This window comes from Thermoanaerobacter kivui, from assembly GCF_000763575.1.
GTDB classification, from domain to species: Bacteria; Bacillota; Thermoanaerobacteria; order Thermoanaerobacterales; family Thermoanaerobacteraceae; genus Thermoanaerobacter; species Thermoanaerobacter kivui.
On the sequence record NZ_CP009170.1, the window covers coordinates 663,996 to 721,666 of the forward strand.

The following is a 57,671-nucleotide window of genomic DNA, read 5'->3' on the forward strand; positions in this document are numbered from 1 at the left end:
AAATGAAGCAGAGGAGCAGTTAAAAGACCAAGGTGTTCCTGTAACGATTTTTGTCGAGCAGATAAATGCTAAAGCGGAGGAATATTTAGAAGATGTCTTTATTGAGCTCATAGGAGAAGAGTATGTGATAAACGAAGAGCTGATAACTGTATGGGAAGAAGTGGAGAGGAGGAATCGGCATGAAAATTAAAAGGAGAGATTCAGCAGATATTTTAAGTGCATTGGCAGGCGGGGTGGTTCCTAAAAGAGGTCTCCAGTATATAATGGTGGGCCGGCAAGCGGAAATGAAACAGATAAGAGAAGAGTTAAGAGAGATAAAAGAAAATGGAAACTCTATGATTAAGTTTTTTATCGGCGCCTATGGAACTGGGAAAAGTTTTATGCAAAATTTTGTTAGGCAAGTGGGTCTAGAAGAAGGATTTGTAGTTACCAATGCGGATTTTACTCCCCATAGAAGATTGTATGGAAGCGATAATCAAGCTCTGGCCTTGTACAATGAATTGATAAAAAATCTATCAACCAAGTCCGCACCCCAAGGGAACGCCCTGCCCATTATTTTAGATCAGTGGATAATGGGTTTGCAAAAGAAAGTAATGGAAGACCTAGATTATGAAGATAAAGCTGTTTTGGAGGACAGTGTATTTGTTCAAGCAGTAGAGAAAGAAATTATTAAAGCTGTTTCTCATTTAGATGAGTTAACGGGTGGTTACGATTTTGCAAAAGTTCTAAGTATTTACTATAAAAGTTTTGTAAAACAAGATAAAGAAAAACAGCGTCAAGCTTTGAGGTGGCTCAGAGGAGAATATTTGACCAAAACCGATGCAATGCGGGACTTAGGAATTAGAGAGATTATTGATGATAGCAATTATTATGCTTACTTAAACGTGCTGTGTAAATTTGTGAGGCAAGCAGGGTATTCAGGCTTGATTATCAATTTAGATGAAGCAGTCAATCTATATAAGATTACTCATAGAGAAGCCAGAGAAAAAAATTATGACTATATCCTAATGATCTACAATGACATTTTGCAAGGTTCAGTTGAGGGCTTGTATATAACGTTCAGCGGTACCCCTGAGTTTTTAGAGGATGAGCGCCGTGGGCTTTACAGCTACCAGGCATTGAAGCGACGTTTGAAGCCAGCGGTGGAAAAGGAAGAATATCAAGATTTAAGGCAGGCAGTAATGAAATTAACTCCCCTTACACCTGAAGAAACCTTGATCCTATTGATGAATATACGGGATATCCACGCAGCCCATTATGGTTATGAAATAAATGTGACGGACGAAGAAATTCGAAAGTATCTACTGTGGACATACAAACGACCGGGGGCTGAAAAGCACATTATTTTAGGAAATGTGGTCAGGCAGTTTATCAGCTTTTTGAATATTAAGATGGAACATCCTGCTCTGAATTTTGAAGAATTATATATAGGAGAAGAGACTAGAGAAAGCAACTCCTCGGAGAAAGTTATCGATATCCATGAACGTTTTAAAAGGGCTCGGATTTCATAACCTGGGGGTAAATAGATATGAGCCAAATATTTTATAAGCTATCAGATAAAGTGCAAAAGAAAATATGGGACATGGGATGGAAACATTTTACCCCTATCCAAGAAAAAGCAATCCCTGTGATTATCGATACAGAAAAAGATGTGGTTTTGTCGTCGGGTACAGCTTCTGGAAAAACTGAGGCTGCATTTTTGCCCATCATCAGCAAAATCGAGGAGACAGCTCCTAGCGTTTTGAAGGTTCTTTACGTTTCTCCTCTAAAGGCTTTGATTAATAATCAATTTGAGCGACTTCAAAAATTATGTGAAGAGATGAATATTCCTGTGCATAGGTGGCATGGAGATGTGAGCCAACACAGTAAGAAAAAATTAATTGATAATCCTGCTGGCATATTACAGATTACTCCTGAATCCATTGAAAGCTTGTTCATAAACAGAACACGCTCTTTGAAGCAATTATTTCAGGACCTCGAATTTATTGTAATTGACGAACTCCACGCTTTTATTGATACAGAAAGAGGAGTTCAGCTCCGATCCCTCTTATCTCGTATTGAGCGATACACCAAAAAGCCAGCCAGGATTATCGGGTTGTCAGCAACAATCGATAATTTTTCTCTGGTTAAAAAATGGGTTAATTGCAACAATCCAGATAATGTGGAAATCATTGAAGTAAAGGGATTTGAGAGGGACATCTATTACAGTTTAATGCATTTTGAAAAAACTAAAACAGGAAATTATCCTCTGGAATTATACGAAGATATTCTAGAACTGACCCGGAACTATACCTCTTTAATTTTTTTTAATAGTCGGGCGGCAGTAGAGGAGGCTACAGTAATTTTAAATCGATTAGCTCAAAGGGAGGGACTAGGAGAAAGGTATTATGCCCATCATTCTTCAATAGCTAAGGCAGAACGGGAATTTGTGGAGAAGCTAATGGCAGAGTCTACAGGGATTAAAAGCGTCATAGCTACAAGCTCCTTAGAACTAGGGATCGATATAGGGGAAATCGATCTGGTAATACAGGTGGATAGTACATTTACAGTTTCCTCTTTAAAGCAGAGATTGGGCAGATCAGGAAGAAAGCAAGGAGAAGGTCAATATTTACAGATGTATACCACAGACAAATATGGATTGCTACAATCTATTGCAGTGATGGATCTCTTGTTGCAAGGTTGGACTGAACCCAGCAAAGGCTATCCGTACCCATATGATATTTTATTTCATCAAATTATTTCTATATGTCACCAACTGAACGGTATCCCTCTTGAGGAACTTGTTTCATTAATAAGTGAAAACGCTGCATTTCATGAACTGCCGGAATCAGATATCCGTATGTTGATTGAGCACATGATTGACAGGGATTATTTAGAAATACTGACGGATACTCAGGAGTTAATTGTAGGTCTAGAGGGAGAACGACTGCTAAGGCAAAAAGATTTTTATTCGGTCTTCATGACCCCAGAGGTCTATGAAGTTTTTTACGGAACTAAAAATATAGGAGAAATCGAAAAAAATTTTCTTTTAAATGAAGGAGACAATATTATTCTTGCTGGGCAGCTGTGGAAAATAGAAGAGATAGATTTTCAGAAAAATAAAGTATATGTAAAAAAAGCGGTGGATGGAAAGCCTCCTCGATATTCAGGTGGACCAGGACCATTGCACCCCCGTATTCCTGAGCGCATGCACGAAATATTGTGTTCAGACTGTAAGTTTGATTTTATTGATGAGAGGGCCCAGACTGTTTTAGAAGAATTAAGGACACCTTATAGATATTTCAATGTTAAGCCAGACGAAAGGATTATCTGGAAAACGAAAGAGTGCTTACTATTTGAAACCTTTACTGGCACAAATATTTTTAGAACTTTGATATGGATGTTGCGCTATTATGGAGTTGACGTGGTGAAAACAGACGGAATCGGACGCATGGAGATTCCCGTTAATGACGAATTTATTGATATTTTACAGGATATTAAGAGAAGAAGATGGTCTTTAGAAAGTTTATTGCCCTATACTAGGGAACAGGAATTTTTTGTCTCCAAGTATAGCTATTTCCTCCCTCCCAAATTGCAAATAAAAATGCACGGAGCTCATAATGTGGATATCGAAGGGGTATTGAAATTTTTAGATAAATTCCGTATCAGGATAATAAGTTTAGAATAAATGACAGTTTGAAAAGAATTTCTTTGTTCTGTAAAACTTTTTTCTGTACAGAGAGCCCAGTAAGAGAAGTACTCCCTTGTCATTTCCAAGGATGGCCAGTTAGGAGATAAAGATTAGTTCAATTCCAAGCAACAAGAAGATACTTTTTCTTCTTCTCTTTTGGAGAAAGACATAATCCAGCAACTTGAGTTGGTGTCAAGCCATTAAGAGGAGAATTGGGGCCTTACAAAATTATAGAAGAACACAAAAAATCAAATTCCAGAAACAATTATTCAGTTATTGAAATAAGTGTAGTGAGATTTATTTTTTTGTAGATAAGATACTTAAAGATGAAATGTCTATTATTTTTGAAGAAGGGAAACAAACGTGAGATTTTGTTTATGTAAAAGATGTAGCTAAAGCGAATTTTCTGGCATTGGAGAGAGGAGATAATGAGATTGTAAATATAAGCACAGGAAAACCCACAAGTATAAATGCTCTTGTTGAGATGATGAATAAAATTATGAATACCTTTTTAGAGCCTATTTATACAGAGCCACGAAAAGGAGATATAATGCATAGTTATCTTGATAATAAAAAAGCATTGGATGTGCTTGGATGGAAGCCTGAGTATAGTTTGGGAGATGGATTGAGAGAGACAATTGAGTATTACAGAATAAAATGAGCTGAAAGTGAAGTTGCTGTCACGGAGGAAAAGTGGAGGGATGATGCATATTGTAATAATTGTAGATGCAGAGGATGCACTTTTAATTTGCTCAAAAGATAAGGCGCAGAATGTGAAAGAGATATTGAAGGAGTTGAAAGAGAAAGCAGAGTACTTATGAGGCTACTACTGTTTTAAATGTCACTAATGTGACACCGGCGACAGGGTTTTTAGGTTCCAATACTACTGGAATACTACCTGGCAAAGATTCAGCTGTACTATTCAAACACCCGTTTTTTATTTTTCTTGATATATGCCGAAATATTTTTAATATTTGAGTTGGTTTTTAGGAGACGAAATGGTAAAATGTTGTGATGTATCAAATATTTGCTTAATCGAGAAACCTAACTTAACTTTTTTTATAAAAGATGGTTGTTTTTATTACTTGTATAAGACTTAATGTAAGTTATATAATATAATCAAAGGAGACATGGAATTGAAATGTTGTGCAAAGTAATATACCCAAAGCAATTTTTTAGTGTTAAAATCTATATATATCTTTGTCTGTTTTAAATTTTTTCTCTGGAGGTATTAAAATTGCAAAAAACTTTTCTTGCTATTGCGATAATACTAGTTTTATCAGTAGTTTTTACGGGTTGCACCAGGGGAAATCAAAGCCCCGAAAGTAGTTTACCCAAGGAAGAAATAAAAGTAACCGATTACTTTCCGGTTTCGGAAAATCTTTATTGGGAATACGAAGGTATCGGCAATGAATTTGCAGGCGGAAGAGTAGATATAGAATTTATTGAAGGGAACAGAGTTCAGTTCTCTCATGACAATGGAGGTACTGTGACAGCAAAAGTTTTTGAAGTGAGTAATGAAGGCGTAAAGTTGATTAATTCTATCGAAGAAAGTTATTACAGGATAAACTATCTTGCAGAAGAACCTACCCGTGAGGAGTATTATCTAAAATCACCCATAGAAGAGGGAAACAGCTGGCAAGACGGCAGCATTGTCTGGACTATTGAAAGCTTAAATGAGAAGGTAAAAGTACCTGCAGGAGAATTTACATGTGTTAAAGTTGTAGGTAGGGCTGGAGAGTTTGTATTAGAAAGATATTTTGCAAAAGGCGTAGGGCTTGTCAAACAAAAATTTGTATCTGATAACATGACTGTAGAAGACAATCTTTCTAAATTTGGCAATGCAGAAGAAGACAACTGCCTGCCTGCAAAAGAGCTGGCAGTTTATTATCCTTCAAAAAACGTAGATAAACTGCTGGAAGATAGGGTAGTAGAGAAGTTTAAAACTGGCGAAACTCTTGTGGAGAAGATAACCGAACTTTTAAAGGACAAAAAATACAGAGTGCTGAGCAAAAACACCCGACTTTTAGAGATGAAAAAAGAAGAAGGTATTTTGAGGTTGAATTTTTCTAAAGAGCTTATCACCGAAATGAACGCGGGTTCGGGATATGAAGCACTGCTGATAGACAGCATAGTAAACACCTACGGCCATAACTTTGGAGCAGAAGGTGTCATCTTAAATGTGGAAGGTAAGGGATACGAGTCCGGGCATTTTCTCTTCGGCAAGGACGAAGTCTTGAAGGTAGGCAGGTAATTGTGCTGAGGATTTCAACATAGGGCGCAAAAAAATTTCTAAGGATAGTTGTATTTGTTCATTTCAATCTGAATCTGCCGTGGTTTTTGCTGCACTATTCATGATATGTCAATGTAGTAGGTTATTTCTTCAATTTTCCGTGTTGATACGCCGTTAACCATATAATACCTAACTAAAATGAATTGACAAAAATTAGATTAAATTAATTAATTGAATAGTTAATGAGGAAGAGAGGAAAGTCCTCTGTAGCAGAAAAGCTATTGAGAACTTTGCAATAGATTTATTTACAGAGGAATAGGGTTGTCATACAACATGAGGGGAGTGTTTAATGTAGTATGGATGAAAACTACAATGTCAAATACGAAATAAAAAAGGATTGGTGGTTAATTGGCATTATCATATTAATATGGATTTTTACATTTGCCATTTTTGGACGTTTACCGGCTAAAATTCCAATGCATTGGAATATTTATGGTCAAGTAGATAGGTTTGGTTCAAAAATTGAGATATTTATTTTGCCTGTCATTATTACAGTAATATACCTTATAATGCTGTTTATACCGCTTATTGACCCTAAAAGGGCTAATTACGGCAGATTTGCTGGAGCGTATAGGATAATAAGAGCGGTTGTGGTAATTATTTTCATGGCAGTATATTTTGCTTCTACGTATTCTGCATTAGGATATAAAATTGATATGAATATAGTAGGCAATCTTGTTATTCCTTTCATTTTGATTGGTTTTGGGAGTGTTATGGGTAAGCTTTATCATAATTATTTTGTAGGTATAAGGGTGCCTTGGACGCTGGCAGATGAGGAAGTATGGGATAAGACTCATAGGTTTAGTGGAAAAGTTTGGATTACTGCGGGTATCATTGGACTATTCGCTTCCTTTTTCAAAGGTACATGGGTGACTGTTTTTATGCTTGTGCTGCTAATTACTGCTGTTATAGTACCGATTGTATATTCTTATATAACTTTTAAAAACAAAGGAAAGTAAAGGATGGATGAGATTAACAGTAAAGTTTTTTGTGATATGATTTATAAGTGTGGTGGGACAGAGGGCTTTGTCTGAGAAAATTGAGTTGAATAGAATTTTTATGTAGATGGGTGCGATAGGCTATGTTAATACAATGTACAAAAAAGTTGTTGGATGTGATAGAGAGAAAACCCGTTACGTATGAAGAAGAAAATTTGTTATTTTCTTGGCATGCAAATTTGATCACCTTAAATCGAAGAAAGACTGTAGTCCTTGTAAATGATAAAAACAGGTATGTAGTTGTTTTATATGGACTTAAAGCAAGGGACTTTAAAAGGCTTGATGAAATTATTTTAAATGCTATTCGTCTGACGTTATTAGATGAATGTATTGATGAAGATATTGTAGATGAGTATTTAAGACAGTCTGGAGAAATTGTATATGGGAAAACGAAAAATAGTAGTTATGTAGGGAAATTAAATACAGCTTGTAATATAGTACCCTATTATGAAGAATTGCTTTTGGACAATACAATTTATCAAACCTTTGTGAGCAAAATAGCGAGTCGCTATTGGGTAGGTAAACAGGAGGGGGGACGTTATATATCTCCAGGCAAAGAAATGCTTAAAGATTTAGAAATTTTTGCAGGCAGACCCATTTTTAAATGCAAGGCAGTAGAACTAAAAGTGACACTTCAAATGGAGAATCATAATATTTGGCGCAGGCTTATCGTTCCTTTAAATACTACATTTACACAGTTTCACAAAGTACTTCAGGCTGCTTTTGGCTGGTTAGATTATCATCTTCACGAATTTTTCATTTACGGAGATGAGATGCAGGATATCTCATTTATTAATCATCCTGCTTATAATAAAGCGGGGTATAAACCAGTTGTAAATTTGGTCAGCTATGATGAAGACTTTGATTATCTAAGGGAAGATGGTATAGAGAGGAAATTAGAAAAAGGGATAAGATTATCGGAGTATATTCCAAAATACAAAAGGCTGCAATATGTTTATGATTTTGGAGACAATTGGCGGCATTATATCGAAGTAGAGAGAGTGATAGAGGATTATGATAAAAATTATGCTATTTGTGTTGATGGAGAAGGAAACGCCCCGCCTGAAGATGTAGGCGGTGAATATGGCTATGATAAATTTTTGGAAATAATTTCTGATAAAAATAATCCAGAGTATGAGAGTACACTGGTTTGGGGCGAGTATCAAGGATATAAGGATTTTAATATTGATGAAGTAAATAAAAATATTAAATTTGTGTATGATTCTTTTTTACTATGAAAGGTTTAATGTTATTACTAACTCTATGATAGTGATTAACTATCAAAGCTCTGTAGAAAAAGTGTGCCAGAAAAGAATTACTTTAATAGTTGAGCACATCTTTTAAGTCTATTACAAGGTCTTCAAAAATAGAGACTTTAATTTTATCTTCTTCCGTGTATATATTTGGCCTGCCGTATCTACCATTTTCCTGAAGCAGGAATACTGTTACCAATTTTATTTCTGGTTCTACTATCCAGTATTCTTTTACTCCATGTTTTTCATATAAGTTAAATTTTTCTACTTTATCTATCCTTGCAGTAGAAGGAGAAGTAATTTCAACAATGAGATCAGGAGTCCCTTTACATCCTTGATCATCTAATTTTGATTTATCGCAGACTACTATAATATCAGGTTCTACAACAGTCGTTATTTCTTTATCGCTTTTTTCATTACCTGATGGTAACCTTACTCCAAGACGTGCAAAATAAACCTCACATTTTTTATCTTTCAAGTAATTAGAAAATTGATAGGCTATTCTTCCGGAAATTTCTTGATGTATTCTTGGTGGAACAGTGTGCAAGTAAACCTGTCCGTCAATTATTTCTATTTTATGTTCATCTGGCCAGTTTAAATAATCCTCGTAAGTATAAACTTTTTTTCTTTCTGGCAAAGACATAATTGACACTCCTTGTAATTTTTATATTAAGCTTGGCATTTTAATAGCTTTTATACAGCTTTTATATTCTGTATTCTTAGGAATTCTTTCTTGATTTCATTATATTATACATGTTACTCTCCTTGCAACAGAATATTTTTACTCTTGTCAATGCAGTAGAAATTTTTGATGCTCATGCTAGTTTTTTGAGAAATAAAATGGTAAAATAAGGATAGAGTGAAAAATTATTATTCAAAACTTATCATTTATGAGATATAATGATACTAAGAAGGAGCAGAATGCCATGGATAATAAAAATGTAAAGGAAGCTATTCACAATCAGCATGACAAAGGGTATAAGTTTTTGTTATCCAGTAAGCGAGTATTTATAGAGTTATTACGAAGTTTTGTAAAGCAGGAATGGGTAAATGATGTAGACGAGGCAAATGTAGTTAAAGTAGATAAGTCATTTGTATTACAAGACTTTGCGGACAAAGAAGCAGACTTGGTTTACAGAGTAAAATTAAAAGATAAAGAAGTGATATTTTACATACTGATGGAATTACAATCAACAGTTGACTATCAAATGCCCTACAGGTTACTTTTATACATGGTAGAGATATGGAGAAGCATATTAAAAGACGTACCAAAAAAAGAATCAAGAAGGAAAGATTTTGAATTACCAGTTATAGTGCCGATAGTACTGTACAATGGGAGTCGTAAATGGACAGCAAAGACAAGCTATAAAGAAATCCTAAATTCTTATGAAACTTTTGGAGAATATGCAGTAGATTTTAAATATATACTGATAGATGTAAATAGGTATACGAAAGAGGAGTTATTGAGGCTGGAGAATTTAATAGCGTCTGTATTTTTATTAGAACAGAAGGTAGAATTCGAAGAAATGATGACAAGACTTAGAGAATTGTCAAACACGTTAAAGAAATTGGATGAAGATGAGATTTTGTTATTTAAAGCATGGTTTAAAAAGATATTAATGGCAAGGATGCCAGAAGAAGAGAGAAAAAATATAGAAAGAATAATAGATGAAAACAAGGAGGTGGAAGAGATGATATCAAATCTTGAAAAGACCATATTGCAAGAGATGAAAGAGCGTGAGAAAAGGGGTATTAAAAAAGGGATAAAAAAAGGGATAAAAAAAGGAATAGAAAAAGGAATAGAAAAAGGAATAGAAAAAGGAATAGAAAAAGGCATGGAGAAGGGAATAGGAGTAACTGTTATTAAGTTATTAGAGAAGAAATTTGGGAATGTTCCTGAAGAATATGTAAAGAAAATAGATGGTGCAAACAGGGAAACGTTGATGGATATTGTTGACAATATATTTGATATAGATAAGATAGAGGATTTAGATAAGTTTTTGAAATAAGGGCACTATGAAAGGTAGTGTCTTTATTTTTTATGGAAATATAAAGGATTTTCAATAAATTTATAGAATAGATAATATAACATACATTGATGTAGTTTTAGGGGGACTTAGGATGAAGATTGAGGATTTAAAAGGAAAATTGTTTGAGGACAATTATATTAACATTGCTATTGAGGAGTATTTAAAATTCAAGGAAACTAATGTTTATGATGAAGCATACAAAAGACAGATTTTAAGTGAACTGAATAATTATTTAAAAGATAAAAGGATTACTTCTGAAAATATTATTGAAATAGTCGAATATTTTCAGAAGAAAAATCCGCCAAGAGGTAGTTTTGTTCACTGGAGTAATTTGGATGACCTATATAAATATGCTAAAGAAAGACCTGTTGAAGTAGCTGAGTTGTTAAATTATTTATATGAGGAATCGGTAGAGGTCGGCGATAGAATAGAAAGATTTTTAAATACGGCTAAAAGTTATAATTTGTCAATTAAATTGGGTACTTCGCTTTTTGGATATTTGTTAGCAGGATTTAATATGAGAAAATATCCCCTATTTAAAGATAGCATATTTAAGGATTTTCTGGATTCTTTTGGTATTAAAGAAATTTTTGGTGATATACCTACTAAATATTCTGCCTACTACAATCTTTGCCTTATTTTACTTGATTATTTTAAAGAAAAGGACTACATAAAAAATCCTGATATGATGGATGTCCAAGATTTTATTTTTTGTATGTCTCCGAAAGACGGTTATAAAGATTTGTATGTTAAGGTTAGTGTAAGGTATCTTTATGAACATGCTAAAATACTTGATTCTTTTAACAGGGATGATAAAGTTTTTATAGATTATATAAATAAACTGGACAGAGATTATATAGGGGAAATGTATGATAGGTATAGAGATACAGAAAAAGTAAATGAGATAAGGTTTGAAGTTTGCAAAAAAGTAATAAACGATGGGAGTATAAGTATTGAAGATTTGGAAGAAATAAAGAGTAAAGTTTCAAGCAAACATAAAAAAGACATATTAAAGTCATGGAATAATTTTAAAATATTATTTCCATTTTATTATGAAAAATACAAAAAAAAGATAAATATAGAGCTTAGGAAAATCTATGATAGTGTTAAATCTATTGAAACTTTTAGAGGATATGACTTCAAAGAAAACGAATATATTTGTGACTTTTATGGTCCACAAAATTTTGGTGGTACAAGATCTTGGTTTGCCATATATTCCAAGGATAAAGATACTCACAAGGATTCGGCTCAATTGTTTTTTAGCCTTGAAAACAAAGAGATTTCATATGGTCTGTATATTGGTTCTAATCTTAGAAAGATTGATGAAGTGATAAAAGATGATATTGATAGTGTTAATGATGTAGAGGAGTTTACGTACAACAAAATGGAAAAGAAATTTGTTGAAGTTTTTGACAGGTTTAAGGAAATAAATGAATCTACTCAAGTAAAAGCGGATAATGGTGACAATGTTGCTAAAGACGATGGTGAAAATATCTCAGAAGATGTGATAAGCTTGGGGGTTGATTTTAATAAAGAAATCAAGATCAGAAAGTTATTTTTTGAGGATGCCGATATCTTGGCAAAGCGAATATCTACTGCCTTGAAATCAGGTAAACACATAATTCTTGTAGGACCTCCTGGCACAGGTAAGTCTAAGTTGGCTAAGGAAATATGTGAAAGCTATGAAGTAGATTATGAAATGGTGACAGCTATGTCTGATTGGTCTACCTATGACACTATTGGGGGTTATAGGCCTGAGGTAGATGGAACTTTGTATTTTGATGAAGGTATATTTTTGCGCCTTTTTAAGGATAAGAAAAATAATGCCCCTACAAATAAGTGGCTTATTATAGATGAAATCAATAGGGCTGATATTGATAAGGCTTTTGGTTCTCTTTTTTCTGCTCTGACAGGAGATAAAGTAACGTTAAGCTTTAAATCAAAATCAGGAAATAATATAGTTTTAAGGCCACAGCAAGATAACGAAAAAATAGAGCCAAATGATTATGAATATATAATCCCTAAGGATTTTCGAATTATTGGAACGATAAACACTTATGACAAAACTTCTTTATATGAAATGAGCTATGCGTTTATGAGGAGGTTTGCTTTTATTCCTGTAGGAGTGCCCCAAAATATTGATAAAGACCTTATAGAAAGATATTTGAATATATGGGGCATAGAGGATAGGGTTATTAACAACGTGGATTTAAAAGAAGGTTTGGCTGAAGTTTGGAGTATAATAAATAAATACCGAAAAATTGGTCCTGCTATTATTAAAGACATTGCCAAGTATGTGAGCGAAGAGGGGGATTACACTTCAGCTATAATACTTTACGTGTTGCCTCAATTTGAGGGGCTTATGGTCAATGAGATAAAAAAATTTGCCGAGGAACTGTATGGATGTAGTATTAAAGATTTTATAAATATAGAGCAAAGGAAAAGACTAGACAGTTTCATCGAGGACTTTTTCGGTGTATAAGGGGATGTTAGGGGTGAAAACCAGCAAGGAAGAATTACTGGATGCCATAAGTGCGGATTTGATTGCATATTTGAAATCCGGCGTATTTTCTCCTCGGCCTTTTCTCAATAAAATAAATTTAAACATAGACAGAATTGAAGATTTAATCAAGATACATTTTTTGCTGGATGAGAAAGTGAAGGATTATATTTTAAATCTACCTCAAATGATTAGAAGACTGACAGTTTCTACCGATTTATATCAAGAGACTGGCCGCGACCGGATTAAAGGTGCCATAGATTGGTCTAAAACTATGTTTCAAAGACTAAATACCTACTATAAGGATAAAACTCTTTTTAGCTACAGAGAAAGGGACAAGCTTTATAACACCAAAGAAAACATAGTTTTAAAAAAATTTATAGAAGTACTGTACAATATTATTTTTGTAGAAGTTAAAATGGAACGATTTGTAAACTATGAGTGGTATAGAGAAGGTTATGAAATAAATCGGATTATAAAGGAAATATACGAAAAGAATATTTATCTTAGCAGAATAAATATTGAAGGGATAAAAGTAAGCCATAGAATGATTGAAGATGTTGCTAAAAATAGAAATAAACTTTACAAAGAGGCAGCGGAATTGTTGAGGAAATACAAGAGGTTAGTAAATTTTGTAGACGAAGGAGAGGTCATAGACCTATTCCGAAATACTTTTGTAGAAATTGTAAATGAAAATGTGCTCTTTGAGCTTTATTGGGTCATTAGGCTTATAAAGGACAATACCTCCAATGCCAAAATGCATATTGTGGACGGTGGCAATAATAAAGTAGCTTCTTGGGAACAGGGTAATTTTTTATATAACGTTTACCACAATAGTACCGGCTCCGGAAGACTAATATTCCGAATAGACTTTGAAGAAGTAAAAAATATTGAAAATGAGTATTTTAGAAGAAGTATTGAGGTTGCCAAGAATACCTCTAGAATAGCAGCAAAACTTTTTGAGGACAACAGCGCTTTTTTATCTGACAGTTTATGGAGCGGTCGGCCTGATATTCTTGTGGAAGTTGTCGACAGAAATACTGGTAAGATAAAAAAGATTATCATTGGGGAAGTAAAATATACTACAGACAGGGATTACATGATACAGGGATTAAAAGAGCTTTTGGAGTATGTTTATTATATAAAGGAAAAGTCAATAAAAGGCATGTACGTTTTTGACAATCCACAAAGTGAAATAGAGGTAGGAGGTATTTTGTTTGTTGATGATATTAAGTTTTTATTCTTAGAAGGTGAAATTGTAAATGTTTATAAAACAAGTGATAAAAACATATTATTGCAGTCTATATGATGGATAAAAAAGGAGACAAATTTGACCCCTTTTTTTATTCTGCAGGTTGCATACTTTTTATCTGATTTATAATTTGACTTTCTATTTCGTTATTTTTGGTTCGAATCATACTGTTCATTAAGAATGCGTCTACTACCAACCAAATAAAAGTTGGTATTCCAAAAGTCCACCAAACAGTTAAAATAGTTACCAGTAATAAAATTACACCGGATGTTGTTTTACCAAGATAAAATCTATGTGCTCCTAATCCACCTAAAAAGAACCACAAAAGCCAAGCTACTACAGGATTTCTTTTTCTTTTTTTAAATTCCTGATTTAGAATTGATAGTTGTTTTTCTGTTAATTGATTTTTTATGTACATATTATTATCCATACAATTAGACCTCCCTTTAAATTAATTTTTAATAACTGTTGTTTTTGCAATAAGGTCATGTAAAGCCTGCTTGCGCTTTGTAAAGCCAGCCATAAAAAAACCTATGAAGAGAATTAATGCTGATAATAGCTTTGAAAAATATCTTATTGTTGCTAATTTAAAAGAGATTTTTTTACCTTCATAATCTACTACTTTAATATTTAGGGCTATTTTACCCACGGTAGCTTGAAATTTTGAGGATTCCATCAAAGAGAAATAAAGCCAATTCACTATTATTATTAATATTAATAAAAAGGTGCCAGCAATAATTTGTGAGGTCTCATCTTTGTTTATTGAATCAGTGATACCTGTTAGTTGTAAAACTAAACCTAAAACAAAAAGGAATACTAATTCTGCAAAGGCCAGAATAACATTGTCTAAAAAATAAGCTGTAAATCTTCTCCAAAAACCAGCATATTCCATTAAATATGCACCTCTTAAAGATAAAATAACATTAAATAATACTTAAATCCTCCTTTCTAAAAATTTTTGTATTTAAAAAAATAATATATTAACTATCTTTTCTTGTCAATAAAATTTAATTTTGATGAAGAAATCTTTTTGCTAAACTAAAGTTATTTTTTGTCGATAATATTTATGATAATTGCATACTTTGAATAATAAAATGGGGAGTGAGGAAATGAAGGGGACAGTTGTAGGAACGTGGATTAAAAGCTTAAAAAATTTATATGGTGAAGATTTAGTTGATAATGTACTAGAAAGTCTTGGTTGGGATATTAATCATGTTATTACCCCTTTAGAAGATAAAAATCAAAGATGTATTTGACGCTGTGAGTAAAAAGGTTGGTGTTCCTGTTAATGAGATTTGGAGAAAAGTGGGGAGGCAAAATATTAATAATTTTAGTGAATGGTTTCCTTCATATTTTACAGGGAGAAAACTTGTGAACTTTTTGTCAATGATGGATGAAGTGCATTTGCAACTTACAAAAATGACAAAAGGTGCTAATCCACCGAGGCTTTTAGTAAGACCTGTTTCTGTTGATACTATAGAGATGGAGTACATATCAAAAAGAAAACTTTATGATTATTTTTTAGGTCTTATTGAAGGCAGCTCTAAATTTTTTAAAGAAGATATAACTGTAAAAGAGATTTCGCGAGAAGAAAAAGACGGCAATGCACACTTAAAAGTACATATTAAGTTTAGTAAGCCTGTATTTGTTTATAAGAAAAATCTTTTAAGTAAGATTTTTGGTTTAGGGATTATGAAAAGTGTATCTTTAAAAACAAGCTTTGTAAGCTTTTTAGCAAGTTTTTTGGTTTTAGGGGTTGTATCTTCTTGGAATATAGTAGATGCAACAACTGGTGCAATAATAATTGGTTTTATAACGTATGCCACATCATATATTATTAATTCGCCAATAAAAAGCTTTCAGGACTTTATAAAAATATTAAAGAGTAGAAATTTTGAAGATGAGTTTAAAATAAAAAGTGGAGATATTTATGAGACAATATCTAAAGAGTTAAATGAGCTAAAGGACAATATAAAAAAGGATATGCTCTTCTTAAAAGGCGGAACTGACGATATGTATAATTTCACACAGAAGTTTAATCAGATTGCCAAAAACATGGAAAAAGTTTCAGATGATATATCGGGAGTTGTCCATGATGTTGCAACATCTACGGTAAGCCAGGCAGAAGAGATAGAAAAAGCTGTTGGTATATTAGATGAAAATATTAAGAAAATTAATGAAATAGCAGAGATAGAGAAAAAAGTAACGAAAAATTAGAGGATTCTATAGGTAATAGTAAAAAGACAAACAATGATATAACCTATGTATCTGAAGATTTGTCACAAGTTGAAAGTGATTTTTCAAGTATTTATGAAATGGGTAAAATCTTATCTGACAATGCTAAAGATATTATGAAGATAGTCACAACAGTTGAGCAGATTTCAGATCAGACAAATTTGCTTGCATTAAATGCAGCCATTGAAGCTGCAAGAGCTGGTGAGGCAGGCAGAGGCTTTGCAGTTGTTGCCGAAGAAGTCAGGAATTTAGCAGAAGATTCTAAAAATGCAGTAAAGACAATCACAGATAGTTTGTTAAGTTTTACTGGGCAAGTAGAGAATTTGGCTGAGAAAATTAGTGCTCAATTTGAAAAGCTAAAAAAGAGCATTGCAATATTAGAAGGTGTTGTAAATAACAATAAAGAAGCTACAGAGAAAGTAGCCAATATATCAAAAATAATTATGGATTCAGCCGATAAGCTTTATAAGGAGGCTGAGGAACTTTCAGAGGTATTTAGTCATCTTGAAAATTTGGCAGCTATATCAGAAGAAAATTCTGCTTCTTCATTGTTGATAATATATTTGAGATAGATAAAATAGAGGATTTAGATAAGTTCTTGAAATAAAGGTACTATGAAAAGGAGTGTCTTTATTTTTTTGGTAACAGAAGAGCAGATAAAATCCTGCTCCCTATCTAAAGTTTACAAATTCTTCTATGAAATAATCAATCGCATTTAATCGGCTCTTTATATACAAACCAATTTTAGTCCTTTCACACAAATCGACTAATAAATGAAATAAATATTCATCTCTTACAAATATTTTCTTTGGTTTACCCATATTTAAAATATATGGAATTACCATATCAAAAACATATTGTACTTCATTATCTTCTGGAGAAAGAATATGTTGATCTATTATCATCCCTGATTTAGAATCAGCAAGAATACAAATTCTCCCTGCAATTGGTCTATCATATTCTTTATCTCTAATTATGGTATTCAAGTACGCTATATCAACTTCTATTTCGGCAGAAGTAGTTGGTTGCTTTGCCATTCTTGATAAAAGAAGCTCATCTTTTAATATAGGGATTAAATATTTTCTTTGGGGTAACAAAAGGGGAGCTGCTAAAGTAACCCATTGATTTTTTTGCTCATCGTATTTATGAACTAGAGTTTCTCCCTCTTCGAAGTTAACTACAATATTTTCTTCAATGTAATTTTTTAGTGCTTGTAATAAATGTCTCATTATTGCTGTCTGTTTTAATACTTCTTCTTTATTCAAAATATAAGGAGCATATCCTTTCTTGAAAGATCTAAAATAGATCCAGTTATTCCTACCTCTAAACTTCAATCCCAGGTCTTTTACAATTTGCAATTCTTCTTTAAACAACTCTTCTCTATCCCCAAAATAGCATATAATTACATTATCTTCTTGAAATCGCTGAATTTGCTGTGGTGGCATATCAGTAGTCTCAATAATTTTGTAAAAATTATCCAAAGCATCAAACCCAAAATAAAAACCTATACCGTAAAATTCTCCTCCTCTTCCCATTACACTACAATATACTGGTTCTTCATTTTCTGGCAAAATTAATGTTATTATATCTACATCCCAAAAATATTTCCAAGGATTTAATTCCTTTATTTTAACAGCTACCTCATACAATTCTTTCCACTCTTCTAATGTCGCTTTTTCTTTCATTACTATTTACACCCTTCCTTATAAAATTTTCTTATGTCTTTTACATTGTAAGGCTCTTCAACCTCTTAATTCTCTCTTCAATTGGTGGATGAGTTGCAAATAACTTTTCCGCTCTTCCGAAAGGATTTGATATAAACAAATGAGCTGTTGCGTCAGAGGTAACTCTCATGGGTCTAGTATAACTACCTATTTTTTCAAGAGCTGATGCAAGACCATAGGGATCTCTTACAATATAGGCACCAGTTGCATCTGCCAAATATTCTCTTTGTCTTGAAATTGCAGACCTTATAATTAATACAATAAGAGGAGCAATAATAGAAAAAATAAGCCCAATAATGAGGAGAATTATAGCTCCATTGTCATTTTTATCTCTTCTTCTGCTTTCTCCCATTCCCCACCACATACTTCTTAGCATTACATCCCTGAGTAAAATTATAAGTCCTGCAACAACTGCAACAACCGTCATCAAAAGTATATCTCTATTTCTGATGTGAGATATTTCATGAGCTATTACTCCTTGGAGCTCTTCTCTATTCATCATTTGAAGTAGACCGGTTGTGACACAAACAGAAGCATGCTTTGGGTCTTTGCCCGTAGCAAAAGCATTAGGTTGGGATTCTTCCATTATATAAACATTGGGCTTTGGTATACCTGCTGCGAGAGCAACTTCTTCCACAATATTATGAAGAACATAATATTCTTCCGGATGTGCCGGGATGGCTCCCACCGACGCAAGAGCTATTTTATCCGACTGTTCATACGCTATCCAATTATACAGCACAATAAAAATTGCTAAAAGAACTATTCCTGTAAGTCCCCAGTTGAAATACCATACAAAAAAATAACCTATAGCAAAAAGTATAAGAGAAAATGTGACTATAAATAGATAAGTTTTCCTTACATTTTCTGCTTGAAGTTCATATAGAGTTTTTCTAGACATTACACTCACACCCTCGTTAATCAAAACTGAACATTAATAGGTCCTCTTTCACCTTCATCAACAGGATAATATTCCTTGGGTGTTAATCTCATCATATTTGCAACAATAGAAGCAGGGATTCTCTGTTGTGCTGCATTGTACTGCATGACTATATCATTATAAAACTGTCTTGCAAAAGCAATTTTATTTTCTGTATTAGTTAATTCTTCTTGGAGTTTTAAAAAATTCTCATTTGCCTTTAATTCTGGATAATTTTCTGCAACAGCAAAAATTGTCTTAAGAGCTTGTGTAATCTGATTATTAGTATCTCCTACTTCTTTTACTGATTGAGCTCCCATTGCCTTAGCCCTTAATTCTCCTAAATTTTCAAAAATCTCTTTTTCATGAGCAGCATATCCTTTTACTGTATTCACAAGGTTAGGTATAAGGTCATATCTTCTCTTTAACTGTACATCTATTTGCGCCCAAGCATTTTCTACTCTGTTTTTCAAATTAATAAAACTATTGTAAGTCATAATAAACCACAAAACTATAACTGCTACGATACCTAAAATTATCCATATCATTTGATTTCCTCCTTCATATTCATTATAAATTTCTGACCTACCATATTTGCTCCTTTAATTTCTTACACTAAGTTTGACATTTTAATAGCTTTTATATTCTGTGTTTTCTTAAATCTTTCTTAGTTTCATTATATTATATATCTATTATACATGCAACAGAATATAACTTTGGTATCCGGCGTTCCAAAATGGGGTTAGATTACTTTTGTCAGAGTATGTCTATTTGTATTGGAATTTGCTTTATAAAATGGTAAAATTAAAATTAAGATGTAGAAAGGTAGGGTGATATTATATGAAAATTGGTGTTATAAGTGACACTCATGGAGATTATAGGTCATGGGAAAAGGCGTGGGATTTTTTAAAGGATTCGGATATTATTTTACATGCAGGGGATGTATTGTATCATGGACCGCGTAATCCAATTCCCGAAGGATATGACCCGAAAAAACTTGCTGATGCTGTAAATGCCTCTCCCGTTCCAATTTTGATTGCAGAAGGGAATTGTGATGCTTATGTTGACCAAATGATGCTTGATGTACCTATACAAACACCGTATGTCTTTGCTTTCATTGAGGGGAAAAGATTTATGATTCAACATGGCCATAATATTTCTGATGAAGATATACATAAGTTGGTTAAGAAGTATAAATTAGATTATTTTATAATTGGGCACACGCATATTCCTTTAATAAAAAAGATTGAAAATTGTGTGGTGATTAATCCTGGTTCTACATCTCTCAGCAAACGGGAAGATAAGATTAATTCGGTAGGATTTATTGAAGTTGAAAGTGGAAGTGTTCATATAATTGATTTGGAAAGCGGAAAAGATATTTTGTTTTTGGAATGATATGTAAGTTTAGAACTGCTTAGTAAGTATTTAAACCAAAAGCTTATTATAAACCAATTGCAGTTTAGTATTATGCATAAAGGTATAATAGATTCTGGTTTTAATGTGAATATGAAAATAGATCAGTCTATAGATAGAGATGGCAATGTTTTGGAGTATTGCAGGTTAAAGAATATTACGATACAAGCATGGTCACCGTTCCAATATGGATTTTTTGAAGGCACTTTTTTAGATAACGAAAAATTTAAAGAACTTAATGACAAAATTGACGAAATTGCTGCTAAAAAGGGTGTGCCAAGTATTGCTATACCTATTGCATGGATTTTAAGACATCCAGCAAAGATACAACCTATTGTTGGTACGACAAATCCTGCTCGATTGAAAGATATATGCAAAGCATCAGAGATTGAACTTACAAGAGAGGAATGGTATGAGTTATATAGAGCTGCAGGAAATAAATTACCATAAAGGCGAGTATTATTTTTGTGATAAAGAAAATAAAGTTTACAAAAAGGTACTAAGCAATTAGTACCTTTTTTGTAATGAATCTGGTTAGAGTGCTTTAGAGAATTTTTTGCTTCTCCTCGGGTATCACAGAGTATTGTGAATACTTAAAAGTGAAGTAAAGTGTGATATAATGGAATTAAGAAGGAAATGGCAGGACAATTGAAAAGATTGTAATATAGATGATAATATGCTTCTATTTGTTAATTGTAGGGGAATAATGAGAAGAAGGGAGTGACTCCCTATGGGGTAGAAGTTATACAGGGGTATACAGTTCTAAAAGATGGGATTAATCGATGGCGAATTCCCAAGTTTGGAAAAATGAGAGTGGATGCTGTAATATATGTGAATGATACGTTAAAAGAGCTTTTATATGAAGACCAGTCTTTAAGGCAGCTTGTCAATGCTGCTAGTCTTCCCGGAGTTGTGGAACCTGTTATAGGTATGCCGGATATCCATGAGGGGTTTGGGCTTCCTATAGGAGGAGTTATGGCAATAGAGGAGAAAGGGGTCATTTCAACTGGAGCAGTAGGGTATGATATTAATTGTGGCGTAAGGCTTTTGAAAACTAATCTTGAAGCAGCGTATTTTAATAAAGAGCTTTTATATAAGCTTATAGAACGGATCGAGTATTATGTTCCTACAGGCATAGGGAAAAAGGGAAAACACAAGGGTATTACACGGGTAATTTTTGATGATGTAGTGCACAGAGGGGTAGAAGCGGTTATTAAAGCTGGTTTTGGAAAAAAATCAGATCTGGAGTATATTGAAGAGGGAGGAAAGCTTGAAGGAGCTGATCTTTCTGCGGTATCAAAGGAAGCACAGGAAAGAGGCGAAGAACAACTTGGCACTTTAGGAGGAGGCAATCACTTCATAGAGATTCAGCGAGTTGATTCTATTTTGGATGAAAAATTGGCAAGACAATTTGGGCTTTTTAAAGGGCAAATTGTCGTTATGATTCACACGGGAAGCCGCGGATTTGGGCATCAGATTGCTACAGATTACACCAAAATCCTTTGGGAAGCGGCGAAAAAATACGGAATTGAGGTTCCTGAAAAGGGACTTGCTGCGGCTCCTATTGATTCGAAAGAGGGCAAAGCGTATTATAAAGCGATGGCAGCTGCAGTGAACTTTGCTTTTTCAAACAGGCAGATAATCATGTTTGATGTGATAAGGGCTTTTGAGGATGTTTTGAAAAAGTCTGAGGAGTCTATGGGGTTCCAACTTGTATATGACGTTGCTCACAATATTGCTAAATGGGAAGTACATGGCGGTAAGAGGCTTCTTGTCCACAGAAAAGGAGCCACAAGGGCTTTACCAGCAGGACATTCTCAGAATCCTTCTTTTTACAAAGAATCAGGACATCCTGCTCTTATTCCCGGTAGTATGGGTACAGGTTCTTATGTGGTGGTTGGCACAGAAAAAGCGGCAGAGACCTTTTATTCTGTAAATCACGGAGCAGGACGAAAGCTTTCACGAAATAAGGCTAAAAAAATCAGTAAAGAGGAATTTGAAAAGGCTATGGGGGATGTAGTATACAATGTTCGGTCTTATAAAGATATCGCTGATGAGTCGCCACTTGCTTACAAAGACGTAGAAGAGGTTGTGTCTGTTCTTGAGAAAAGAGAAATTACTATACCTGTTGCTCGATTTGTGCCTCTTGCAGTTGTAAAAGGCGCAGATTAATGGGTAAGTTTGCAAATACATCGCTTTATAAGGTATTGTTGTGGACTATAGGAATTATAGTGACGGTTTTAAATGTGATGCTTCTTATGAGCTTTGTTGGATGATTGATACTTTTTTAATTAAATATTAAAATTAAAATATAAAAATATAAATATTTTGTTTAAGAAAGTTTAATTGAAGTGATATAATGATACCAGAAAACTAGACAGACAAAAAGTCAAAAATAAGTTAGAATATAGTTATGAATAAGAGAAGAAATTTTACACCAGAACAAAAAGCAAAAATTGTATTAGATGTATTACGAGAAGAAAAAACGCTTAATGAAATTGCTGCTGAATATGAAATACATCCGAATATGATTAGTCGCTGGAAAGCAGAATTTGTCAATAATGCAGCAAAGGTATTTGCCAAAGAAACCGACGAGTTAGAAAAGGTCAAAAAATCATATGAAAAGGAGAAGGAGGAATTATTGAAACAAATAGGGCAGCTCTCTTATGAGAATGCCTGGCTTAAAAAAAAATCTGGCCAATTCTAAATCTCGTGAGGAACGCATGAAAATGATTGATAGGGGTGATAAAAAGCTTAGTATTAGCAGACAGGCTGAGCTCTTAAGCATTAATCGCACAAGTCTTTATTACAAGCCTGTGCCAATAAGCGATGAAGAGTACATGATTAAGCGTATCATTGATGAGGTCTATACAGCCCATCCCGAATATGGATATCGCAGAATGACAACTATACTAAGGAGGGATTATGGAATTCTTATCAACCGTAAAAGGACTCGCCGTTACATGCGGGAGATGGGCATACACGGATTTTGCCCTGGACCAAATCTTAGTAAGAGACTGCATAGCAAATACATCTATCCATACTTATTGAAAGGACTATACATTGATCATCCTAATCAAGTATGGTCAATAGATATAACATATTGTCGGATGAAACGAGGTTTTATGTACTTAGTAGCCATTATAGACTGGTATTCCAGGTATATTGTAGGATATGGGCTGTCTAATACACTTGAACATACATTCGTCATTGATACACTCAAAAAAGCCATAAAGCGGCATGGAGCACCAGAAATCATAAACAGTGATCAAGGTTCACAATTTACATGTGAAGACTATATAAACTTGCTGAAAGAAAATAAGATAAAAATATCTATGGATAGTAAAGGTAGAGCATTGGACAATCATCGTATAGAGCGATTTTTCAGGAGCTATAAGTGGGAGAAACTCTACCTGGAAGACTGTGAAACTGGGCATCAGCTAAGAAAAATAACACAAGAGTATATTGAATACTACAACAACAAGAGACCACACCAGTCATTAGGGAATAGAACACCTTCTGAATATTACTACGGAAAATCTAATATTCTTGTGCAAGCTGGTTAAATCTGCGGCATTTATAACATATTCCCTGTGGTGAGCTTTTCATTCCATGCCTTGATGCATCAGTGGTTGCTATGAAATGGTTATGCTTGACATAGCTGTATACATCTATTGTAATAAGACCATACACTCAAATAACTTCAGTTTATGTATCTAACTTACATTTTATATAAAACTATCAAAATAAAGGAGGTGCAAAAAATCTAACTTAGATTTTTAAAAAAATTGTCTTGACAGATGGGGGCATTATATGAAAGCTGAGGTGAGTGATAGTGAAATCAAATTTGAATGAAATACTCAATCTGATAGATAATTTATCATTTGCAGAGAAAAAAATCATTTATAAAAAAATGCAAAACGAGATAAACAGCAAATTGCTTGATATATTAGAAAAAACTAATGAAAGAGCCGAAAAATATCCCATATCATTAGAAGAAATAACTGAAGAAGTAGAGTATATTAGAGGGAAAAGATATGAAAAAAATTAAAGTAGTTATTGATACAAATATTTTTATTAGTGCTTTTCTAGGAAGTAAAAATGCAAAATTTTTAATGAAAGAAATTTTTAACGATGAATATATACTCATAATGTCAGCTGAACAATTGCTAGAAATAAAAGAAGTATTGAATCGACCTAAGTTTAAAAAGTATATTTCTAAGTCAGAAATTGATGCACTTATTGAATTGCTTTCTTTGAAAATAGTTGAGCCTGTTATATATCAAAAAATCACAGATTGTAGAGATGAAAAAGACAATATGATTCTTGAAGAAGCTGTATATGGAAATGCAGACTATATAATAACTGGTGATGATGATTTGCTTGTATTAAATCCTTATAGATGGATAAAGATTGTTGAACTAAGAAGTTTCTTAAAAGAAATGTATGATTTATAAAGTAGAGATATTTATTTAAGAGAAAATAAGAAAATGATGATAAATTATGAGAGGGGACCGGTGAGATACCCTTGATTTTTTTATTAAAAAATTGAGGTATACTAGTGTTTTGCAAAGTTTTGTTGGGTGATTGATATAAATGCTATAAAATGGTAGAATATATGTAAAGAATTTTGTGTGGTGAGGAAGATGAGTATCACTGATGAAGAAAAAAAGAAAATACGTGAAAATTGGCGGTTAAAGAGTGAAAAAGAGAAAGAAATGCTAGAAATACGAAAAAAGGATGCATTAGATAAAGCGTATAAGATTGCTAAATTTTTGAAAGAAAAATATAATGTGAGTAAAGTTGTCTTGTATGGATCACTGGCAAGGGGATTTGATTTTTGGGAATTTTCGGATATTGATATTTTTGTAGATGATTGGGATGATGATAAGTTTAACTACTGGACAATGTTTGTTGAGATAGAGAATATTGCAAGGCCTTATAAAGTGAGTATAGTTACACAACGAGATGCTACGGAGGCTTTGTTAAAGGAAATAGAGAAAGAGGGGAGGGAAATAGGGTAGTGGATGTGGGTAAGGTAAAAGTTATTTCAGCAAGACTCAAAATGGAACTTGAGAATATACAAAAATTGTATGATACTTTAAAGACGAAAGATATGTTTGACAAAAAAACTTTGAAACAAAAACTGACTGATGATTTTGTGTTAAGAGCTATTGGCTCTATTTTCCATGATTTTTATACTGCTGTTGAAAATATGTTTAAAATTGTTGCAAAAAATATAGATGGTTTTATGCCATCTGGAGCTGAATGGCATTTAGAATTACTTGAACAAATGTCTATGCCGATAGAAGGGGAAAGACCAGCTTTTATAAATACAGATACTAAATTATTGCTTAATGAATTTAGGGGATTTAGACATATTTTTAGAAATATTTATGGATTTAATCTTATGCCCGAACGAATAGCAAGATTGTTAGATATTTTTCCAGAAGCTGTGGATAATCTAAAAAAAGATGTTGGGAAATTTATCAATGATATGGAATCTATTATAAAAGAGGAGTGAGATTTATGCCAATTGTAAATTTAATTACAAAAGAAAAGATTGCACCAGAAAATAAGGAAGTTTTAAAGAAAGAATTTGCCGATGTGATGTATGAAGTTGCAGGAAAAAGTGAAAATTGGCTTATGGTAAGATTTACTGAAGAAGAGGATATATTTTTCCATGGACAACCTCTTGAAGAGGGTGGCATTGTAGAGATAAAGCTTGTTGGCAAACTTCAAAGGGGACAAAAGGAAGAAATATCAAAAAGGATTTGTGATGTTTTAAATAAGGTTTTGGGTTATAGAAAAGACAACATTTATATAGTTATCCAAGAGGTAGAAGGACAGAATTGGGGTTATAATGGAAGCACTTTTTAAAAATGGAATGCTTAAAGGTGAAAATGATGCGAAGATTTTTTAAATCCTTATTATTTCCATAAATTTGGGAAGTGATAAGGATTTTTGTTTCAAAAGGTCAAAAAATAAATTGAAATGATGGAGTATTAAGTTTACAATATATATGAAATATAAATGCAAGGTGAAGTGTTATGGAAGATAAACTTGATTTGAATGTGATAAAACCGATTGAAGAGGTAAAGTATTTGTCTGCGGAAAATGCTTCGCGATATCGCCTCATCATGAGGTATTTTTATGAACAGTACCAGAAATTTAAATATTGGCTGTACAAAGAGGATGTATATGAATATGTAAGTCAATTTGATGTGTTTTCCGACTATACAATGGAAAAATGTGAGCAGGACTTAAAAGCACTTACTGAATGGAAAAACCTTATTGCGACACAAGATACCAGTAAAGCTTCTACGATTGACGAATTTAAAAACAAAAAATTCAGGTATCAGCTGAGTCCATATTCTATTGAGATAGAAAGAATGACCATAAGGCTGGAAAGCATCGTTGGTTATGGTGGGTCACTACAGCCGTCTTTATTTGAAAGGATTTACCGCAATTTAATAAAGATAAATGAAATGGCTAAAAAAGAGGATTTACAGGAAATAAACAGGTGGTGGGAAGACCTCAATACCGACTTTGAAAATATATATCACAATGCGACAGATTACATTGCAAGTCTTCAAAGCTCTAACGCTGATGAACTTATGAAGTCAGAGCAGTTTATAATTTACAAAGACAAACTTATAGAATATTTAAGAGATTTTATAAAAGACCTTCAGAGGTTTTCTGTTGCCATAGAGAGCTTTTTGAAAAAGGTGAGTCCGCAGATTGTCAATTCCGTTGTAGATAAGTTATGCCAATATGAAATGAGTATCCCAAGAATTGACAGGGTTTTAAATGAAGAGGAAGTAAAAGAAGATTTGATGGATAAGTGGAATAACATATCTTTTTGGTTTACAGGTCATAATTTTGAAGACAGCGAGGCAGTAAGGCTTCTTAATATATCAAATGAAATAATCAGAAAAATAACAATGTATGCGGCGAGAATAGCTGAAAACAGAATGAAAGCTGCCAGCAGAAAGAATGAATATATTGCTCTTTCTAAAATGTTTGCAAAAGCAGGTAGTATAAAAGAAGCACACCTTTTGTCTGCGGCGGTTTTCGGTTGCTTTTACACAAGGCACATAAAAGGTGATTTTGAAAGAAAGACAGAAAGTGTAAACCAGAGCGTGTGGGAAGAACCGCCCTTTAAAGTGATTATAAAGCCAAAAACAAGGAGCTACAGTAATTATGTTAAGACAAATGCGATTATTGATAAAAGTGCTGACAAGACGGAGATGCTGATGGACTATCTCAATCAGAAAAATATAGAAGATGAAATAATAGCAAGTTGCATTGTTGGCAATAGAATAAGGATAAAGGATTTACCTGTTGTAAAACCTTTTGTGAGGGCAACGATACTTAAATGGATAGGAAAAGCGATGGCAAGAAATAGTTTTACAGGAAAGACAGAAGATGGAAGAACATACAGGCTTCATATGCCAAAGAATGGTGAGAGGGCAATACTAAAATGCACAGATGGTAATCTTGATATGCCTGATATTGTAATTGAGTTTGTTGATTGAAGGTGAAAAAATGGAAGAACTTCAGATGCTTCTTGAAAATTTTTGGATACTGAGAGAGGATAGAGAAAATTTCAACAAAATAAGAGATGCGGAGAATAAAATAAAACCTTTTGTTGAAGAAAAATTAGGATATAGATTGATTATAAACCCATATATTATTAAGTTAGAAAAAGTGCCGTCAGATGTTGAAGAGTGGATGAGGATAGATGCATTTCAAACGCCTATGGATTATGCATTTTTGTGTTTGCTCTTAGCTTTTTTGGAGGATAAAGGACCAGAAGACCAGTTTGTGTTGTCTAATATAACGGAATACATAGAGGCACAGTATGATGGACCTGATAAAGTAGATTGGACGCTTTTTCAGCACAGAAAGTCACTTGTGCGGGTGCTCAATTTTGCTGTAGATATTGGCATAATTAAAATAGATGATGGTGACCATGAGAGGTTTTCAGAAAGTGAAGATACTGAAGTTCTTTACGAAAACACAGGTATTTCAAGGTATTTTTTGAGGTCTTTTAACAGAGAAATTACAGAAGACATGAAGATTGAGGATTTTTTGCAGGAGGATTTAAATCTTTCAAACCCCAAAGATGCGGTTATACAGAGAAGACACAGGGTGTACCGAAAACTTATTCTTTCACCTTCTGTGTATAGTGAAGGACCTGATGACCAAGACTTCATGTATATAAAAAATTACAGAAATACTATAGCGAAAGATTTAGAGGAGTATCTTGATGCAAAACTTCACCTCCACAAAACTTCTGCTTTTGTCCTCTTTAATGACAACAAATATTTAAAGTCCTATTTTCCCGACAAAAACAAAAACATATCTGATATAATGCTGCAGGTAAATAAAATTATAAGAGAAATGATTGAAGATGGAAAACTCGCCTATAATCCTGATGATACTATAGATATAACTGAAGCAGAATTTATAAATATTATTTTGAAAGTAAAGGAAAGATTTAGTGATGGTTGGTATAAGTCTTACAGGGAGATGAGTGAAAAGCAGCTTATAGAAGAGGTCATTGAAAACATGGAAAGCTTTAAAATGATAAAAAGAGTTGAGGAATTGCATTCTATTAAAATATTGCCTATGGCGGCAAAGTTAATTGGGGAATATCCTCCAGATTTTGAAAAAGGAGAAGGTGCAGATGAGTGAAAAATTAGCTGAAAGATGGATGATTAACAGGATTGGGCTTCTTAATTTTTGGTATTATGATGATGAAATATTTGAGTTTGCAGATGGAAGGCTTCTTTTAAGAGGTGCTAATGGTTCTGGAAAGTCAGTGACAATGCAGAGTTTCATACCTTTAGTATTAGATGGCAACAAAAGTCCTGAAAGACTCGATCCCTTTGGCTCAAAGGCGAGAAAGCTTGAGGACTATCTTCTTGGGGAAGAAGAGGTAAGTGGGCTTGATGAAAGAACTGGCTATCTTTTCATGGAATTTAAAAAAGAGAAAAAAGACAGCTACATTACAATAGGCATGGGACTAAAGGCGAAAAGGCATCAAAATATGGACTTTTGGGGCTTTGTAATACTTGACGGCAGGCGTATAGGTATCGACTTCTTTTTATACAAAATGGAAATAGGCGATGACGGCAAAAGAGTAAAAGTCCCACTTACCAAAAAAGAACTTAAGAATAGAATAGGTGAAGGCGGAGAAGTAGTTGAAAGCCAAAAAGAGTACATGGAAATGGTCAATAAATACATTTTTGGCTTTAGTTCTATTGAGGAATACGACGAGCTCATAAAACTGCTGATACAGCTTAGAAGTCCAAAGCTTTCCAAAGACTTCAGGCCTACTGTGATATATGAAATTATGAAGGCTTCACTGCCTTCACTCACAGATGATGATTTGAGGCCCCTTTCAGAAACTATAGAAAACATGGACCAGATTAAGATGCACCTTGATGTTCTTTACAGGAATATGGCTGCAGTAAAAAAGCTTAAAAACGAGTACGACAACTACAACAAATACATTCTTTATGAAAAGGCTGGGGATTTAGTAAAGGCATACAGCGATTTATACGCATCAAAAAAAGAATACGATAATTTAACTAAAGATATTGAAAATTACAGAAGTACAATAGCAAACTTAGGAAATGACATCATTTCTCTTGAAAGTGAAAGAGAAGCTTTAAAGAAAAAGGAAGAACAGCTTTCAAGTGGTGATGCTAAAAGAACCCAAAAGGAATTATTAGAAGAAGAGGATCGATATAAGCAGTATTTGGAGGATAAGTCTAAAAAAGAAGAAGAACTCCGGAATAAACAAGATAAATATTATGGTTTAGAAAGAAAGATAAAAAACACTGAGGAACAAAAATACAAACTGGATAAAGAACTACAGGATAAATTAGAGGATATATCTTCAATTGCCCAGGATATAGATTTCATGGAACATGAGTTTTCTGTAAGTGAACTTAAAAAAGTGTATGGAAAAGAATTTGATTTTACTTATTGGAAAAATGAATTAAAAAAGCATAAAGATAAAATAAAGCGTGCCATCAATGCATTGAGAGAAGAAATAGAAGCAAATAAAAGGTATGATGCCGCACTTAAAGAGCAGGAAAGGCTTAAAAAAGAAAGAGAAGACAGGGCTAAAAAGCTTAATGAGGCAGAAAGGCTTTTTGACGAACAAAAAAGAGAATACGTTGAAAGAGTTTATAGTTGGTCACAGGGCAATGCAGAGCTTAAGCTTTTAAGTAGCCAATTGGAAGGCTTAAGCCGTGTCATACTGGTGTATGGAGAGGATAAAGGATTTGACGATATTTTGGCTTTTGTGAGAAAACCCTATGAGGAAATACTAAATGGAATTCAGCAAGAAATTTTAAGATTAGAAAATCAAAGAGAGATAAAAGAAAATCAGCTTCATGAGGAAGAAAAGTTATTGGAGGAATGGAAAAACAAAAAAGACCCTGAGCCTGAAAGAGATGAACAAGTCATAAACAACAGAAAAAGGCTTAAAGAAGCTGGAATTCCTTACATTCCTCTTTACATGGCGATTGATTTTAAAGAGGATGTGGATGAAGATACAAGAGGAAATATAGAAGCTGCGATAGAAGACATGGGGCTTTTGGACGCTCTTATCGTGCCAAAGGAATATTTTGAAAAAGCTCTTCAAATGGACAGCAATATGGCGGATAAATATGTTATGCCTGGAAGCTTTAATATGATGCTAAATGTATCTCAATATTTTAAAGTAGTTGACAATGAAGAAGGAGTTTCACCAGAAGATATTTCAGATGCTTTAAGCAATATATTTGTATCAGAAGAAGGCGGGACAACCTATATCGATTCAAATGGCGCATATGGAATAGGAGTAATAAAAGGGAAAGCACGGGATAAAGTTAGATCAAAGTACATCGGGAGTGAGTCTAGAAAGCGCTACAGAGAAGAGCTTATTAAATCTATACAAGAAGAAATACAGGCTATAAAAACTGAAATATCTGCAATCGATGAGGAAATAAATGCAAAAAAATTAAGGATACAGAGGCTGGATTACGAATATTCGGCATTTCCCGGGAAAGAAGACATTGAAGAAGCGTATAGATATTTAAAAACGGCAAAGGCTGATTACGAATACACCTCTCATAAACTGGATGAACAGCTTTTCACAGTTAAAAACTGTTTTGAGGACCTTCAGAAAAAGAAAGCTGTTGTAAGAGAATTGACATCTGGCATAAACATACATCCAGATATTGATACCTATTCTTCTGCCTATGAGTATGCGGAAGAATACGCTTCAGGGCTTAATGAAGTAGAAATACTATACAATAAATATGTTTTGCAAATTTCAAACGAAGAAATGTTATTGCAGCAAAAACAAGATTTAGAATACGATATTGATAACTTAAAGTACGAAATAGACGTACTGGAAAACAAAATACAGAGTTCTGTTAAGAAAATTGAGATGCTAAAAGAGACATTAAAAGAACTTGGACTTGAAGAAATTGAAAAAGAACTGGAGATTTGCCTAAAAAGGCTGGAGGAAATACCTAAAGAGATTACAAATAAATCAGCCGAAAAAGCAAAACTTGAGGAGAGGCTACAGAGAAGCTTAAAAGACCTTTTAAACATTGAAGAAGAGATTAATCTTAAAGAGAAAATTTACAATATTGTTGAAGAGGGTTTAAAAAAGGAATTAGCACTTGGCTTTGTCAAGCAAGACGTTGAAATGGAGGATATGTTAAAATTAAGTAAAAGCATTCTTTCTGAATACAAAGGCTTTTTTGACAAAGCGGGCTTTGACAGAGAAAAGTTTACAGAGAGACTTCAAAATGTGTATTTTGAAACTCGCAACGAACTTTTGGAATATGGGCTTTCAATTGGCAATATCTTTGACGAAGCTTGTGAGGGAGACAATGAAAGAATAAAAGAGGCAAAGAATAAGCAGAGAAGGCTCAATATTACGGCAAATATAAATGGTAAAATTGTGTCTTTATATACGCTTTATTCTAATATTGAAGAAGATATAATGGCGAATGAAAGCCTTTTAAGAGAGACTGATAAGATTCTTTTTGAAGAGATTATAATGCACAATGTGGGAATTAAGATAAGAGCAAAGATTTTTAAAGCAGAAGAATGGGTAAAGAAAATGAACAAACTCATGTCTGAAAGGGATACTTCCAGCGGACTTAAGTTCTCTATTGAGTGGAGAAGCATTCCTGCTTCTAATGAAGAAGAACTTGATACAAAGGAACTTGTGGATATTTTAAAATCTGATGCTGATATGCTGAAAAAGGAAGTCTTCGATAAAGTTGTAAATCATTTTAGGTCAAAAGTAGAAAGAGCCAGGAGGGCAATGGAGGAAAAAAACAATACAGAAACTTTTCACAAGATTATGAAAGAAATATTAGATTACAGAGATTGGTTTGAGTTTAAGCTTTACTACAGAAAAGAAGGGGAAAGCCGCAAGGAGCTTACTGATAATGCTTTTAATAAATTGAGCGGCGGAGAAAAAGCGATGGCCATGTATATACCTTTATTTTCCGCGGTTTATTCAAGATATGAGGGAGCATTGCCGACTGCACCTCGCATGATATCTCTAGATGAAGCATTTGCAGGAGTTGATGACACAAACATAAGGGATATGTTTAAACTGATTGAGGATTTAAGATTTAATTATATAATGAATTCGCAGGTTTTGTGGGGAGATTATGACACTGTCCCCAAGCTTTCAATTTATGAACTTATAAGGCCAAAAAATGCAAAGGCTGTATTGGTCATGAAGTATTTGTGGGATGGAAAAGTAAAGCACCTTATACTTCCTGAGAAAGAGGAGGTTGCTGCTCTTGAGGTGGGTGCTATAAATGAATAAAGAAGAACTTAGATATTTTAAAGAAAAAAAGGGATACAAGAGGATTTTTGAAGGTATACGGGAAAAGTATAGAAGTTTAGGACGTCTTGGAGGCGTTGTAAAGCTTGATAATCTTACGGAAGATGAAAAAGAAGTACTTACAAACCATTTTAAAAAAGACTATAGGACAAAAAAATCTGCATCCATTGATGTGGCAAAGCTTGAAGAGTCGCTAAAAAATACGCGATTTGAGGAGTATACGCTAAAAGATATACTGGAATACTATTTTGGCGAAAAACTCACCAGCAAAAAAGAGGATATGGAAATATTGGCAAAAGAAAGAGAAGAGTTCTTTAAAGAGCTCTTCTCTAAATACCAGGAATGTAAGTGCATTGATTGGCTAAAAAGTTTGTATCAAGGAACCGCTGTAGGGGTAAGGGCAGTAAATCAGAGGTATTTAAATGATAAGGACGGATTAAAAAAAGATATAATGTGCGTATGCGATGCCATAAACAATTTGCCTGTTTATAAAGGGGAAAAGAAAAGACTGCCGGTGTTTTCTTCCCAGATTGCACGGAATCCTCACTATTTTGATTCAAATACAGAAGCTGGAAATATGTTTATAAACGCTTTATGCACTTTAATGGGGCTTAATGAAGCAAAAGGAAGTGAAGAAATATCAGAACTTTATTACAACGTTGGTATTTTGATAGATGAAATATCCAATTATGTCACACTCTCAGGACTTTTGGCATATGAGGGCGATATGGAAAATCAAGTATTTAAGGCTGCTTATGAAAGCAATCAAGTCTTGCAAGTTCCTCTTTTAAATTTGAGCAAAATTGAAAGGGTCATAAGCCCTTCTAAGAAAGTGTATGTTGTAGAGAATCCTTCAGTTTTTACATCTTTAATAGATGCTACAAGCAAAGTATTTCCTCTTGTATGCACATATGGCCAGCCAAAACTTTCTTCTCTCCTGCTTTTAGATATGCTTTATAAAGAAGGGACAGAGATATATTACTCGGGAGATTTTGACCCAGAGGGGCTTATGATAGCAGATAGATTGTACAAAAGGTATAAAGATAAATTTCACTTTTTAAGGTACGGCCTAGAGGATTATTTAAAATCTCTTTCAAATGAGGTCATAAATGATGTAAGGCTTAGTAAGCTAAATAAGATTGAATCACCTTTACTTTTTGATGTGGCAAATGAGATGAAAATAATAAAAAAAGCAGGGTATCAGGAGCTTATAATAGATGATATTATAAATGATATAAAATTGATTGAAGAAGGTAAGGGGGAGTGGTAAAATTAAGATAATAAGTATGCCTTCTTAAAGAGGTGTCTGTAGTGGTTCAGAGAGATTTAAAAGAAGTGGAAGAAATATTTAAGAGAAATTTGCAATATTTAAAGGGTAAATATGACATAAAGTTGATATATGTTTTTGGCTCATATAGTAAAGGCACTAATACAAAAAATAGTGACCTTGATATTGCGGTACTTTTAGGGAATGGATATGATCCTATGGACAAACTTGCTTTAATTGGCGATTTGGTTTCAATATTTAAACGAGATGATATAGATTTGGTAGTATTAAATTCTGCAAATCCAGTGTTAAGGCATCAAGTAATAAAGCACGGCAAACTTATTTTTGAAGAAAATGAAGATGTAAAGGTGGAATTTGAGGTTAAAACTCTAAGAGAATATATGGACATGGAATATTTTAGAAAAGTGCAGATGGATGTTATTAAAGAATGGGTAAAAAGTGTTGTAGGTGATAATAGTGACTAAAAGTATAATAGAAACAATAAATTCTAAAATAGGTAAGTTACAAAAAAATTTAATATTGTTAAAAAAAGTATCGCAAGAAGTAACTAAAGAAAATATAAAAGAGGATATGCTCAAATATTGGGGAATAGAAAGAGGAATTCAAATATCTATAGAATGTGTTATTGATATAGCAAATATAATTATTTCTTCTCTTGGTTTAGAAAAACCCGATACCTATAGAGAAACGGTTTTATTATTAGGTAAATCAAACATTTTGCCGGAAAATTTTGCCCAAAATATTTCTAACATGGTTTCTTTTAGAAATATACTTGTACATGATTATATGAAAATTGATGAGAAGGTGATTGTTGACATATTAAAGAACCATTTGGATGATTTTGTTAAATATATACATTATATAAATAAATGGATCGAAGAAAATTATTATTCCTAATATGAAAGGAGACGTTATTGTGAAAATAAGTTTTTTGGGAGCTGCTAAAGAGGTTACAGGCTCATGCTATTTAGTTGAGACGGAAAAGACTAAGTTTCTTGTTGACTGCGGAATGTTTCAGGGGGGAGAAGTTGAAGACGAACTAAACTATCAAGAATTTATTTTTGATGTAAATGATATCGATTTTGTGCTTTTAACTCATGCACATATAGACCACAGCGGAAGAATTCCTCTTTTGTACAAGAGGGGATACAGAAAAAGGATTTACGCTACAAAAGCTACCGTGGATTTATGCAGATATATGCTTCCAGACAGTGGGCATATACAAGAGATGGAAAGTGAATGGAAAAATAGAAAAAGAAAAAGGGCAGGCAAGCCTTTGAGAGAACCTCTTTATACTGCTGATGAGGCGAAAGATTCTTTAAGCATTTTCTATGGAGTAGATTATGAAGAAATAATTGAACCAGCGCAAGATGTGAGAGTTCGATTTAATGATGCAGGACATATGCTTGGCTCATCTATAATCGAAGTTTGGGTAAATGAAAAAGGTAAAGAGACTAAAATTGTGTTTTCAGGGGATTTGGGAAATAAAAAAATTCCTCTTTTAAAAGAAGTTACACCGATTAAGAGTGCGGATTATGTTTTGTGTGAGTCCACATATGGCAATAGGCTTCATGAAGATATTGGAGATAGGGCAAAAAAACTCATGGAAATTATCATAAAAACCGTAAAGAGAGGCGGAAATGTCATAATACCTTCTTTTGCCGTCGGAAGGACTCAAGAACTTTTATATGAATTACATAAAAACAGAGAATTGTACAAAGACGAAATAGAGTTTTTAAACAACGTACCTGTTTATGTAGATAGTCCACTTGCAACTTCTATAACAAATGTATTTACTAAACATCCTGAATATTGGGACAGTGAAGCTCAAGAATACATTAAAAGAGGAGATTTACCCCTTGACTTTCCCAATTTGCACTTTACTCACAGTGTAGAAGAATCAAAAGCACTAAATGAAATTAAAACACCTGTAATAATCATATCAGCCAGTGGGATGTGTGAAGCAGGGCGTATTAAGCATCATTTAAAACATAATTTGTGGAGGCCTGAATGCACAATATTGTTTGTGGGATATCAAGCGAAGGGAACTTTAGGGCGAAAACTTTTAGAAGGAGAAAAAAACGTCAAAATATTTGGTGAGGATATTAGCGTAAAAGCCGAGATAGAGTACATTGAAAGCTTTTCTGGACACGCAGACCAAAAGGGTATATTAGATTGGCTTTCTCAATTTACGGATAAGCCAAGGAAAATATTCATTGTACACGGGGAAGATGAAGCACAGGAAGAGCTGGCAGATAAGATAGAAAATCAACTTGGCATAGAGACTTTGATACCCTCGCGATATGATACATATAATTTTGAAGAAGATAAACTTTTTACTGCAGAAGCTGAAGATAAAGTTAAGCTGAGCGTTGAACTTACTAACAAGATCGAAGAAATGAAATTAAGAAGTGACAAAGCATTGAATAAACTTCAAGAGTTAATAAACAGTAAAGATATAACAAAAGATTTAAGTCCTATTGTAAGTGAGTTAAACAATATAAATGAAAGTTTAATGAAATTGTATAGAGAACTTTTAGATTAGAATGCATTATGCATTCTTTAGACTGTAGACAAACCTCTTTTTTTCATATAGAGGAGGCATTTTGCATAGGTGAAGCGACTTGTTACAAAGCGGCAACTAAACTTAGCGAGACCAAGGAACGGAGGCAGGGCCGAAGCCAAGGACGGCGGAGGCGGGCACCTGAGGCATGGACGCCACCTGACGTAGGAACCCTGCCGGAGTCCGATGTCGAGCTTATGTTTAGTCGCTTTGTAACTCTGGAGCGAACAATGCAAAATGCCTTCTTAAGAGAAGATAATTTTGTCAACAAACTGAAGAATGCGTTATGCATTCTTTTTTTGTATCTATAATGTTATGATTGATTTGTTTCGATTTAATAGGTACAATTGATATTAAGATATATAAAATACCGATACAATTGCAAGGAGGAGTAGAACAATGAATGAAAGGTATGAACTAAATAAAAATTTAGCCCAAATGCTAAAAGGTGGTGTCATCATGGATGTGACAACACCAGAACAGGCAATTATTGCGGAAAAAGCAGGTGCTGTTGCTGTCATGGCACTTGAAAGGGTTCCAGCTGATATTAGGGCAAGAGGCGGAGTTGCAAGAATGTCAGACCCTAAAATAATAAAGGAGATAAAGGCAGCAGTATCAATCCCTGTTATGGCAAAAGTTAGAATTGGGCATTTTGTGGAAGCACAGATTTTAGAGGCACTCGGGATAGATTTTATTGATGAAAGCGAAGTTTTAACCCCTGCAGATGAGATGTACCATATAAACAAATGGGATTTTAAAGTGCCGTTTGTATGCGGTGCGAGAAACCTCGGAGAGGCTTTAAGGCGCATAGGAGAAGGAGCTTCAATGATAAGGACAAAAGGAGAGGCAGGGACTGGAAATGTAGTAGAGGCTGTAAGGCATATGAGGACGATAAATGCCGAAATAAAAAGGCTTACAACTTTAAGGGAAGACGAACTTATGGCTGCTGCAAAAGAACTTCAGGCGCCCTATGACCTTGTAAAATATGTTGCACAACACGGAAGACTTCCAGTTGTGAATTTCGCAGCGGGAGGTATTGCCACACCGGCAGACGCGGCACTTATGATGCAACTGGGTGCAGATGGAATTTTTGTGGGTTCAGGAATATTTAAATCGCAAAACCCTGAGAAAATGGCAGCTGCTATAGTAAAAGCCACAACATATTTTGATAGGCCGGAAATAATTGCGGAAGTTTCAGAAGGGCTAGGAGAAGCGATGGCCAGCATAGATATAAGGCAACTGGAAGAAAAAGATTTATATGCAACAAGGGGATGGTAATTTGCGCGTAGGAGTTTTGGGAGTTCAAGGCTCTGTTAAGGAACATATGGATAAATTAAAGCTTATAAAAGGAATTGAAGCGGTAGAGGCAAAGGACAGGGACACTATCTTAACTCTCGATGCCCTCATTATTCCAGGTGGCGAAAGCACTGCAATAGGAAAAATACTTGTAGATTTTGGGCTTAAAGATGCCATTTTAAAGTTAAACGAGAGGAAAGTTCCTATATGGGGTACTTGTGCAGGCATGATACTTATGGCTAAACATATAGTTAATGATGAGAGGATACACCTTGGAATAATGGATATTACTGTTAGACGAAATGCTTACGGAAGTCAGATTGACAGCTTTAAAACGCGGCTTATGATACCAGCGGTATCTGAAAATGAGATAGAAGCGGTGTTTATAAGAGCGCCGTATATAGAGAGTGTAGGCGATGGTGTTAGGATACTTGCAAAATATGAAGGTAAAATTGTTGCGGCACAGCAGGACAATTTACTTGCTACAGCATTTCATCCAGAACTTACAGATGATTTGAGCTTTTATAGATATTTTTTAAGGCTTTAATTTGCTAAAGCCTTTTTTGTGCGCCTGGCATGGGTTAAAGCTTAAGCGGTGAAAGTCCGCTATGGCATGGCATTAAACCTGCCAAAGGCAAGGGTGTCTATCGTGAGGTGGAATCTGAAGGAAGTCGGCGGCAAACTCCCGGCCCGATGAACAAGAACCACATATGAGGCTAAGCTGGAATGGACGAGTTTGCACAACAAAAGGAAGTCCAACACTGCCCGAACTCCAAGCAGTAAATGTGGCGGGTATATGGGAGGAAAGCTATCGTTCTTACCCAGGGAGAGGGCGGAATAATACAACAAAGAGCCAATGAAGTTCTTACAAAAGCTTGCGAATTATTAAAAAAGATATATAAAAAGAAGACTGCGAAAAGCAGCCTTCTTTTTTACACGTTATTTTTGCATATTTAGTACGCTGTGGTATTTGCCGTAAGCGAAGTAAATTATCAAACCTACCAACATCCATATTCCAAACCTTGCCCATGTAACCCAAGGTAGACTTGCCATAAGGTATAAGCTGAAAGCCATTGTAAGAGGTGCTACTACCCAAACAAAAGGAACTCTGAATTTCCTTTCAACATTAGGCATTTTAACTCTTAAGACTAATATTCCTATTGATACAATTACAAATACAGACAGAGTACCTATATTGCAAAGCTCAATAATTATATCAAGTGGCAAAAATCCAGCAATAATAGCTGCTACTACACTTGTAATTATAGTGTTGATATGAGGTGTTCTATATTTGGGATGAACATGAGAGAAAACTTCTGGCAAAAGTCCATCTCTTGCCATAACCATAAATATTCTTATTTGACCGTAAAGAGTTACGAGGAGTGTGGATATCATACCCACAGCGGCACCAGTGGCTACCAAAGCAGAACCCCAGTTGATTCCTATGCTCATAAGGGCACCGGGTAGAGCATTATCCGGGATAATCTGTTTATAAGGTACCATGCCTACTAAAACAACAGCTACTGAAATATAAAGAGCCAGTATCAACACCATCGCCATCATCAGTCCCAAAGGGACGTCCCGCTTTGGATTTTTAGTTTCTTCCGCTGCGGTAGATACTGCATCAAAACCTATATACGCAAAGAATATGATGGCTGCAGCAGACATTATGCCTTTCCAACCGTAAGGTGCAAAGGGTGTTAAATTTGACAATTTTACATGGCTAAAGCCTAAGAAAAGGAACAAAAGTATTACTGCTATTTTTAAAAGCACTATTATGTTGTTTGTCGTTGCACTTTCTCTAACACCTATATACAAAATCCAAGCGACAAATGCTGTTACTAAAATTGCAGGTAAATCCATTACTCCTCCCCAAATAGGGGGTTTTGCTATAACTTCTGGCAAAGTTATGCCAAAAGATTTTAAAAGTCCCACGAAAGTACCTGACCATCCGGAGGCTACTGCGCTGGCAGATACTAAATATTCCAAGAGTAAGTCCCATCCTATTATCCAAGCTATAAGTTCACCAAATGCAACATAAGCATACGTATAAGTACTTCCGGCAACAGGAAACATTGTAACCAATTCGGCAAATATAAATGCAGCTAATGCCGCAGTTATACCGCCTATCACATAGGAAATTATGACGGCTGGACCAGCTCTTAATGCACCTTCCCCGGTTGCTACAAAGATTCCGGTGCCTACGACAGAACCTATTGCCAAAGCTGCGAGGTCTATAGCGGTGAGCTTTTTGTTTAAACCTGTTCGTTTCGCTGCTTCCAGCAGCTGGTCTGCTGATTTTTTCTAAATAAATCCATCAAAAAATCCCCCTAATCCAAAAATTTAAAATCATACACTTAAATATTTTATCAAAAATTTTGTCTCATGTCTCCCCCCTCTTTGTGAATGTTTTAATGTTATAAAGCTTTAAAAATTTACAACAATAATTTTTTAATATAACTTAAACTTATGCTTTCACCTTGATGGATTTACTACTCCTGCAGGATTGCCACTAAATTCTTTGTTTGTAAAAGCGTCAACAATAAAAATTTGCATAAAAAGTCCCCCTCTAAACGTTAATTTGTTTCGAATAATTATAATATAGCACAATAGCTGAGTTTTTCAAGTTTCCATTCGCATACTCATTTATATAAGATTTGGAAATTATATGTTGAATTTTGTAAAAATAATTGCTAAAATTATAAAATGGGGTGTAGAAAAATGAAAAAATGGTATGTTATTTTTACTCGAAGTGGATATGAAAACAAAGTTAGAGATATTATTGAGAGTTGCTTTAAACAAAAGGAAGTGAAATTGCTTATTCCGAAAAGAAAAATTATAGAGAGAGAAAAAGGACAACCAGTGGAAAGAATTAGACTTTTGTTTCCTGGATATGTTTTTGTAAATGCCGAGATGAGCGATGATTTATATTATAAAATATCTGAAGTTTTAAAAAGAGGTATTTTTCTGAAAGAAGGGAAAAGGCCTGCTTTTGTAAAAGAAGAAGAGATGAAAATAATTTTGTCTCTTACTAAAAATTCTGATTTAATAGATTTGTCAAAAGGTATAATGGAAGGAGAAAGAGTAAAGATAATTGAAGGACCATTGAAAGGGTATGAGGGGCTTATTAAGAAAATAGACAAAAGGAAAAAGAGAGCAAAAGTTATATTTAGTATAGCAGGTGAGCTAAAAAGTGTAGATTTAGCTATTGAAGTGATGGAAAATGTATCTGAGCAGCAAAGGAGTCTGGTTTATGCTTATTGACATATTTGCATAAAGTCAAGAAACAATTTTGTGAAGATTGTGTATTGAGGATTTTCAGTATTATCTATATAATTAAATTGTATGGCATAAAAAAGGAGGTTGAGACAAATGAAGTTGAATGAAAATATGTTTAGGATGTATGATATTAGAGGCGTATGGGAAGATGATTTGACTGTTGAAAGTGCTGAGCTTATAGGGAAGGCCTTTGGTACATATGTGAGACAAAAAGGAATTAAGGATGTGCTGGTAGGCAGAGATAATAGATTATCATCAAGACCTATACGAGATGCTTTGATTAAAGGACTTACTTCTACAGGCTGTGATGTATTAGATGTAGGGGTTTTGACGACTCCAGCTTTTTACTATTCTAATGTCCTGTACAATTATCAAGCAGGGATGATGATTACTGCAAGCCACAATCCGCCACAATTTAATGGTTTCAAAGTTATGGTAGGACCTTCTACAATTTATGGCGATGAACTTAAAAAACTTTACTATATAGCAGAAAAAGGCGAATTTGAAGAAGGTACAGGAAATGTGAAGTATGCTTATCCAATTAATTCGTATATTAATATGATAAAAGAAAAGGTTAAATTAGGCAACAGAAAACTTAAAGTTGTTGTCGATTGTGGAAATGGAACAGGTTCATATTTTTATCCTGATGTTATATATAACTTAGGTTGTGAAGTATATCCTCTCTATTGTGAATCTGATCCTACATTTCCAAACCATTTCCCAGATCCAGTAAAAGAAGAAAATTTAAAAGATTTAATTGAAGAAGTAAAAAGAGTGAAGGCTGATTTGGGTATAGCTTTTGATGGTGACGGTGATAGAATTGGCGTTGTGGATGATAAGGGGAATATAATTTGGGGAGATATGTTGATGATTCTTTATTGGAGAGAAATAATGAAAAAACATCCCGGTGCCGATGCCATTGTAGAAGTGAAATGTTCTCAGGCATTAGTAGAAGAAATTGAGAGATTGGGAGGCAAACCTATCTTTTTCAAAACAGGCCATTCCCTTATAAAAGCAAAAATGAAAGAATTAGGTGCTGTATTTACAGGAGAAATGTCTGGTCATATGTTTTTTGCAGATGAGTACTATGGATTTGATGATGCGGCATATGCTGCTGCAAGGCTTTTACGAATACTTTCTAATACAGATAAATCTTTGTCTGAGCTTTTAGCTGATGTTCCTAAATATCCTGCAACACCTGAAATAAGGCTAGAATGTGACGATGAGAAAAAATTTGATGTGGTAAAAGGTGTAACTGAGTACTTTAAAGAAAAAGGATACGACATTATAGATGTTGATGGTGCAAGAGTGTTGTTTGACGAAGGATGGGGACTGGTTAGAGCTTCTAACACAGGACCAGAGCTTATTGTGAGATGTGAGGCAAAGACAAAAGAAAAATTAGAAGAGATTAAAAAAGAGCTTTCAGAAGCTTTAGTTAAATTTGGCGTAAAGTTTAAATAAGTTGTAAAGCTTGTATTGGGAGGAAAAAATGGTGAAGATAAAAAAGGCGATAATTCCGGCTGCAGGCCTTGGTACAAGGTTTTTACCTGCTACCAAGGCCCAGCCTAAAGAAATGCTTCCAATTGTGGACAAGCCCACTATTCAGTACATAGTTGAAGAAGCGATACAGTCGGGGATAGAGGACATTCTTATAATAACTGGCAGAAATAAAAGAGCAATAGAAGACCATTTTGATAAATCTGTGGAGTTGGAGCTGGAGTTAAAAAAGAAAAAGAAGGAAAGCCTTTTACACCTTGTAGAAGATATTAGCAATATGGTAAATATTCATTATATAAGGCAGAAAGAACCAAAAGGTTTAGGACATGCTATATACTGTGCGAGAGCATTTGTGGGCAATGAACCCTTTGCTGTTCTTTTAGGGGATGACATAGTAGATGCTGAAGTCCCTGTTTTAAAACAGATGATGGAACAATACGAAAGGTACAACTGTTCTATTATTGGGGTACAAGAAGTGCCGTATGAGGATGTAGATAAATATGGTATTGTTGATTCTACACCTATTGAGGACAGATTGTACAAGGTGAATAATCTCGTAGAAAAGCCTAAAAAAGAAGAAGCTCCGTCAAATATAGCTATTCTGGGAAGATATATAATAACGCCAAGAATATTTGAAATATTAGAAATCACGCCACCAGGAGCAGGTGGGGAGATACAGCTTACAGATGCGTTAAAAACTCTTTTAAATTATGAAGCAATTTACGCCTATAATTTTATTGGCAAGAGATATGATGTGGGAGATAAATTAGGTTACCTTATGGCAACTGTTGAGTATGCTCTGAAAAGAGAGGACTTAAGGGAACCTTTTAAGAGGTATTTATTAGACGTTACGAGAAGCTTAGATCCTGTGATGGATGAAGCTGCAGTTACAATTACACAATAAGTTTAAAGCGAAAGGAGAATAAAATTGGAGGAAGAAATTTCATTAAGAGAACTTATTGAGGTAATTTTAAAATATAAAAAAACAATCATTATTGTAACTCTTGCTGCAACTTTAGTAGCAGCAGTGCTTAGTTTTTTCATAATAAAACCCACCTATGAAGCTACTACAACTTTGTCTGTTACTGATGTAACACCTGAAACAGGTTTTTTTGGTTCGAATACCACGGTTATTCTTCCGGGGAAAGATTCAGATCTGCCGGCAGTACAAAGTGACAGCATAGAAAAAGATTTATCTTTGTTGCTGTCTTCACTTTTGAAATATCCTGATATGTCAGTGGAGGCATTTAAAGAAGAGGTTACTAATCCTATTGTTCTTATGAATACTGTAAAACAATTAGGATTAGATCCTCAAAAGTACACAGTAGAAAATTTAAAAAAGCAAATTTCAGTTTCTGTTGTTAATAATACAAATCTTATAACAGTAACTGTAAAGGAAAATGATCCAAAGCTTGCGGCAAAAATTGCAGATACAATAGCCCAAAATTTTCGGACTTATATCATTGAGAGGAATAACAGGCAGACAGATAAATTAATCGAAACTTTGAACAAACTTATAACTCTCCAAAATGATAAAATAAAAGAGGCAACAGCGGAACTTAATAAAGTTCAAACAAATTCTCAAGACAAGCTTTTAATTGAGCAGAAACAAAAACAGTTGGATTTACTAAAAAGCACACGAGATATAATGTTAGAAAAATATAATATACTGGAATTGGTTAAAGAATCAGACCTTGGCAAACAGAGTATTCTTATAACTAGCAAAGCGTTAGTGCCGGATAAACCAGTAGCTCCTAAAAAGTTGTTGAATATAATTATAGCATTTATGTTGGGACTTATGGTCAGTATTTTTATAGTGTTTTTTATGGAATATTGGAAAAATACTGACCCTAAAAGAACTACTGTAAAAGCTTAGGAGAAAAGAGGAAAGGGGTTTAAAAATGGCAGAAGAGGAACTTGAATTGCGAGAAATTTTTCTTATTACGAGAAAAAGAGCAAAAATGATAGTAAGTATAACTCTTTTATCGATTATAATGAGTGGGATATTTTCATATTTCATTGCTACTCCTGTGTATAAAGCGAGTACTTCTTTGATAGTCAGCAGAACACAAAGTTCCGCGCTTAACAATAGTCAGATACAAGTTCAAGATATACAAACTAGTAGGATGCTAGCTGCCACTTATAGTGAATTTGTTAAAAGCAGGAGGGTTTTGCAGCCAGTAATTGAGAGACTGAGCAACTTTGGACAAGGCGGATACTGGATTAGCCCTGAGTTTTGCAGCCAGTAATTGAGAGACTGAGACTACCTCTAACTGTTGACCAATTAAAAAATAGTGTAGATGTAGCAGCTAAAGGTAACACAGAGATTATTGAGATAAGCGTAAAAAATAGTGACCCTCGTAAAGCAGCAGAAATAGCAAATGCGATTGCGGATTCATTTGTGGAAAACATTGTAAAAATAATGAACATTGATAATGTGCAAGTAATTGATAAAGCTATTCCACCAACCTCTAAAATTAGTCCTAAAACAAGTTTGAATATTGCGGTAGCTGCTATTTTAGGCTTTATGATAAGCGTCTTTATTGTATTTTTATTGGAATATATGGATAGAACTATAAAAAGCCCAGAAGATATAAAGAAATACTTGGACTTACCTGTATTAGGTGTCATTCCCGAAATAAAAAATTAAATTTAGGTGAGGATGTGAAAATGAATGGTAGCAGCAAGAAATCTAATTGTAGCAGATCCAAAATCGCCTTTTGCTGAGGCTTTTCGTGCTTTAAGAACTAATTTGCAATTTACAAGTGTAGATAAAAAAGTTAAAAGTATATTAATTACCAGTTCACTACCTAATGAGGGAAAGAGTACTGTTGTTAAAAACTTAGCTTATTCTGTAGCTTTGACAGGAAGTAAAGTTATTGTAATAGATGCAGATTTAAGGAATCCCACAGTTCATAAACTTTTATATTTGCCTAATAGTAGAGGCTTAACAAATTTATTGATAGATGAAGGGGACTATGAGGCTTATTTAAATATAGATAACAGCTACAGTAATTTACATATATTAACTTCCGGACCGATTCCACCTAATCCAGCAGAGTTATTGGGTTCGAATAAAATGAAAAAATTATTAAGTAATATTCAAAAAGATTACGACTATGTATTTATAGATAGTCCTCCTGTTGTAACTGTTACAGATGCAGTAGTATTAGCGCCAGTGGTTGACGGAATAATACTTGTTATACAAGCTGGGAAAACAGAAATTGAAGCAGTCAGCCGAGCAAAAGAAATTTTAGAAAGTGTAAAAGCTAATATTCTTGGGGTTGTACTAAATAGAGTAAAAGAAAGCCATAAAGGATACTACTATTACTATTATTATTATGATGATAATAACCCACAACATAAGAAAAGAAGGAAAAGATAATGGTGGATATACATTGTCATATATTACCTAACCTTGATGATGGTGCTGAGTCCTTGGACATTTCGAAGGAAATGGCACTTATTGCAGTACAAGATGGTATAAAGTCAATTGTAGCGACACCTCATTATATAGAATATGAGCATGAAATATCAAAAGAGAGTATTTTAAATACTTGTCAGCAGGTAAATGAGTTTTTAATTCAAAATTGCATAGATTTAAAGATAATTCCAGGGTGTGAAGCTTTTGTTTCTCCTACATTAGTGGAAAGTTATAAAAAAGGGGAAGTTATGTCAATAAATGATATGGGTAAATATATTTTGATAGAATTACCAGTAGCTAGTTATCCGGAATACATAGAGGATGTAATATTTGACTTTAAGGTGATAGGAGTTACTCCTATTATAGCTCACATAGAAAGATATTCATATGTTAAAGGAGATTTTGATATAATATACAGGTTAATTAACGAAGGAGCGCTTATGCAAATTAATTCTACAAGCATTACAGGCTTGTTTGGAGATGAGATAAGGTATAAGTCATTAGAGCTTATAAAACACAATATGGTGCATTTTATAGCTTCTGATGCTCATACAACAAGGGGAAGAGCGCCTAAGATATCAAAAGCTTTAGAGACTTTAAAAAAAGAAGGAATTGAAGATGCCTACATAGACTATTTGATTAGTAACAGTCAAAAAGTGATTAATGGCGAAGATATTGAAGTGATAGAACCAATAAAAAAGAAACTAAGTTGGTTTCACAAAATAAAGAGACGCTTCTAGCTGCGTCTCTTTATTTTGTGAATTCTTGAAGCACCTCGTTTAATTTTTCTATATCTGGTTTCCAATAACTTATTCCATTTAAATCATAAAAGTCTCCTGGCACTGTGAATTTTTCTATCGAATCTGGTGATACGTCTTTAACGAAGTATATTAAGGCAAGTATTTGCTCATAATTGAGATTAGTGCACAACTTTCCTTTAAAAGTATTGTATAAATTTATATAAGTAGAAACATCTTTTGCTTTACTTTTAAGCTGGCTAGCAAAGGCAATTATAAACTTTTGTTGCCTTTTAACTCTGTTTATATCTCCCATGGGGTCATATCTCCATCTTACATACTGATAAGCCTTTTGACCATCCAAAATTTGGTATCCTTTATCTAGGTTGGCTCCATGGCTATGCATGTTTACTTCTACATCGAGAGGTACACCACCGATTGCGTCTACAATATCTGGTATTGTCTGCATGTCTATTGAAATGTAATAAGGCACATTGATACCTAAAAAATCACTTATGGTTTTTAAGCTAAGAGCATAACCTTTTTCTCCCATACCGCCATATACATATGCAGCATTTATTTTGTCTTTATGAAATCCGGGAATATCTACATATGTATCTCGCGGAATAGAAAGAACTTTTACGACTTTACCATTAAAATCAATTGAAAATATCATTATAGTATCAGTCCTAAAATTTCCTATGGTGTGTACTCTTTCATCATCTTTGTCTAAGCCTAAAAAGGCAATATATATTTTACTTTTAGATAGTGCCTGTTCAGAATTGGAAATATTATTTTTGTTATCATTATTAAATACAGATTCTGGATGTTTTGTTATATGGATGTATTTATAATATACAAAAAAGGCACATGAAGCTATAATAGCTACTATTAAAAAGAAAATAGACCATTTTCTTTTTTTCATTTGTTTTCACCCTGTTGCTTGTGTATAAAAAATGTAACGTATTAGAATATTTTGTTATGGCACAACTATTATTTTAACTCATTTTATGATAAAAAGTAAATAGTTTTTTACAAAAGAATAATATTTTTTCTCCCGCCAAAAATATATTTAAAATAGAAAGAAAGGCGGGATTTTTTTTGAGTAGAAAAGAGATTTCGGCTTTTAAAGTTGCTGCAAGCTATATAGGAACAGTAGTAGGGGCGGGATTTGCTTCGGGACAAGAAATATTGCAGTTTTTTGCATATCACGGAGTAAAAGGAACTATAGGGCTTGTAATTGCTGTTTTTATGTTTGTGTTTTATGGGTATATAATTTTACGATTAGGTAACAGGCTTAATGCCTCTTCCTATAAAAAGGTCATCATGAAGGCTGGGGGACCTTTATTTGGAAGAGTGATAGATTTAGTAGTTACATTTTTTTTGTTTGGAGCACTATCTGCAATGATAGCAGGTTGTGGTGCAATTTTTGAAGAGCAATTTGGGCTTCCTTCTGCTTTTGGTGGTGTAGTAATGGCAGTATTATCGGTTGTAACAGTATTAACAGGAATTGGAGGAGTTATTTCTGCCATTTCTTTTGTAGTGCCTTTGCTCTTGCTTGCCATAATCATTGTGGGTATTTTTTCCCTTTTTTATGGACCAGACATTACGGTTATAACAATTGCTGACTTTCCTTTTAAAGCTGCAGTAAAAAATTTTGCATTGTCGGGAGTACTTTATGCTTCCTATAATCTTTTGATGGCAGTTGCCATTCTTGCTCCTCTTGGACAGAAAACCAACGACAGGTCAAAACTAAGATGGGGAGCTATATTAGGAGGAATGGGATTAGGATTAGGTGCGTTTTTGATATTTTTTACAATTCTTATAAATATGCCTACTGCTTCTTTATATGAGATACCCATGCTTTATGTTGCTGGTAATATTTCACCGGTTTTGAAATTTGTATACAGTTTTATTTTGATTGCAGAAATATATACTACGGCTGTTGGAAATCTATATGGGTTTGCGGCAAGGTTTACAGAAGTTGGGTCAGTGAAATATAAGATTTTTACTGTTGCCTCGGGGGGAATGGCCCTTATAGCTAGTGGGTTTGGTTTTGCAAAACTTGTTCATCATTTATATCCTATCGCTGGTTATGGAGGCATTATTATGCTTATTGGCCTTACATATAGAATAATAAATCACAAATAATTTCAATTTTTGAGGTATAGCTAATTTTTTATCTATAGAATGTCGAAAAATGTAGATGAGTATGTTAAAATATTTAATAGGACTAATGTTGGACGGAGGTGTAATATTGGGAAACAAATATTTGTACGATAAAAAAACTGTATGCCCAGTATGTAAAAAAGAGTTTACATATACCAAAGTAAGATCTTCGCAATTGAAGGTGGAAGAAAGAGAAAGAGATTTTTATACTAAATATAAAGATGGCATTAATCCTTTCTTTTATGAAGTTATTGTATGCCCAAATTGTGGATATGCTGCTTTGGAATCTGAATTTGACAGAATAACTAATGACAAAAAGGAAAAAATCTTATCACTGGTAACGGCTAAGTGGGTTAAAAGAGAATTTTCTGGTGAAAGAACACCTCAAAAAGCGTTAGAAGCCTATTTATTGGCTTTATATTGTTCCCAGATAAAAGAAGATAAGCCCATAGTTTTTTCGAAGACTTGTCTTAGAATTGCTTGGATATATAGGATTTTAAATGATAAGGCAAATGAAGAAAAATATTTGAAATATGCATTGGATTCTTATATAAAAGCCTATAGTGGTTCAGATATATATGAAGAAGAAGTACTTCTCATATATATGATAGCAGAACTTAATAGAATGTTAGGCAACAGGGAAGAGGCATTAAAATGGTATAATAAAGTGATAAATCATCCTGATAGGTCTCGACATAATTTAATAGTCAATCTTGCAAGAGATGGATGGCAAAGTTTAAAAGAATGAGGGCATGTTTTTTAGAATGCCCTCATATTTTATTAAGAGAGCAAAAAGTTTAAGAAAGGGGATTGGGATGTCTTACGGTAAGAAGCAAATGCAACAAACAATTTACTACTTTGATAAAACTGACTTTACCGGCTTAAATAGTCAAGAAGCGCAAAAAAGGTTATTGAAATATGGGCCGAATATATTGGAGGAAGGGCACAAAGTTAGTCCTTTGCAAATATTTTTAAATCAGTTTCAAGATTTTATGGTGATGGTTTTATTGGCAGCAACTTTAATTTCTGCTTTGATGGGAGAATTAGCGGATGCTTTGACAATAACGATAATCGTCATTTTAAATGCTGTATTAGGATTTATCCAAGAATATAGAACAGAGCAGTCTTTGGAAGCTTTAAAAAAACTTGCAGTGCATATTGCAAAAGTTTTGAGGGATGGAGAACAAAAAGAGATAAAGGCTTCTCAGATTGTAATAGATGATATTATTATATTGGAGGCGGGAGATAAAGTTCCAGCAGATGCTGTTTTGATAGAAAGTCATAATTTAGAAGTGGATGAATCGATTTTGACTGGTGAGTCAGTCCCTGTCCACAAGGAAGCTGTAAACAATGTAAAAAGAGCGGCAGTAACTAATAGTAATGTAGTTTATATGGGTACAATTGTTACGAAAGGAAGAGGGAAAGCTATTGTAACTGCTACAGGTATGCAAACAGAAATGGGGAAAATTGCAGGGATGATTAAAGATATTGAAGAAGATGAAACGCCATTACAAAAAAGACTTAATAAACTTGGAAAAGTGTTAGTAGCTGGAGCTCTTGCTATATGTGGTATTGTAGTAGTATTAGGAATAATAAGAGGAGAGTCTTTGTATTATATGTTTTTATCAGGTGTAAGTCTTGCAGTTGCTGCTATTCCTGAGGGACTTCCTGCTGTTGTTACAGTTTCTTTGGCTATTGGGGTACAAAGGATGCTTAAAAGAAATGCGTTAATAAGAAAATTACCTGCTGTTGAAACTTTGGGATGCACTAATGTAATATGTACGGATAAGACAGGTACTTTGACAGAGAACAAAATGACTGTGACAAAAGTGTTTTGCGATGAAGAAGTTTTTGAAGTAAAAGGTGATAAAAGTAAAGAATTTACTAAAATAAAAAATAAAGAGAGAAGTGCCTTTAGAAAAATGTTGGAGATAGGGGCATTGTGCAATAATTCAAAGATTAAGAGGGAGAAGATAAAAATTGGCAAAGAAGCTTTAGAAGAAGAAAAATACTTAGGAGACCCTACCGAAGCTGCTATACTTTCTTTTTCAATGAAATCAGGACTTTCGCTTGAATTGGTAGAAAATGTTAAAAGAATAGAGGAAATTCCTTTCGATTCATATAGAAAAAGGATGTCCGTTATTGTGGAGATAAGCGGTGAAAAATATGCCTATGTAAAAGGTGCACCAGATGTAATGTTGGACCTTTGTACATATAAATATACAGAAGGAAAAGAAGTGCCACTTACTGTTTTTGATAAAAAAAGAATATTAGATATCAATGAAAGTTTTGGCAGGGAAGCTTTAAGAGTATTGGCCTTTGCTTATAAAAAGCTTCCTCCTAAATTTCCAATGGTTGCGGAGTTTATAGAAAAAGATTTGGTTTTTGTAGGATTGGAAGGGATGATAGACCCTCCTCGAAGGGAAGTATATGAGGCGATTTTAAAATGCAAGATGGCAGGAATAAAACCTGTTATGATAACAGGTGACCACAAGATTACTGCAACTGCTATAGCAAAAGAATTAAAAATATTAGGGGAAAATGATAAAGTAATCACAGGGCAGGATTTAGATAAAATGGGCGATAAGGACCTTGAGAAAGCTTGTACAAATATTAGTGTTTATGCAAGAGTAACCCCAAGACATAAGCTCAGAATTGTCAGAGCCCTTAGAAACAAAGGTTTTACAGTAGCTATGACAGGGGATGGTGTAAATGATGCCCCTGCTTTGAAAGAGGCAGATATAGGTATTGCTATGGGAAAAGGAGGAACAGAAGTTGCAAAAGAGGCTTCCTCTATGATTTTATTAGATGATAATTTTGCTACTATTGTGGCAGCTGTTGAAGAGGGAAGAATAATTTATGACAATATACGAAAGTTTATACGATTTTTGCTTTCTTGTAATTTTGGAGAAGTTTTGACTATGTTTTTTGCAGCTTTAATGGCCTTAAAATTGCCTCTTGCTCCAATTCAAATATTAATGGTCAATCTTGTTACTGATGGGTTACCAGCTTTAGCTTTGGGGATGGATCCTCCTGAAAAAGATATAATGATGATGAAACCAAGAGAGGCTAAAGAAAGTGTGTTTTCAAGAGGATTGGGTATAAGAATCATTATAGTGGGCTTTTTGATGGCAATGAGTACTCTTGGGTCATATGTATTTGCGTTAAGCTATGGGACATTAGAAAGAGCTAGAACTATAGCTTTTGCTACATTAGTGATGGTAGAGCTGATACACGCCTTTGAATGCAGGTCAGAAAGAAATTTAATTTTTGAGATAGGGATTTTTACTAATCCTTACTTGGTGTTAGCAGTTTTAACATCATTTTTGCTTTTCTTAGCTACAATATATGTTCCACCTTTAAGTGTTGTGTTTAGGACAACAGTGCTTACTGGCTATGATTGGCTGGTGGTGGTGTTTTTCTCTTCAATAGAATTTGTATTTAACAATCTTTATACTGCTTATATAGTACCATTAACTAAGGCGAAGTGAAGTCACTTCGCCTTAGACTTTAATACTTTTAGAGAATATCGAAGTTCTAAATAATTTACTAATCTTGTAATTAGCTCTTTTTTGTCTTTTTCTAACCAATTCCATTTATGTCTGTAATCAGCCACTACTGATTTTATAAAGTTATTGGGAATCTTGGAAGAAAATTTTTTGTAAACAAACAATCTTGAAACTTTCCCATCTCCTTTTTCTAAAGTAACAGGATTTATTCCGTAACTTACTTTTTCTTTTTGTACCAATGCGTACCAGTTATAGTCATCAATTCTTCCGTAGATGATTCCGTACTGGTTATTTTTACTTTCTACTGTTATTTTGGGCATAAGGTATACCTCCAATAGTTTTCTCTATTAGAGTTTATGCCCTGTCCACAAAAATATTCATGCTAATTCAGGAAACCACAGTGCTATTTCTCTCTTTGCAGATTCAATACTATCTGAGCCGTGTATGATGTTAAAAGTGGTGCTTATGGCAAAATCACCTCTTATCGTCCCAGGAAGTGCTTCTTCTACTTTTGTGGCACCATTTAAAAGTCTTACTATTTTTACGGCGTTTTCTCCTTCTAGTACCATTGCAAAGACAGGACCTGAGGACATGTACTGTATTAAAGGTTTGTAGTAAGGCTTGCCTTTGTGTTCCTCGTAGTGCTTTTCTAAAAGCTCAATTGTTGGAGTTATTACTTTTGCCGCTTTAAGCCTTAAACCTTTGTTTTCATATCTTTTTAATATTTCTCCTATAAGCCCTCTCTTGACACCGTCGGGTTTTACTATAGCAAGAGTGGTTTCCATTTAAATCAATCCTTTCCTTGTATTAATTTGACATTATTTCTCACAAGAGAAGTAAAGGCGCATATCAATGAAAAGATTCCGGCGGCTATATAAGCTCCTTTAATACATTAGCATGCCAGCTCCTATTGCTTGGAAAGCTCGCATAATTATTAACATATATATATTTACAGAAAGACTCAAGATCGCAGAAGATATTGAAAAAGTCAAAAGGCCGTATTGATACAGTTTTTTATAACCCATCATATCGCCAAGTCTTCCAAAAGTCATCATTAGACTATTTAAAACTAATAAATATGTCATGGAGACCCAGCTTACTGTTGTTATATTTGTGTGGAAAATCTTTGTAAATTCTGGCATTGCTATGTTGACTATACTTCCGTCAATTGGCCCCATTATGCTACCAATGACAACTGCAGAAAGAATTAACCATTTGTTGTACTGTTTTTGTGACATTTATTTTCACTCCGATACTATAAATTATACCACAATCTTTGGCAAAAGTCTGTGCAAAATGTCAGCTAAATAAGTTATCTACTAATTCTTTACACGCACTTAGCAAAAGATAAATGTTGAAAAAAAAGGCATTGTACAATATAATTATAGAGGAATTTTAAATAAAGAAAAGAATGGATGGGACAAATGATAGATGCAAAAAGACTGATGATAGTAGCTTTTTTCACAATGGTCATAAATCTGATTGACACACTTTCTTATTCAATAAGACCTTCGGGTGTAAGAACTCGAAAGCTTGCTGTTGCTCTTTCGCTTTTTAATATTATGGCTGTGATATCAAGATTATCAAATATGATTCAAGCACCTTTTCTTGGCAGTATTGTAGATATGGCGATAAAAATGGACAAGGTCTATCTCCTTCAAAATGATATGAGAATTGTACTTTTTTCAGCTACATTAGGGGCATTGATAGGAGCACCTTTGATGCCCACTTTTGTATCGATTTTTACTGTTGCCATAAACGGAATGGAAGGAGCAGGGACAGTACCAAAACTTATCCTTCAGGTTTTTAGATGGAAAAACTTTAAAAAGCTTAAGAAAAAAATTGTTGTGCCAAAGTTGTCCATGTTAAAAGGGGTGCTGGAAGCGGATATACCCAAAAGTTTTTTGATATATAACGTGATAATCACTTCTATATACACCACAGGTATTGTGTCTTCTCTATACGCTGGGGCCATTATACCAGAGTATAGAATTACAGCCAGTCAGCTTTCAGGAATAGTGAATGGATTTGCCACTATTTTATTTACGGTTGTAGTTGACCCTGTTGCTGCCCTTATTACTGACCAGGCTTTAAACGGAAAAAGGCCACAAAGTGATGTAGATAAAATGGCGGTACTTCTGGTTTTCGGCAAAATATTTGGAACTTTACTGGCGCAGCTTGTTTTTGTTCCAGCAGCAGAGTTAATATTATTTGTCACAAAATTGATAGTTTAACAAAAACGTAAAAAATTTTTAATACACTTTTAACGAAAATGTTGTATAATTAAAAATATAAAATAGTTTAATTGCGCTAAGCAATTGGCAATTAAAGGAGATGGGGTCATTGTATTTCATTAATCCAACGAAGGGAAGAATGGATATCGACAAAATGTTCGAAGATATCATGGAGTTTGTGGAAGGAGACCGGCAATCCAGCTACAAGCTGATGGTGGGTACGGATTCTCAACCGGGCAAATCCGTATGCTTTGTTACTGCTGTAATCATATATCGAGAAGGGAAAGGTGCGAGGTATTATTATAGGAAATTTTACAACAAAAAAATTCCTTCTCTGAAACAAAGGATTTTTATGGAGGCTACTTACAGCATAGAAGTAGCAAACCAGCTTTTTGAAAGGCTTAATCAAACTGACAAAAAAGATATAAACATTGAGATACATCTTGATGTGGGTGAAAACGGCAAAACGAGGGACATCATAAAAGAAGTTGTAAACATGGTATTAGGGTGTGGATTTGAAGCTCAAGTAAAACCCTCTTCTTATGGTGCCAGCAAAGTGGCTGACAAACATACTAAAAGCATGGCTAATATTGGATAAGACCTCTTAAAAAAGGGAGGTCTTGTTTTTTTACTTAATCTATTGAATCAAAGGGAGACTTTTCAAATATTATAAATAAAGGATTTAGTGCAAAAAAGGCATAGGTAAACTCTATGCCTTAATCAGTTTGTCATTTAGTTTAAAAAGGTTAAATACATAAGGTGCACCAAGAGAAAGCCACAGTCCACAAATTGCATACCTTATTGCATTAAAAATATTTCCAGAAGGCAACACAAATTTTAATCCATCTTTAAGTACAAAAAATACAATTATGCCAATTAGTAACTTCAAAATTTGCTTTTGAAGAGGAGCATGGACAGTAAAATCAAATTTTTCTTTGTCCATAAAATAACCTATTAAAGTACCAGAAATTAAACCCATGTATTCATAAATATCCTTGTGAGGGAAAATTAATATAAAAAGCGCAGGGATTAAAATTGACAAAATAACTTTAAAAGATAAACTTATGTTAAAATTGCTTTCTTTCACGATGCTTTCAATAAGTTCACTTAAAATTATTATTAAAACAGCTATCAATATTCCGCCAATAATATCTATCGGCCAGTGGACACCTAAATACATTCGCGAAAATGATACGAGTAATACGATGGCGATTCCTACATACCACAGCCATTTTTTTTGATAGTGTACCATTAAAGTCCCCCAAACAGTTGTAGAACCTTGCGCATGACCGCTTGGGAATGAATATCCTCCTGCTGATTGTGTAAATACAGACCTTATTCCCGGATAGCCTATTGGCCTATTTATTTTTGTTATTTCTTTTAATATTGTATTTACGTATATGGAGCTTATCAATATAAGTCCAAGCTTTAAGCCAAATCGTTTATCTACACACCAATAAAATAGCGGGATAAAGATAAAGTAAAAGCCTGCACTACCTAACATTGTTATAGCTATAAAAAAATAATCTAACAATGGATTTGTTATGGTTTGTATGGCTTTTAATATGTCAGCTTGCATTTTATCACCTCACTATATATAATTCACCGCAAAACTTTATTTTCCTTCATGATTTAAAAATTTTAACGTAAAATTAAAGAAAAAGATAAAAAGTGTGATAAAATGTTTATAGGAATAATTTCAAAATTTAAGAATAGGAGGTTATATAAGTTGAATTTTTTGGAAAGATTGTATGGCATATTTTTTCAACCTGTCGAGACCATTAAAGAAATTGTAAGGAAAAAGCCAATTTGGCAGGCTGTTGTTGTCATCATAGTTACAGGTTTGTTGACTATGACAAGCAGTAGGTTTACAATGGTTGGTCCGGATTTATTTTCCTCCACTCCAGGTATGCCTGATTTTGGGAGGTTAAGGTCACTGTTTGTTCTGATGGCTGTATTTGGGAGTATATTTATAGCTCCTTTGACTTACTTTCTTTTTGCGGCAGTGTATCACTTTTTAGCAGAAATTTTAGATGGAAAAATGTACGCTAAAACAGAAGACAATACACCTTTAACTCAAAATGAAGACAATAGCGGTGAAATTCAGCAAATGACGGCTGGTGACGGCGATGAGATAGTAATAGGCACAGCAAAAGGACTGTATTCCGCAATGGGGTTTGCAAAACTTCCCATGATTTTTATGGTGCCCGTAAATTTATTTGCCCGTCTGTTGAGCGAGAGAGGTGGCGCAATACTTACGGATTTATTTATAATAGCATTTACTATATGGGTAATTGTTTTGAAAATTATATCCATAAGAGAAAATTACAAAATGACTACAGGAAATGCAGTGCTTGTGTATTTTCTTCCGTACATAGTTTTGATTGTTTTATTTATAATAATGATGATTTTTGTGGGAGCGACTTTTGTAAGCGTATTTTCTACGATTTTTAAAAATATACCAATTCAATAAAATGGAAATTTTTTTCAAAGAGGAGTTTTTCTCCTCTT

General features: G+C 34.0%; 52 protein-coding genes and 8 pseudogenes (1 of these 60 only partly in view). 47 read left to right on the forward strand and 13 right to left on the reverse strand.

All coding sequences use genetic code 11. The features are described from left to right. The 3 genes in view from TKV_RS03285 to TKV_RS03295 are tightly spaced (at most 17 nt apart) and all read left to right on the forward strand, a layout consistent with a single transcriptional unit that may run on beyond the window. Nucleotides 1-190 carry the end of a TerB N-terminal domain-containing protein gene (locus TKV_RS03285; RefSeq protein ID WP_049684736.1) on the forward strand. It extends 1,655 nt beyond the left edge of the window, so the window shows 190 of its 1,845 coding nt (coding positions 1,656-1,845); its start codon lies off the left edge, out of view; it ends in the stop codon at nucleotides 188-190. Further along, on the forward strand, nucleotides 180-1,511 hold the full coding sequence (locus TKV_RS03290) for an ATP-binding protein (protein WP_049684737.1): 1,332 nt from the start codon (nucleotides 180-182) through the stop codon (nucleotides 1,509-1,511). The genes TKV_RS03285 and TKV_RS03290 overlap by 11 nt, the downstream gene beginning before the upstream one ends. 17 nt (nucleotides 1,512-1,528) lie before the next feature. Next, nucleotides 1,529-3,667, forward strand: a complete 2,139-nt coding sequence (locus TKV_RS03295; protein WP_049684738.1) for a DEAD/DEAH box helicase — start codon at nucleotides 1,529-1,531, stop codon at nucleotides 3,665-3,667. Between the two features lie 118 nt (nucleotides 3,668-3,785). Here the strand turns inward: TKV_RS03295 and TKV_RS12715 are convergent. Continuing rightward, nucleotides 3,786-3,915 (reverse strand): annotated as a pseudogene (locus TKV_RS12715) (IS6 family transposase); the annotation flags it as partial. 134 nt (nucleotides 3,916-4,049) lie between these two features. Here TKV_RS12715 and TKV_RS03300 point away from each other — a divergent pair. The 6 genes and pseudogenes from TKV_RS03300 to TKV_RS03315 form a co-directional block, all read left to right on the forward strand. Beyond that, nucleotides 4,050-4,331: pseudogene (locus TKV_RS03300) on the forward strand (UDP-glucose 4-epimerase); the annotation flags it as partial. Nucleotides 4,332-4,383: 52 nt separating this feature from the next. Then, nucleotides 4,384-4,491 (forward strand): annotated as a pseudogene (locus TKV_RS12265) (hypothetical protein); the annotation flags it as partial. Continuing rightward, nucleotides 4,484-4,582: pseudogene (locus TKV_RS13340) on the forward strand (capsular biosynthesis protein); the annotation flags it as partial. The pseudogenes TKV_RS12265 and TKV_RS13340, both read left to right, overlap by 8 nt. Before the next feature lie 325 nt (nucleotides 4,583-4,907). Further along, nucleotides 4,908-5,924, forward strand: a complete 1,017-nt coding sequence (locus tag TKV_RS03305; protein WP_049684739.1) for a GerMN domain-containing protein — start codon at nucleotides 4,908-4,910, stop codon at nucleotides 5,922-5,924. A gap of 335 nt (nucleotides 5,925-6,259) precedes the next feature. Then, the gene (locus tag TKV_RS03310) at nucleotides 6,260-6,922 is read left to right on the forward strand and encodes an SdpI family protein (RefSeq protein WP_049684740.1); all 663 of its coding nucleotides are present in this window, start codon (nucleotides 6,260-6,262) and stop codon (nucleotides 6,920-6,922) included. Between the two features lie 122 nt (nucleotides 6,923-7,044). After that, nucleotides 7,045-8,199, forward strand: a complete 1,155-nt coding sequence (locus tag TKV_RS03315) for a plasmid pRiA4b ORF-3 family protein (RefSeq protein ID WP_049684741.1) — start codon at nucleotides 7,045-7,047, stop codon at nucleotides 8,197-8,199. Nucleotides 8,200-8,281: 82 nt separating this feature from the next. On the opposite strand, the gene TKV_RS03320 is transcribed toward TKV_RS03315, so the two are convergent. Beyond that, nucleotides 8,282-8,857, reverse strand: a complete 576-nt coding sequence (locus TKV_RS03320) for a Uma2 family endonuclease (protein ID WP_049684742.1) — start codon at nucleotides 8,855-8,857, stop codon at nucleotides 8,282-8,284. A 283-nt stretch (nucleotides 8,858-9,140) separates the two neighbouring features. On the opposite strand from TKV_RS03320, the gene TKV_RS03325 reads away from it, so the two are divergent. The 3 genes from TKV_RS03325 (at nucleotide 9,141) to TKV_RS03335 (ending at nucleotide 14,053) form a co-directional block, all read left to right on the forward strand. Continuing rightward, nucleotides 9,141-10,223 carry an Rpn family recombination-promoting nuclease/putative transposase gene (locus tag TKV_RS03325; RefSeq protein ID WP_049684743.1) on the forward strand — a complete coding sequence of 361 codons (1,083 nt, stop codon included), beginning with the start codon at nucleotides 9,141-9,143 and terminating at the stop codon, nucleotides 10,221-10,223. Nucleotides 10,224-10,335: 112 nt separating this feature from the next. Beyond that, the gene (locus TKV_RS03330; protein ID WP_049684744.1) at nucleotides 10,336-12,726 is read left to right on the forward strand and encodes an AAA family ATPase; all 2,391 of its coding nucleotides are present in this window, start codon (nucleotides 10,336-10,338) and stop codon (nucleotides 12,724-12,726) included. Nucleotides 12,727-12,739: 13 nt separating this feature from the next. Next, nucleotides 12,740-14,053 (forward strand): hypothetical protein, encoded by a 1,314-nt coding sequence (locus TKV_RS03335; protein ID WP_049686192.1) that lies wholly within the window; start codon nucleotides 12,740-12,742, stop codon nucleotides 14,051-14,053. Between the two features lie 34 nt (nucleotides 14,054-14,087). Here TKV_RS03335 and TKV_RS03340 read toward each other — a convergent pair whose 3' ends face one another. Further along, the gene (locus tag TKV_RS03340; protein ID WP_049684745.1) at nucleotides 14,088-14,426 is read right to left on the reverse strand and encodes a TM2 domain-containing protein; all 339 of its coding nucleotides are present in this window, start codon (nucleotides 14,424-14,426) and stop codon (nucleotides 14,088-14,090) included. 21 nt (nucleotides 14,427-14,447) lie between these two features. Then, nucleotides 14,448-14,888 carry an RDD family protein gene (locus TKV_RS03345; protein WP_052392244.1) on the reverse strand — a complete coding sequence of 147 codons (441 nt, stop codon included), beginning with the start codon at nucleotides 14,886-14,888 and terminating at the stop codon, nucleotides 14,448-14,450. A gap of 217 nt (nucleotides 14,889-15,105) precedes the next feature. Here TKV_RS03345 and TKV_RS12995 point away from each other — a divergent pair, with 217 nt between their 5' ends. The 3 genes and pseudogenes from TKV_RS12995 to TKV_RS12730 form a co-directional block, all read left to right on the forward strand. Further along, complete coding sequence (locus TKV_RS12995; protein WP_158506592.1) at nucleotides 15,106-15,252, forward strand: heme NO-binding domain-containing protein; 147 nt, start codon at nucleotides 15,106-15,108, stop codon at nucleotides 15,250-15,252. Between the two features lie 4 nt (nucleotides 15,253-15,256). After that, complete coding sequence (locus TKV_RS12725) at nucleotides 15,257-16,213, forward strand: heme NO-binding domain-containing protein (protein WP_052392245.1); 957 nt, start codon at nucleotides 15,257-15,259, stop codon at nucleotides 16,211-16,213. Nucleotides 16,214-16,344: 131 nt separating this feature from the next. Next, nucleotides 16,345-16,803, forward strand: a pseudogene (locus tag TKV_RS12730) (methyl-accepting chemotaxis protein); the annotation flags it as partial. Nucleotides 16,804-16,902: 99 nt separating this feature from the next. Here the strand turns inward: TKV_RS12730 and TKV_RS03355 are convergent. Genes TKV_RS03355 through TKV_RS03365 form a run of 3 tightly spaced genes read right to left on the reverse strand, consistent with a single transcriptional unit; the run spans nucleotide 16,903 to nucleotide 19,422 of the window. After that, a complete protein-coding gene (locus TKV_RS03355; RefSeq protein ID WP_049684747.1) occupies nucleotides 16,903-17,916 on the reverse strand; it encodes a DUF7309 domain-containing protein in 1,014 nt (337 codons plus the stop codon). Between the two features lie 40 nt (nucleotides 17,917-17,956). Beyond that, nucleotides 17,957-18,856 carry a zinc metalloprotease HtpX gene (htpX, locus tag TKV_RS03360; protein ID WP_049684748.1) on the reverse strand — a complete coding sequence of 300 codons (900 nt, stop codon included), beginning with the start codon at nucleotides 18,854-18,856 and terminating at the stop codon, nucleotides 17,957-17,959. Nucleotides 18,857-18,876: 20 nt separating this feature from the next. Then, a complete protein-coding gene (locus TKV_RS03365; RefSeq protein WP_049684749.1) occupies nucleotides 18,877-19,422 on the reverse strand; it encodes a LemA family protein in 546 nt (181 codons plus the stop codon). Between the two features lie 292 nt (nucleotides 19,423-19,714). Between TKV_RS03365 and yfcE the strand changes: the two genes are divergently transcribed. From yfcE to pdxT, 18 genes and pseudogenes are all read left to right on the forward strand, one after another. Continuing rightward, nucleotides 19,715-20,269 carry a phosphodiesterase gene (yfcE, locus tag TKV_RS03370; RefSeq protein WP_049684750.1) on the forward strand — a complete coding sequence of 185 codons (555 nt, stop codon included), beginning with the start codon at nucleotides 19,715-19,717 and terminating at the stop codon, nucleotides 20,267-20,269. Nucleotides 20,270-20,272: 3 nt separating this feature from the next. Then, nucleotides 20,273-20,737, forward strand: a pseudogene (locus TKV_RS03375) (aldo/keto reductase); the annotation flags it as partial. Between the two features lie 270 nt (nucleotides 20,738-21,007). After that, nucleotides 21,008-22,459, forward strand: a complete 1,452-nt coding sequence (locus tag TKV_RS03380) for an RtcB family protein (protein ID WP_173402322.1) — start codon at nucleotides 21,008-21,010, stop codon at nucleotides 22,457-22,459. Between the two features lie 241 nt (nucleotides 22,460-22,700). Beyond that, a protein-coding gene (locus tag TKV_RS03390; RefSeq protein WP_394213803.1) for an IS3 family transposase occupies nucleotides 22,701-23,853 on the forward strand; the annotation gives its coding sequence in 2 pieces (ribosomal slippage) (nucleotides 22,701-22,972 and nucleotides 22,971-23,853; 1,155 coding nt in all). 269 nt (nucleotides 23,854-24,122) lie between these two features. Continuing rightward, a complete protein-coding gene (locus TKV_RS03395) occupies nucleotides 24,123-24,338 on the forward strand; it encodes a hypothetical protein (protein ID WP_003871019.1) in 216 nt (71 codons plus the stop codon). After that, the gene (locus tag TKV_RS03400) at nucleotides 24,325-24,744 is read left to right on the forward strand and encodes a putative toxin-antitoxin system toxin component, PIN family (RefSeq protein WP_049684752.1); all 420 of its coding nucleotides are present in this window, start codon (nucleotides 24,325-24,327) and stop codon (nucleotides 24,742-24,744) included. The genes TKV_RS03395 and TKV_RS03400 overlap by 14 nt, the downstream gene beginning before the upstream one ends. Nucleotides 24,745-24,933: 189 nt before the next feature. Then, entirely contained in the window at nucleotides 24,934-25,311 is a 378-nt protein-coding gene (locus TKV_RS03405; RefSeq protein WP_004397258.1) for a nucleotidyltransferase family protein, read from the forward strand. Next, on the forward strand, nucleotides 25,311-25,811 hold the full coding sequence (locus tag TKV_RS03410; protein ID WP_012269516.1) for a ribonuclease toxin HepT-like protein: 501 nt from the start codon (nucleotides 25,311-25,313) through the stop codon (nucleotides 25,809-25,811). The genes TKV_RS03405 and TKV_RS03410 overlap by 1 nt, the downstream gene beginning before the upstream one ends. A gap of 5 nt (nucleotides 25,812-25,816) precedes the next feature. Continuing rightward, nucleotides 25,817-26,167, forward strand: coding sequence for a phenylpyruvate tautomerase MIF-related protein (locus TKV_RS03415; RefSeq protein WP_049684753.1), 351 nt, complete (start codon nucleotides 25,817-25,819; stop codon nucleotides 26,165-26,167). A gap of 170 nt (nucleotides 26,168-26,337) precedes the next feature. Beyond that, on the forward strand, nucleotides 26,338-27,825 hold the full coding sequence (locus tag TKV_RS03420; protein ID WP_049684754.1) for a TIGR02677 family protein: 1,488 nt from the start codon (nucleotides 26,338-26,340) through the stop codon (nucleotides 27,823-27,825). A 10-nt stretch (nucleotides 27,826-27,835) separates the two neighbouring features. Beyond that, nucleotides 27,836-28,987: a TIGR02678 family protein gene (locus tag TKV_RS03425; protein ID WP_049686196.1), complete on the forward strand. Its 1,152-nt coding sequence runs from the start codon at nucleotides 27,836-27,838 to the stop codon at nucleotides 28,985-28,987. Next, the gene (locus TKV_RS03430) at nucleotides 28,980-33,146 is read left to right on the forward strand and encodes a TIGR02680 family protein (protein WP_049684755.1); all 4,167 of its coding nucleotides are present in this window, start codon (nucleotides 28,980-28,982) and stop codon (nucleotides 33,144-33,146) included. The genes TKV_RS03425 and TKV_RS03430 overlap by 8 nt, the downstream gene beginning before the upstream one ends. After that, a complete protein-coding gene (locus TKV_RS03435) occupies nucleotides 33,139-34,434 on the forward strand; it encodes a TIGR02679 family protein (protein WP_049684756.1) in 1,296 nt (431 codons plus the stop codon). Before TKV_RS03430 ends, TKV_RS03435 begins: the two co-directional genes overlap by 8 nt. Before the next feature lie 41 nt (nucleotides 34,435-34,475). After that, complete coding sequence (mntA, locus tag TKV_RS03440) at nucleotides 34,476-34,916, forward strand: type VII toxin-antitoxin system MntA family adenylyltransferase antitoxin (RefSeq protein WP_003871029.1); 441 nt, start codon at nucleotides 34,476-34,478, stop codon at nucleotides 34,914-34,916. Continuing rightward, nucleotides 34,900-35,349 carry a type VII toxin-antitoxin system HepT family RNase toxin gene (gene hepT, locus TKV_RS03445; protein ID WP_236617322.1) on the forward strand — a complete coding sequence of 150 codons (450 nt, stop codon included), beginning with the start codon at nucleotides 34,900-34,902 and terminating at the stop codon, nucleotides 35,347-35,349. Before mntA ends, hepT begins: the two co-directional genes overlap by 17 nt. Before the next feature lie 19 nt (nucleotides 35,350-35,368). Then, on the forward strand, nucleotides 35,369-36,997 hold the full coding sequence (locus tag TKV_RS03450; RefSeq protein WP_049684758.1) for an MBL fold metallo-hydrolase RNA specificity domain-containing protein: 1,629 nt from the start codon (nucleotides 35,369-35,371) through the stop codon (nucleotides 36,995-36,997). Between the two features lie 417 nt (nucleotides 36,998-37,414). Next, nucleotides 37,415-38,293 carry a pyridoxal 5'-phosphate synthase lyase subunit PdxS gene (gene pdxS / locus TKV_RS03460; RefSeq protein ID WP_004397232.1) on the forward strand — a complete coding sequence of 293 codons (879 nt, stop codon included), beginning with the start codon at nucleotides 37,415-37,417 and terminating at the stop codon, nucleotides 38,291-38,293. A 1-nt stretch (nucleotide 38,294) separates the two neighbouring features. Further along, nucleotides 38,295-38,858: a pyridoxal 5'-phosphate synthase glutaminase subunit PdxT gene (gene pdxT, locus TKV_RS03465; RefSeq protein ID WP_173402323.1), complete on the forward strand. Its 564-nt coding sequence runs from the start codon at nucleotides 38,295-38,297 to the stop codon at nucleotides 38,856-38,858. Between the two features lie 392 nt (nucleotides 38,859-39,250). Here the strand turns inward: pdxT and TKV_RS03470 are convergent. Next, nucleotides 39,251-40,629 (reverse strand): annotated as a pseudogene (locus TKV_RS03470) (amino acid permease). Between the two features lie 403 nt (nucleotides 40,630-41,032). Here TKV_RS03470 and loaP point away from each other — a divergent pair. The 8 genes from loaP (at nucleotide 41,033) to TKV_RS03505 (ending at nucleotide 47,251) form a co-directional block, all read left to right on the forward strand. Further along, on the forward strand, nucleotides 41,033-41,575 hold the full coding sequence (loaP, locus tag TKV_RS03475) for an antiterminator LoaP (protein WP_049684762.1): 543 nt from the start codon (nucleotides 41,033-41,035) through the stop codon (nucleotides 41,573-41,575). Between the two features lie 108 nt (nucleotides 41,576-41,683). Beyond that, complete coding sequence (gene glmM, locus TKV_RS03480; RefSeq protein WP_049684763.1) at nucleotides 41,684-43,051, forward strand: phosphoglucosamine mutase; 1,368 nt, start codon at nucleotides 41,684-41,686, stop codon at nucleotides 43,049-43,051. A gap of 31 nt (nucleotides 43,052-43,082) precedes the next feature. Further along, nucleotides 43,083-43,991, forward strand: coding sequence for a UTP--glucose-1-phosphate uridylyltransferase GalU (galU, locus tag TKV_RS03485; RefSeq protein WP_049686197.1), 909 nt, complete (start codon nucleotides 43,083-43,085; stop codon nucleotides 43,989-43,991). 24 nt (nucleotides 43,992-44,015) lie between these two features. After that, on the forward strand, nucleotides 44,016-44,963 hold the full coding sequence (locus tag TKV_RS03490; protein ID WP_049684764.1) for a YveK family protein: 948 nt from the start codon (nucleotides 44,016-44,018) through the stop codon (nucleotides 44,961-44,963). Between the two features lie 25 nt (nucleotides 44,964-44,988). Next, the gene (locus TKV_RS14090; protein ID WP_236617330.1) at nucleotides 44,989-45,336 is read left to right on the forward strand and encodes a YveK family protein; all 348 of its coding nucleotides are present in this window, start codon (nucleotides 44,989-44,991) and stop codon (nucleotides 45,334-45,336) included. Then, nucleotides 45,324-45,737 (forward strand): YveK family protein, encoded by a 414-nt coding sequence (locus tag TKV_RS14095; protein WP_236617333.1) that lies wholly within the window; start codon nucleotides 45,324-45,326, stop codon nucleotides 45,735-45,737. The genes TKV_RS14090 and TKV_RS14095 overlap by 13 nt, the downstream gene beginning before the upstream one ends. Before the next feature lie 24 nt (nucleotides 45,738-45,761). Beyond that, nucleotides 45,762-46,472 (forward strand): CpsD/CapB family tyrosine-protein kinase, encoded by a 711-nt coding sequence (locus tag TKV_RS03500; RefSeq protein ID WP_049684765.1) that lies wholly within the window; start codon nucleotides 45,762-45,764, stop codon nucleotides 46,470-46,472. Beyond that, nucleotides 46,472-47,251 (forward strand): tyrosine-protein phosphatase, encoded by a 780-nt coding sequence (locus TKV_RS03505; RefSeq protein ID WP_019907510.1) that lies wholly within the window; start codon nucleotides 46,472-46,474, stop codon nucleotides 47,249-47,251. Before TKV_RS03500 ends, TKV_RS03505 begins: the two co-directional genes overlap by 1 nt. Before the next feature lie 10 nt (nucleotides 47,252-47,261). On the opposite strand, the gene TKV_RS03510 is transcribed toward TKV_RS03505, so the two are convergent. Continuing rightward, a complete protein-coding gene (locus TKV_RS03510; RefSeq protein WP_049684766.1) occupies nucleotides 47,262-48,173 on the reverse strand; it encodes an LCP family protein in 912 nt (303 codons plus the stop codon). A gap of 176 nt (nucleotides 48,174-48,349) precedes the next feature. On the opposite strand from TKV_RS03510, the gene TKV_RS03515 reads away from it, so the two are divergent. The 3 genes from TKV_RS03515 (at nucleotide 48,350) to TKV_RS03525 (ending at nucleotide 52,908) form a co-directional block, all read left to right on the forward strand. Further along, complete coding sequence (locus TKV_RS03515; protein WP_049684767.1) at nucleotides 48,350-49,399, forward strand: YkvI family membrane protein; 1,050 nt, start codon at nucleotides 48,350-48,352, stop codon at nucleotides 49,397-49,399. Between the two features lie 55 nt (nucleotides 49,400-49,454). After that, entirely contained in the window at nucleotides 49,455-50,165 is a 711-nt protein-coding gene (locus TKV_RS03520; protein ID WP_049684768.1) for a DUF2225 domain-containing protein, read from the forward strand. Nucleotides 50,166-50,232: 67 nt separating this feature from the next. After that, on the forward strand, nucleotides 50,233-52,908 hold the full coding sequence (locus tag TKV_RS03525; protein WP_049686198.1) for a calcium-translocating P-type ATPase, SERCA-type: 2,676 nt from the start codon (nucleotides 50,233-50,235) through the stop codon (nucleotides 52,906-52,908). Nucleotides 52,909-52,910: 2 nt separating this feature from the next. Here TKV_RS03525 and TKV_RS03530 read toward each other — a convergent pair whose 3' ends face one another. The 3 genes and pseudogenes from TKV_RS03530 to TKV_RS03540 form a co-directional block, all read right to left on the reverse strand. Beyond that, nucleotides 52,911-53,246 (reverse strand): hypothetical protein, encoded by a 336-nt coding sequence (locus TKV_RS03530; protein WP_049684769.1) that lies wholly within the window; start codon nucleotides 53,244-53,246, stop codon nucleotides 52,911-52,913. 57 nt (nucleotides 53,247-53,303) lie between these two features. Beyond that, the gene (gene ndk / locus TKV_RS03535) at nucleotides 53,304-53,711 is read right to left on the reverse strand and encodes a nucleoside-diphosphate kinase (RefSeq protein WP_003867735.1); all 408 of its coding nucleotides are present in this window, start codon (nucleotides 53,709-53,711) and stop codon (nucleotides 53,304-53,306) included. A 105-nt stretch (nucleotides 53,712-53,816) separates the two neighbouring features. Further along, a pseudogene (locus TKV_RS03540) lies at nucleotides 53,817-54,164 on the reverse strand (MFS transporter); the annotation flags it as partial. Nucleotides 54,165-54,350: 186 nt separating this feature from the next. Here TKV_RS03540 and TKV_RS03545 point away from each other — a divergent pair. After that, nucleotides 54,351-55,160, forward strand: a complete 810-nt coding sequence (locus tag TKV_RS03545) for a lipid II flippase Amj family protein (RefSeq protein ID WP_049684771.1) — start codon at nucleotides 54,351-54,353, stop codon at nucleotides 55,158-55,160. A gap of 109 nt (nucleotides 55,161-55,269) precedes the next feature. After that, nucleotides 55,270-55,758, forward strand: a complete 489-nt coding sequence (locus TKV_RS03550) for a ribonuclease H-like YkuK family protein (protein WP_049684772.1) — start codon at nucleotides 55,270-55,272, stop codon at nucleotides 55,756-55,758. 111 nt (nucleotides 55,759-55,869) lie between these two features. Here the strand turns inward: TKV_RS03550 and TKV_RS03555 are convergent, their stop codons facing one another. Then, the gene (locus TKV_RS03555) at nucleotides 55,870-56,739 is read right to left on the reverse strand and encodes a phosphatase PAP2 family protein (protein ID WP_049684773.1); all 870 of its coding nucleotides are present in this window, start codon (nucleotides 56,737-56,739) and stop codon (nucleotides 55,870-55,872) included. A 150-nt stretch (nucleotides 56,740-56,889) separates the two neighbouring features. On the opposite strand from TKV_RS03555, the gene TKV_RS03560 reads away from it, so the two are divergent. Then, nucleotides 56,890-57,633, forward strand: coding sequence for a Yip1 family protein (locus tag TKV_RS03560; protein WP_049684774.1), 744 nt, complete (start codon nucleotides 56,890-56,892; stop codon nucleotides 57,631-57,633). The last annotated feature ends 38 nt before the right edge of the window (nucleotides 57,634-57,671 follow it).

Bases quoted from the DNA above. Each gene is read 5' to 3' on its own strand.
- htpX (WP_049684748.1), bottom strand. From the start codon at position 18,856: ATGTCTAGAAAAACTCTATATGAACTTCAAGCAGAAAATGTAAGGAAA.
- TKV_RS12995 (WP_158506592.1), top strand. From the start codon at position 15,106: ATGAAGGGGACAGTTGTAGGAACGTGGATTAAAAGCTTAAAAAATTTA.
- TKV_RS03320 (WP_049684742.1), bottom strand. From the start codon at position 8,857: ATGTCTTTGCCAGAAAGAAAAAAAGTTTATACTTACGAGGATTATTTA.
- glmM (WP_049684763.1), top strand. From the start codon at position 41,684: ATGAAGTTGAATGAAAATATGTTTAGGATGTATGATATTAGAGGCGTA.
- TKV_RS03405 (WP_004397258.1), top strand. From the start codon at position 24,934: ATGAGTATCACTGATGAAGAAAAAAAGAAAATACGTGAAAATTGGCGG.
- TKV_RS03325 (WP_049684743.1), top strand. From the start codon at position 9,141: ATGGATAATAAAAATGTAAAGGAAGCTATTCACAATCAGCATGACAAA.
- TKV_RS03530 (WP_049684769.1), bottom strand. From the start codon at position 53,246: ATGCCCAAAATAACAGTAGAAAGTAAAAATAACCAGTACGGAATCATC.
- TKV_RS03545 (WP_049684771.1), top strand. From the start codon at position 54,351: ATGATAGATGCAAAAAGACTGATGATAGTAGCTTTTTTCACAATGGTC.
- TKV_RS03430 (WP_049684755.1), top strand. From the start codon at position 28,980: ATGAGTGAAAAATTAGCTGAAAGATGGATGATTAACAGGATTGGGCTT.
- TKV_RS03435 (WP_049684756.1), top strand. From the start codon at position 33,139: ATGAATAAAGAAGAACTTAGATATTTTAAAGAAAAAAAGGGATACAAG.
- TKV_RS03355 (WP_049684747.1), bottom strand. From the start codon at position 17,916: ATGAAAGAAAAAGCGACATTAGAAGAGTGGAAAGAATTGTATGAGGTA.
- TKV_RS03400 (WP_049684752.1), top strand. From the start codon at position 24,325: ATGAAAAAAATTAAAGTAGTTATTGATACAAATATTTTTATTAGTGCT.
- TKV_RS03365 (WP_049684749.1), bottom strand. From the start codon at position 19,422: ATGATATGGATAATTTTAGGTATCGTAGCAGTTATAGTTTTGTGGTTT.
- TKV_RS03345 (WP_052392244.1), bottom strand. From the start codon at position 14,888: ATGGAATATGCTGGTTTTTGGAGAAGATTTACAGCTTATTTTTTAGAC.
- TKV_RS03330 (WP_049684744.1), top strand. From the start codon at position 10,336: ATGAAGATTGAGGATTTAAAAGGAAAATTGTTTGAGGACAATTATATT.
- TKV_RS03290 (WP_049684737.1), top strand. From the start codon at position 180: ATGAAAATTAAAAGGAGAGATTCAGCAGATATTTTAAGTGCATTGGCA.
- yfcE (WP_049684750.1), top strand. From the start codon at position 19,715: ATGAAAATTGGTGTTATAAGTGACACTCATGGAGATTATAGGTCATGG.
- TKV_RS03310 (WP_049684740.1), top strand. From the start codon at position 6,260: ATGGATGAAAACTACAATGTCAAATACGAAATAAAAAAGGATTGGTGG.
- TKV_RS03315 (WP_049684741.1), top strand. From the start codon at position 7,045: ATGTTAATACAATGTACAAAAAAGTTGTTGGATGTGATAGAGAGAAAA.
- TKV_RS03520 (WP_049684768.1), top strand. From the start codon at position 49,455: ATGAGTATGTTAAAATATTTAATAGGACTAATGTTGGACGGAGGTGTA.
- TKV_RS03500 (WP_049684765.1), top strand. From the start codon at position 45,762: ATGGTAGCAGCAAGAAATCTAATTGTAGCAGATCCAAAATCGCCTTTT.
- TKV_RS03525 (WP_049686198.1), top strand. From the start codon at position 50,233: ATGTCTTACGGTAAGAAGCAAATGCAACAAACAATTTACTACTTTGAT.
- pdxS (WP_004397232.1), top strand. From the start codon at position 37,415: ATGAATGAAAGGTATGAACTAAATAAAAATTTAGCCCAAATGCTAAAA.
- loaP (WP_049684762.1), top strand. From the start codon at position 41,033: ATGAAAAAATGGTATGTTATTTTTACTCGAAGTGGATATGAAAACAAA.
- ndk (WP_003867735.1), bottom strand. From the start codon at position 53,711: ATGGAAACCACTCTTGCTATAGTAAAACCCGACGGTGTCAAGAGAGGG.
- TKV_RS03420 (WP_049684754.1), top strand. From the start codon at position 26,338: ATGGAAGATAAACTTGATTTGAATGTGATAAAACCGATTGAAGAGGTA.
- TKV_RS03295 (WP_049684738.1), top strand. From the start codon at position 1,529: ATGAGCCAAATATTTTATAAGCTATCAGATAAAGTGCAAAAGAAAATA.
- TKV_RS03340 (WP_049684745.1), bottom strand. From the start codon at position 14,426: ATGGATAATAATATGTACATAAAAAATCAATTAACAGAAAAACAACTA.
- TKV_RS14090 (WP_236617330.1), top strand. From the start codon at position 44,989: ATGGCAGAAGAGGAACTTGAATTGCGAGAAATTTTTCTTATTACGAGA.
- TKV_RS03555 (WP_049684773.1), bottom strand. From the start codon at position 56,739: ATGCAAGCTGACATATTAAAAGCCATACAAACCATAACAAATCCATTG.
- TKV_RS03505 (WP_019907510.1), top strand. From the start codon at position 46,472: ATGGTGGATATACATTGTCATATATTACCTAACCTTGATGATGGTGCT.
- TKV_RS03425 (WP_049686196.1), top strand. From the start codon at position 27,836: ATGGAAGAACTTCAGATGCTTCTTGAAAATTTTTGGATACTGAGAGAG.
- TKV_RS03510 (WP_049684766.1), bottom strand. From the start codon at position 48,173: ATGAAAAAAAGAAAATGGTCTATTTTCTTTTTAATAGTAGCTATTATA.
- TKV_RS03415 (WP_049684753.1), top strand. From the start codon at position 25,817: ATGCCAATTGTAAATTTAATTACAAAAGAAAAGATTGCACCAGAAAAT.